Source organism: Kitasatospora sp. NPDC085879 (assembly GCF_040686255.1).
Taxonomy (GTDB): domain Bacteria; phylum Actinomycetota; class Actinomycetes; order Streptomycetales; family Streptomycetaceae; genus Kitasatospora.
Map to the genome: position 1 here is coordinate 113793 of NZ_JBFBJZ010000009.1, position 55004 is coordinate 168796.

A 55004-nucleotide genomic window follows, 5' to 3' on the forward strand; every position below is an offset into this window, starting at 1 on the left:
GCTGAGCAGTTCGCCGGCGGCGTCCTCGCGGGCCAGGGCGGCCCAGGTGTCGCGGTCGGCGACGGCGTCGACGAGCAGCAGGGTCTCCTCCTGGCCGCCGTGCGCCATGGCGCTGACCACCCAGTCCCAGGCGAGGCCGCGCCGGTAGGCGTTGTCGGGGGTGGAGCCCGCGGTGACCAGGGCGATCCGCCGTCCTCTGGGGTCGGCCGTCAACTGGCCGAGCAGGCAGACCACCAGCCACCGGGCGGGTCTCGCGGCGGCGGCGCGCAGCGCGGTGAGCATGGTGTTGGCGTCGGCGTCCGGCGGCAGCAGGTCGACCCGGCAGCCGCGGGCTCCGGCGTCGAAGGTCCGGCCGGGCAGGGTCGCGGCGAGGGCGCGGGCGCCGTCGCCGGCCTGCGCCGAGCCCGACCAGCTGCGGTCCGGCCCCCCGTCCGCGCCGATCACCACCAGTTCGATGCCGCCGCCCACCCCGCACCAGCCCCCTTCCGCCTCCGTGCCTCGGCGACAAGTTACCGCCGGAGGACCCTTCGGGCAGGGACCATCGGCCCTACCGGCCGCCGGGCTGCGGTCCGAGCATCGTGCCATGGAGTACGAGGACCCTGTGGAGGAGCTGAGCGAGGCCGAGTGCCGCCGTCTGCTCGGCACCGTGCCCGTCGGGCGGGTGGTGTACACCGAGCACGCGCTGCCGGCGGTGCTGCCGGTGGCGTTCGAGGTGGCGCAGGACGGCCGGCTGGTGCTGGCGCTGCGCGCCGACAGCTCGACCGCGCGGGCCCTGGACGGCACGGTCGCCGCCTTCCAGGCCGATGTGCTCGACCCGGAGACGAGGTCCGGCTGGAGCGTGCTGGTGCACGGGCACGCCGAGGTGGTCCGGGACCATCTCGCCCAGGACGGCCTGTTCGAGGCCGGGCTGCGGCCGTGGGTGGGCGGTCCGCGGCCGGTGTACGTGGCGCTGACCCCGGAGCTGGTGGGCGGGCGGCGGCTGCGTGCGGTGGGGGTGGCGGCCCCGGCGGTGAGCGCGGCCCCGGCACGCCGGCCCCCCGCTGACACGTGACCGGTCGGTAGGCATACTCTCCGACTGTCCCCGCAGGACGCACCCGTGGGGACCGGAGCCCCGACCCCACCTGGAGCGCATCTTGACGACCTTCGCCTCGCTGGCCGACCTGAAAGCCGCGGTCGGCACCGAGCTCGGCACCAGTGAGTGGCACACCATCGGGCAGGAGCAGGTGAACCTGTTCGCCGAGGCCACCGGCGACCACCAGTGGATCCACGTCGACCCGGAGCGCGCGCAGGCGAGCCCGTTCGGTGGGACGATCGCGCACGGCTACCTCACGCTGTCGCTGATCCCGGTGCTGGCGAAGGAGTGCTACGGCGTCGAGGGCATCGCGATGGCGCTCAACTACGGGTCGGAGAAGGTCCGCTTCCCGTCGCCGGTGCCGGTCGGCACGGCCGTGCGGGCCACCGCCGAGCTGGTGTCGGCCGACGAGGTCCCCGGCGGCGTGCAGGCCCTCGTGCGGTTCACCATCACCAGCGAGGGCAGCGCCAAGCCGCACTGCGTCGCCGAGACGATCACGCGCTTCTACGCGGCCTGATCCTCCGCACCCGGACGGGCCCGCTCTGCGGCGGGCCCGTCCGCGCGTGTCCGGGCCCGGCCGGACGGTCCGCCGAACGGCTCGCCCGATCATGTTTCGGCCGGGCCCGTGCGGGCCAGGAGGGGTAGTGTCCGGTTGACGGTCGTCGTACGGCAGCGGAGCCACAGCGCCACCCACCGTACGCGTCCGGCCTGCCGGCGTGTCGCGACCGCGGACGCCGGACGGCCACCGCCGTACGGATGTCCCGACGTGGAGGTGCCGTGCCCAGCTCCGTCCCCTGGATCTCCCGCGCAGCCGCCCTCGCCGCACAGTTCGGCACCGCACTCACCGACAGCGGCGGCATCGGGCGGCTGCCGCGCCGCACCTGGCACCGGATCCGCACGGACGCCTTCGGTGCCGATCCCACGGGCGAGCGGCTGGAGCGCGTCCGGCGCTCGCCGCAGTTCCGCGACGGGGCCTTCCGCAACCCCGTCCCCACCCGGCGGCTCGCCGACGGGTACTCGCCGTTCGCGGTCAGCCGGGCCCAGCTCACCGGTGACCGGACCCGCCGGGCGCCGGCCGCCCCGGTGCCGCTGCACCGGCTGCGCCCGATCGACCTGGCCGCGCCGCCCGCCTCCGGGCTGCGGCTCACCTGGCTCTGCCACGCCACGGTGCTCGCCGAACTGGACGGCCGCCGGGTGCTCTTCGACCCGGTCTGGGGCGAGCGCTGCTCGCCGTTCTCCTGGACGGGCCCCAAGCGGCTCCACCCGATGCCGATCGGCCTGGCCGAACTCGGCCCGGTGGACCTGGTGGTGGTCTCGCACGACCACTACGACCATCTCGACATGTCGACGATCCGGGCGCTGGACGCGAGCGGCGCGGTGTTCGCCGTCCCGCTCGGGGTGGGCGCGCACCTCGAGCACTGGGGCGTGCCCACGGAGCGGATCGTGGAGCTGGACTGGTGGGAGAAGGCCGAGGTCGCCGGGCTGACGCTGACCGCCACGCCGGCCCGGCACTACTGCAGCCGCGGGCCGCGCACCCATCCGTACGCGCTGTGGGCGTCCTGGGTGGTGGCGGGCCCCGAGCACCGGGTGTTCCACAGCGGGGACACCGGCTACTTCCCCGGTTTCGCCGAGATCGGCGGCCGGTTCGGGCCGTTCGACGCGACGATGGTGCAGATCGGCGCGTACAGCGACTTCTGGCCCGAGGTGCACATGACGCCCGAGGAGGGCGTGCGGGCGCACCTGGACCTGGACGGCGGGGTGATGCTGCCGATCCACTGGTGCACCTTCGACCTCGCGCCGCATCCCTGGGAGGAGCCGGCCGAGCGGACGGTGACGGCGGCGCAGGCGCTGGGCGTGCGGTTCGCGGTGCCCCGGCCGGGCGCACCGTTCGAACCGTCCGATCCGCCTGCGCCGACCCTGTGGTGGCGCGCCGTCGCCCGGGTGCCCGGGGACGGCGGACCGGCCGTCCCGACCGAGCCGGCCGCGCACGCCTCGGCGGCCCGGCCGCGGCCCGCGGCGACCGGGCCGGCGGCCACCGGTCCTGCGGCTACCGCGGACGACGACGGGATCACCGTCTGACGGCCGGGCAGCGGGCACGGGCTCAGCCCCGTGCCCGGACGGCCTTCCAGGCGACGTTCTGCACCGGCAGGGTGGCGACGCCGACCAAGGCCCCGGCTCTCGCCGAGGTGAGCGTGAGCAGTCCGGCGACACCGGCCAGCAGGGTCACCACGAAGGACGTGGCGTCCGGCTTCCGGATGAACGAGGTGTTCGGCTTGCTCGCCTCCCCTTGGTGAACAGCCCTCACTGGTCCATCAGCAGGCAGAAGCCGACCGTGAGCACCATCGCGACGGCGAAGCCGACGAGCAGCGCGTCGAGCGACCGCACGGCCGGCCGGCCCCGGCGCTCGACGAGGGCCACACACAGGCCGGCCAGCGGCCCGAACTCCGGCCCGACCCCCCGCGGGCGACGTGACGCTGTGCGACGTCGCCCGCACCCACCATAGGGCCTGCGGTCAGACCGGGTCGGGGCGGCCCGCGGCGTGGGCGCGCATGGCTGCCTCGACCAGGGCGACCGCGGCGCGCGGGTCGGCGACCTCGACCACCAGCCGGCTGTAGCGCTCGTCGGCGAGCTCCACGACCACCGCCCCGGCGGGGTTGTGGACGTCCCAGAAGACCCACTCGCCCTGGGAGCGGAAGGTGCCCGCGGTGATCACGCCGGGCAGGTGGGTGCCGCCCATCCGGATGCCCTTGGACTCGTGGACGATGCCGGGGTCGGCCGTGGCGCCGCGGACGTTGGCCAGCGGGATCTCCAGCCGGCTCCTCAGGGCCCAGAGCTTGTCGAGGCCCTCGACCTCGACGATCAGGGTGTCGTCCACGACGGACAGCTGTGCCATCTGATGGCTCCTCGGGTGGGGGTGCGGAGGTGGGGTGTTCCGGATGGTCGGGCAGGTGCTCACGGGCCGAGGCGGTCGGCGAGCGCCAGGACGGCGGCCGCGCCCGGGCGGTCCGCGTCGGCGCGGCCGCGCAGCCGCACCCCGAGCACGGTGGCGGCCAGCGCCTCGGCGAGCGCCGGCGCGGCGTCCGGGCCGAGCACCTCGGTGAAGGCGGCGTCCAGGGCGACGAGGCCCTCCTCGACCAGGGCGGCGGTCTCCGGGTCGAGCGGGGCGCGCTCGGCGGCGGCGAGCAGCAGCAGCCCGGCGGCCGGTCCGCCGTCGTACGCGGCGGCGGCCTGCGCGAGGGCGGCGGGCAGCGCCGCGGCCTCGGCGACGGCCCGGGCGAGCGGCAGCACGTCCCGGTCGAGGTGGCGGCGGAGCGCGGCCAGGTAGAGGCCCCGCTTGCTGCCGAACACCTTGTACAGGCTGCCCCGGTGCACGCCGAGCGCGCCCACCAGGTCGTCCACCGACGTGCCCTCGAAGCCGTGCACGGCGAACAGCCGGGCAGCGGCCTCGACGGCCTCGTCCTCGTCGAAGGCGCGTGGTCGTCCCATGGGCGGAACCGTAGCGAGTTGAAGAACGATCAGTCAAGAACGATCGTTCAACAACACCGCCGGCAGCACACAAGGGGCGTCCGGCCACCTCGGCGATCGCGCCGCGCGGTGCATCAGCCCGCCAGCACCTCCCGCAGGGCGGCGGCCTCGCGCACGGCGCGGGAGGCGCCGCCGCGGGTGGCGAGGGTGGTGATCTCCGGGATCGGACCGCGGGCGTTGCTGCGGCGGGCGCAGTCCGCGGCGACCGCGAGCAGGTCGCCCGCGCCGCGCGGCGGGTCGCCGGCGAGCAGCTGCGGTAGGGCTGCGGCCAGGACCGACCAGACGGTGCCGTGGGCGCCGGTGTCGGCCGCGGCGCGCAGTGACTCCGCGAGGCGGTTGGGCTTGACCGAGCCGAGGGCGAGCAGTTCGGCGCTCTCCCGGCCGAGCAGTGCGCCGTCGAGGTCGCCGCGGGCGGCCAGGACGAGCAGGGCGTCCACCGCGGCGGTGCGGTCCTCGGGGTGCCGGGCTCCGAGGCCGTAGGCGACCGCGAGGTGCATCGCGGGCCCGGCGGGGCCGCCGGCCTCGGCGAGGGCGGGGAGGAGCTGCGGGCCGCCGCGCTGGTCGGCGTCCGCGGCGGCGGCGAACCGCTCCATCAGGCGGGCAGCGGTCTCCTCCCGGTGGTGCGGCAGGATCGCCGCCCACCGCTCGGAGGCCGGCGGGGTCCACCAGCTGTCGTGCCGTGCGAGGTGACGGTCAGTGGAGTCGAGCAGGCGGTCGGCGTCGACGGGCAGCCCGGCGGTGCCGGCGGCCGGCTGGTGGACCAGGCGGCGTGTGGTGGAGAGCCGGCGGCCGTTCGGTCCGCGCTCGGCGGACGGCGCGCGGACGGTGGACGGCGGGCGCGGCAGGCCGCCGTCGCGCAACCAGGCGGCGAGCCGCTTGCCGGCCGGGGTGCCGATCGCCGCGGCCGCCGCGATCACCGCGGGGTCGGCCGTCGGCGTCACCCGCAGCAGGGCCTGTCCGAGGTCCGCCGGACCGGGCTCGGCGCCGAGCCGCGCGTACCCGGCGAGCCGGGCGACCAGCGCGGCGGGGTCGATCGCGCCGGTGGCATCGGTCGGGGTGGCCAGCAGGTACGGCAGCGGGCGGGCGACCAGCCGGAGCACCGCCTCCTCCAGCCGGGAGGCGATCTGGGAGTCGAACGCGGTGGACCACGAGGTGCGGAACACGCCTCGCCGGTGCGCGACGTCGGCCGCCTGTTGGGCCTGGCGCAGGGTCATCCGGCCGACGGCGGCCTGGGCGACCAGCCCGAGCTCCTGCGGGTGGTGGGCCCGCAGCACCGGGTCCAGGGCCTCGGCGAGGGCGGTGCGGTCGGCCGCGGCGTGCCGGACGAGGCCGTCCAGGACGCGCTCCCAGGGCACCAGGCCGGTGTCGCCGGCTAGCGCGGCGGCCAGCTCCTCGGCGAGTTCGGCCGGGGTGCCGATCGGCTCGGGCACCGGGCGGGGCCGCGGCACCGGAGGCAGCAGTTCCCGGTACTCCTCGGCCCGCACCTCGGCGCCGAGCAGCTCGGCGGCGCGGCGGTGGTGGGCCGGGTCGAGCTGCTCGGCGGCGGCCCGCAGCTCCGGGAGGACGGCAGGGCCCGCGGCGGCCAGGTGCCTGCCGACCACCTTGAGCGCCTGCTCCTGGAGGCCGCGGTCGGGGTGGCCGAACGCTCCGGCGGCGGCCAGTACCGCCGGACCTGCGCGGTCGGGGGCGGTGCGGGCGGCCCGGTCCAGCCAGCCGAGCTGGGCGCGGACGAGCTTCTTCTCGGTACGGAAGAGCACGGTGGGGCTCGCCTCGTCGAGCACCTCGGGGTCGAGCCGTCCGGCGGTGTCCAGCGCGGCGAGCGCCTGCTGGGCCAGGCCGGCGGTGGTGGACGGGCCGGCGAGCAGGGCGAGCAGGGTGCGCACCCGGGCCGCGTACTCGTCCTCGGTGGGCGCGAGCGCCTGCAGGACCGTCAGGAAGATCCGGTGGTCGTTGGGCCGGCCGCCGCCGCGCAGCAGCCGGGCGAGGCAGCGGTCGAGCACGTCGGCCCGGTCGAGGACGCCCTCGGCGGCGAGCCGGGCCAGCACGGCGGGCCAGCGCTGGGAGTCGTCGTGGGCGGCCCAGGGGCCCTCCAGTTCGCCGGCGATGTCGGGCACGTCGAAGACCCGCGGGGCGAGCACCGGGGTGAACGGGTCGGAGGCCAGCCGGGCGAACAGGTCGCGGCCGGGCGGCAGGGTGCCGAAGGCGGCGTGCCGCGGCTCCGGTCGGGAGCGCTCGCGCACCCACTGGGTGGTGAAGGAGTCGCTCGTCGGCACCGGGCAGCCGGTGGAGCGCACCAGGTACTCCAGCAGCGGGAAGTGCTCGGACCAGCCCCAGCCGGGGGCGCGCCGCTCCGCGAGCCGGGCGGTGACGACCTGCCGCCACGCGAGCGGCTGGCGGTCGATCACCTCGACGAGCAGCGGGTTGCGCCATCCGGCGCGGTCCTCGAAGGCCCGGCTGCCGATCCATTCGGCGGCCGCGGTGGGCGAGGTGAGGCAGCCGGCGCCGGCGACCAGCAGGGCCGTCCACCGGTCGGGGGAGCCGGACCAGCTGTCCCGCATCTCCTTGCGATGCTCGCGCAGTGCGGGCACCTCGGCCCGGCGCTGCTCCGGGGTCAGCCCGGCGAGGGCGGCGGCGACACCGGCGGTGTCGCCCTTGCGGACGAGGTCGGCGAGGCTCATCGCGCGGCCTCCGGCTGCCCGGCACGGACCAGGCCGACCGCGAGGACGTGCTTGCACGGCCCGCGCCCGCCTCGGTACTTCGCCCACCAGAGGCAGGTGCAGCCGAGCTGTCCGTCGGCGCCGGTGCGGACCCGCTGCACGTGGTCGTCGACGGTGACCTCGGCGAGGCCGTCGGCGAGCCGGACGGCACCCGCGGCGGCCAGCGCCCGGGCCGCGCGGAGCCGGGGGTTGTGGGCCTCGGCGCGCCCGGCCGCGTACGGCAGCACGCGGTGGAAGTAGGCGGCGTCGGCCGGGTCATAGCCGATCTGGCCGGCGGTGCCGAGCCGGGTGAGCGCGGCGCGGACCCGGTCGGCGCTCAGCCCGGACTGGGCGGCGAGCTCGGCCGGGTCGATCCGCGGTTCCCAGGCGAGCAGGGTGGCGATCAGCTCGGCGTCCTCGGCGGAGCCCTCGGCGGCGAGCGCGGTGAGCACACCGCCCTCGCCGGAGAAGCCGCGCGAGGCGTCCGGGGAGAGCGTGAGGGTGAGCCGCATGCCGGGCAGCACGACCTCCCAGGCGGAGGCGGTGGGCGCGGTGGCGGCGGCCGGGCCGTACACCCGCAGGGCGAGGGCGTGGCGCAGCACCCGCTGCAGGGCGGCCAGCCGTTCGGGGCCGGGCAGGCAGACCGCGCCGGGCACCGGGCGGCTGGTGGGGCGCAGGGTGCGGCCGGCGGGCACGACCCAGCCGGTGGTGGAGGTGCGGCCGCCGGTGCGGGGCAGGGCGCGGAGGAAGCGGACGGCCTCGGCGGCGGGGAGTTCGGCGCGCAGGTCGAAGCCGGCGGCGATCACCTGGGTCTCGGCGAAGCCGCGCAGCCAGCGCTCGGGCAGCGGCACCTTCTTCTCGACCATCGGGCCGTCGAGGGTGGTGACCTCCAGGGCTTCCGGGCCGACCGCCAGGTGCAGCGGTTCGCCGGTGCCGATCCGGCCGAGCCCCTCGCGGAGCGGGTTGTTGACGTCGACGTTGGTGGTGCCGTGGCCGAGCTCGCCGCCGTCCAGGCCCTCGGCGAGGACGTCGAGGCGGGCGTGCACGCCGCAGCAGCCGGAGAAGGACTCGAAGCGCAGCCGGTCGCCGCCGGCGGTGACCACCGGGTCGAGGGAGGCGCGCAGCTGCGGCTGGTAGTAGCGGGCGGCGGCGACGTCGGCCACCGCGAGGAGGGCGGCCGCGGCGGCCGCGGGCGAGGTGAGGAAGCCGCTGAAGAACTGCGGGTTGGCCACCGCCCCGAGCGGGCCGGCGCCGCCGGAGGTCTGCAGGGCGAGGTCGCGCCCGGCGGTGCTCTCGTGCACCGCGGAGGGGCGCAGGTAGGCGTACGTCTGCACGGCTTGCGTCATGTCGAGGACGCTAGGGGCGGGGACTGACAGGGCGTCGCTTCTGGAACAGGTTCTACTCTCCCGGCGCACCACGGGTAACCCAGGTCACACCGTGGCGCTGGGGCGATCTGCCAGTATGGAGCGGTGAACGACGCCATGGAGCAGGGAGAGCCGGCCGACGACCAGGTGGCCCCGTTCGTCGAACTGCTGCGGATCGAGGAACTGGACGAGAACCTGTTCCGTGGTCGCTGCCATGCCGGCGCGCCGATGCGCGCCTTCGGCGGCCAGGTGGCCGCGCAGGCGCTGATCTCGGCCGGGCGGACGATCGGTGCGGAGCGTGCGGTGCACTCGCTGCACGGCTACTTCCTGCGCCCGGGCGACCCGACCCGGCCGATCGTCTACCAGGTGGACCGGATCCGGGACGGCTCCTCGTACGCGACCCGCCGGGTGACGGCGGTCCAGCGCGGCGAGGCGATCTTCACCATGTCGGCCTCGTTCAAGCGCCCGGAGGCCTCGTCCGAGCGGCAGCGCACGATGCCGCCGGTGCCGGGGCCGGAGGAGCTGCCGGACCCGTTCGTGGACTGGGAGCGCGCGAACCCGGAGGACTTCGCCAAGTCGACCGGGTTCCGCGCGCTGGAGATGCGCTTCCTGCCCGCCGACGCGCCCGGGATGCCGGCGGAACTGCCCGGGGTCCCGCAGCAGTTCGTCTGGCTGCGAACGGGTACCCCGCTGCCGGACGACGACCCGCTGCTGCAGGTCTGCGCGCTCACCTACCTCTCCGACCTGACGCTCGCCTCCACCACGGCGCTGCACCTGGAGCCGCACCGTTTCGGGCGCAAGGAGCCGCGGCGGACGATGCTGGCATCGCTGGACCACGCGATGTGGTTCCACCGGCCGTTCCGGGCCGACGAGTGGCTGCTGTTCGCCCAGCGCAGCCCGTCGGCCTCGGACGGGCGGGGTCTGGCGCTCGGCGAGTTCTACAACCGGGACGGCCTGCTGGTGGCCTCGGCGGTGCAGGAGACGCTGCTGCGGGAGGCACGCGCGACCCGTCCGTGACCGATCGCGTCATACCCGTGCGGCACCCCGGGCCCTATCATGGCGAGGGTGACCAAGGTTGACCTGTCACCCCGTCCGGTGGAGGCGATGTCGCCCCGTCAGCTCGAACGGCGCGGAAACCTGATCGCGGCCGCCCTCTCACTGGTGACCGAGATCGGCGTCGAGCGGCTGCAGATGCGCCAGGTGTCCGAGCGCTCCGGGGTCGCCCTCGGGACGACCTACCGCTACTTCTCGTCCAAGGACCACCTGCTCGCGGCCGCGATCGCCGAGTGGCACCGCTCGCTGCTGACCGACCTGGTGGGCGAGGTGCGCGGCCGGCGCGCCGGGCTCACCGCCAGCGACCGGATGGTGCGGTTCGTCCGGCACGGCATGCGCGCCTACCAGCGACAGCCCGAGCTCGCCCGGCTGCGGGTGTCGGTCGCGGCGTCCACCGACCCGTTCGCCAGCGAGGCGCTGCAGGCGATGGCCCGGGCGGACGGCGTGGCGCTGCGCGCGGTGATGACCGAGGTACCGCCCAGCCAGGGCGACGTGGTGCGGCACATCGTCGGCCACGCCTGGCAGGGCGAGCTGACGGCCTGGGTGACCGGCCGCACCACCCTGGACGACGCCCGGCGCCGGCTGGAGGACGTGGTGCGCCTGGTGCTGACACCGTACGAGGCGGCCGATCCGGCGGCCTGACGGCCGGTCCGGAACGGCCAGTCTTAAATCGGCCGTAAGCGTTCCTGACGTTCCTTGACCGCGGCCCGGCAGGCCCCGACGCTGGACGGACTCCGCCCCCGGAACCTCGCAGACCCCCGGAACCCCTCGTCCTGCCCCCGACCACGAGAAGGCCTGTCATGAACACGCCCTCACGCCGCCTGCTGCTCGGTGCCGCACTCGGCGGCGCCGCCTCCGCCGGACTCCAGATGGTCGCCCGCGGCGACACCCCGGCCGCCGCCCCGGTCGTCTCCAGCTGGCAGCTGCGCTGGTCGCCCTCGGCCTCCTTCGACGGCCTGCGCGCCTTCGAGACCGTCGAGGACGACCGGGCCGGCTCGCACCCCTCCGCCCGGCCGCACATCACCACCGACGGCGACGCCTACCGCTGGACCATGCACACCGTCGACCGGGACACCGCCACCGACCGGCAGCGCCACGAGGTCACCGGCATGCGCAGCCCCGCCGGCGGCCCCTTCCTGGAGTGGCGGCCCGGCGAGACCTGGCGCACCACCTACGCCGTCCACATCCCGTCCTCGCTCCGCGCGACCACCACGTTCACCCACATCATGCAGATGAAGCAGCCCGGCAACGGCACCTCCCCGATCGTCGTGCAGTCGCTGCGGCGGGTCGGCGGCAAGGAGACGATCGAACTCGCCCTCCCGCAGTCCGACACCCTGGTCGGCCGCACCGACCTGGCCCCGCTGCACGACCGCTGGGTCGACGTCGACTTCCGGATCCGGATCGGCGACGGGTCGAAGGGCATGGTGCGCTGGATCCTGCGCAGCGGCGGCACCACCCTGGTCGACGCCACCAAGGACGGCGTGGACACCTTCCTCGCCGACCGGGTCCGGCCCAAGTGGGGCATCTACCGCTCGCTCGGCGACACCTCCGGCTCGCTGCAGGACTGCCACCTGCTGATCCGTTCGATGCGCGGCTACCAGCTGGTCTCCGGGGCGTCCGGGATCTACCGGGCCGAGGAGGCCCTGCTCCGGCAGGGGCGGGTCGAGACCGACACGGCCGGGACGCGCTTCGCGGCCTTCGACGGCGGCCCCGGGGCCGGCGCCGAGTGGACGGTCGACGCGGGCACGCCGGCGAGCGCCACCCTCGCCGTGCGGTACGCCAACGGCGACCCCGTCGACCGGCCGATGGACATCGCGGTCAACGGCAGCCGGGTGGTCGCCGGGCGGGCCTTCCGCCCCACCGGCGGCTGGGACGACTGGGCGACGGTCGCGATGCCGATCACGCTGCGCACGGGCGCCAACACCGTCCGGGTCACCGCCGTCGGCGCGGCCGGGGCACCCCGCCTGGACCGGATCGCGATCGCCTGAGCCGGTGCCAGTACCGGTGCCGGGCCTGGCGTCCGGTGTCTCACACCACCGTCACCGGGTGCACCACGACCGCGTCGAAGAGGTAGCCCTCGCGGTTGAACGGCGCCTCGGCCGGCTGGGTGCGGCCGAGCAGGTCGGTGGCGCGGGCACGCAGCCCGTACCGGCCGGGCTCGGCGGGCCGCCAGTCCACCGCCCACCGCCGCCATCCGTACCGGCTCGGCGGGTCCAGCAGCTCGGCCGGGTACCAGTCGCGGCCGCCGTCGGTGCTCACCTCGACCGCGCGGACGGCGGCCGCCCCTGACCAGGAGCGGCCGCGCAGCCGGTGGGTGCGGCCGGCGGCCAGCACCGCGCCCGGGGCCAGTTCGAAGGCGCTCTTGACGGTCTGCCGGGTGAGCGCCGGGCCGCCGCCGGCCGGCTGCCCCGGGCCGAACAGCCGGTAGTACGCGGTGGTCCACGGCGACTCCAGCGGCCGGTCGGCGACCTCGACCGACCCCAGCCACTTGATCGAGGCCACCCCCACCCAGCCGGGCACCACCAGCCGGGCCGGGCCCCCGTGGTCGGGCGGCAGCGGCTGCCCGTTCATCTCGTACGCGACCAGCACGTCGTCCAGCGCCTTGCCGATCGGCAGCGGGCGGCGCACCCGGCCGAGGTTCCGGCCGGCCGCCCGGTACTCGGGGTCGAGGCCGCCGGGCAGCACGTCCACCGCCGCCGGGCCGAGGCCGGCCCGCTCCAGCAGTTCGCCGAGCGGCACCCCGCGCCAGGCCGCCATGCCGACACCGCCCAGCCCCCAGGCGGTGCCGGGCGCGGGCGTGCCCTGCTGCTCGGACCAGTACCGGCGCCCGTTCCCGGCGCACTCCAGGACGGCGTCCAGGGTCACCGCGGGCAGGGCGCGCAGCTCGGCGAGGGAGAAGACCGCCCCCGGGCCGCGCAGCCCGCTGCCGTGCACCCGCAGCCGCCAGGTCTCCTGGTCGATCCGTGGGGTGCGGGTGTGGTTGCGGACGAAGAACCGCTCGTTCGGGGTGTGCAGGCCGGTGCCGGCGAGCGTGTCCCAGCGCATCTCGGCGTTGCCGCCGTGGCGCAGGAACCACTGCGGGGGCAGCGGCTTGGCGATGCCACCGCCTCCTGCCGAGGGCGTCCCGGGAGGCACGGCTCCACGGTAGTACGGCCGACCGGGTGACGACAGCCGCCCGCCGCACCTGGCCTGACCTGCGGTGACGGAGTCGATGCCGATCTTCCGCCGGGACTTCATCCGCGCGTAGCCGTCCTTTCACACCGGCCTGGCACGATCCGGGGCATGGTCGAACCATCCGCCCCGATCACACCGATCGCCCCGATCACACCGATCGCCCCGCCGCATCCGCGTTTCCCGCTCCCCCGCCGGCACCGCCGCTGGCTGGCCTGCGCCGCCGTCGCCGCCGCCGTCGCGCTCGGCGGCCTCGGGGTGGGCGTCACCGCGGAGACCTTCGGGGACCACCGGCGCGACGCGGCGGTCCAGGCGGCCCGCTGAGCCGATCGAGTGGTGCCGGTCCGGCCCGCGGCCGATACTGCCGTCATCGACACAGGCACCTGAGCGAGGGGGTGGTCACATGGCCACCGGCACTGTCAGGACGTACTACCCGGGCCACGGCTACGGCTACATCAAGCCCGACGACGGCGGGCCGGAACTGACCGTCTACTACGACTCCATCGTGGACGCGCCCGGGCACGTGCTGGCCGACGGGCAGCGCGTGGAGTACGACGCCACCGTCCAGGAGTTCCGGGAGGTCGCCGAGCGGGTCCGCGCCGTGGAGTGAGCCGCACAAGGTTCTGCGGTCCGGGTTTCAGGCGCCGCGGGAGTGGCGGCCGGTGCCCGGGGCCGGGTGGAGTTCGGCCTGCGGGGCGTAGCGGGCGGCGGGGGCGCGGAGCACCCAGTTGCGGCCGGCCTCGGCGATCAGCTGCATGCGGTGCAGCAGGTCCAGGACGTCCCGGCGGAGTGCGGTGCGGTCCGCGAGGTAGTCGCACTCGGGCTTCTCGGGCAGCCCGTAGTCGTCGGTGATGTCGCCGAGGGCGCCGTCTATCAGGGCGTCGGGGACGAGGACGGCGGGCGGGGCGGCCTCCTCCGGCAGCGGTCGGAGCTCCTCCACCAGGCGCTCGGCGAGCAGCAGGGCGGTGTGGGCGAGCGGCCCGGCACTGGCGGAGGCGAGGTCGGAGAGTTCGTCGGCGGGGTCGACCAGGGCTATGCCCTCGGCCCGGATCTCCGCCTCCAGCCCGAGGAAGTCGGCGAAGAGCTCGGCCTCGGCGGGCAGCCGGCCGAGCAGCCAGGCGCGTTCGGGGGCGGCGAGCTCGTCGGTGAGGACGACCGGGTTCTCGGCGAGCAGCCGGCGGACCGCCACGGCCGTGCCGTCGGCGGGGCCGGTCGGCACCGGGGCGGGCGCGGTGAGCAGCGTGCGGGCGAGGTCGCGGTCGAGTGCGATTCCGCCGTCCGGCTCGGTGGTGACGACCTGCCAGTCCGTCAGCAGGGCGGGCAGCTCGGGCCGTTCGAGGTCGGGCACGCGCCCGTCGGCGATCGCGCCGAGGGCGAGCACGAGGGCGGCGTACCCCTCGGGCCGGAAGCCGGGCTGGGTGCGGCCGGCGAGCGGGGCCTTGTGCAGGCGGGCGTGGCCGGGGCCCACGGTGAGGGGGTAGCCGAGGAGTTCACCGAATCGCCTTGTCAGCCAGTCGGCGTGACGGTGGATCAGCGGGAAGCCGGCACCGTGCGGCCCGGCGGGGGTGACCAGCGGGTGGGCGAGCAGCAGCCGGGCGGCGGTGCGGCGCTCACCGGCCGCCGCGCTCTGCCCCGGGCCCCGGGTGCGGTCGGGGCGGCGGTGCCGGCCGGGGGCGGCGGGCGCCGGCACCCGGCCGGGCGGGGTCTCGGGGCGGGCCCGGCGCAGACCGCGGGAGCGGGCGGCCGCGGCGGCGGCCCGGTGCACGGTCGGCCCGTGCCACCAGCTGACGGCGGCGGCGGGGCCGTGCGAGTCGGCGGGGCGGCCGCCGAGGTGCCGGGCTGGGTACAGCCCGAACAGGGCGGTGAACAGTCGGTGCGCGGCCGCCTCGTCGGCGTCGGCGAAGCGCCGCGCGAGGAGCTCGGCCTGCGGGTACGCGCCGGTGCGCGCGTGGGCCGTGAGCTGCCCCGCCCCGCCCAAGCGCCCGTCCGCCGCGCCCCCGGCCGCCCCGCGGGCGCCGGTCGCGTACTCGTGCTGCTCCATGTCGCGTCCCAGCCTAGACGGTGCCCGGGGCCGGACGGCACGCCTCCGCCGGTCGGTCCGGGACCGCCGCTACGGGCGGGTAACCTCACCTCTTCCGTGTGCGCCCGGTGTCCCCTAAGGTCCTGGCATGCCGAACCTGCCCGACGTCGTGCGGTGGTCCATACCCGCCTTCGTGCTGCTCACCGTCCTGGAGGCGGTCTCCTACCGGTTCCACCCGGACGAGGACGAACAGGGGTACTCCCCGAAGGACACCGCGGCGAGCCTCTCCATGGGCCTCGGCAGCCTGCTGTTCGACGCCGGCTGGAAGATCCCGATCGTGGCGGCCTACTCGGCGCTGTACGAGCTGACCCCGCTGCGGGTGCCGGTGCTGTGGTGGACGGTGCCGCTGATGCTGCTGGCGCAGGACTTCTTCTACTACTGGTCGCACCGCGGCCACCACGTCGTGCGGCTCCTGTGGGCCTGCCACGTGGTGCACCACTCCAGCCGCCGGTTCAACCTGTCGACGGCGCTGCGCCAGCCCTGGACGGGCGCCACCTCCTGGGTGTTCTACCTGCCGATGATCGCGCTCGGCGTGCACCCGGCGGCGCTGGCGTTCTGCTCCTCGGTCAGCCTGGTGTACCAGTTCTGGATCCACACCGAGCGGATCGACCGGCTGCCGCGCCCGGTCGAGTTCCTGTTCAACACGCCCTCCCACCACCGGGTGCACCACGCCTCGCAGGGCGGCTACCTGGACCGCAACTTCGGTGGCATCCTGATCGTCTTCGACCGGCTGTTCGGCTCGTTCACGCCGGAGACGGAGCGGCCGGTCTACGGCCTGACGAAGAACCTGGAGAGCTACAACCCGCTGCGGGTGGCGACCCACGAGTACGCGGCGATCGCCCGCGACGTGGCCGCGGCCGGCAGTTGGGGCGACCGCCTCCGCCACCTCACCAAGGGGCCGGGCTGGCAGCCCGCCCGCACCGAGAGCCCGGAGGGCACCCTCGTATGACCGTCTCCGCACGACTGCGCGCCGCGCGCGGCCTCGTCACCGCCTTCGCCGCGACCTCGGCGGCCCACCTGGGGGCGATCGCGACCGGCTCGACCGTGCTGCAGAACGCCACCAAGCCGGCCCTGATGCCGCTGCTGGCCGCGCACAGCCTGGCCTCCGCGGAGCGTGCGCCGAAGCTGCTGGCGCCGGCCCTGCTGGCGAGCACCGCGGGCGACGTGCTGCTGCAGCTCGGCGGGGACACCGCCTTCCTGGCCGGAATGGGCTCCTTCGCGGCGGCTCACGTGGCCTACGTGACGATGTTCGCCCGGCAGGGCGCCTTCTCGGACGGGCGGCGCACCCTGCTCGTGGCGGCGGGCTACGCGGCGGCCTGGGCGGCGGTGATCACCCAGCTGTGGCCGGACCTCGGCTCGCTGCAGATCCCGGTGGCGGTGTACAGCCTGCTGCTGGCGTCCACCGCGGTCTCCTCGGCCGGTCTCGGGCTCGCGACCGGGATCGGCGGCGGCCTGTTCCTGCTCTCGGACAGCCTGATCGCCGTCCGGCTGGCCGGCTGGAGGCTGCTGCCCGGCCACAACGTGCTGGTCATGGCCACCTACATCGCGGCGCAGTACCTGCTGGCGCGGGGTGCGCTGCGGGCCGAGGAGGCCCGGACGGCGCCGCAGGTGGCGGACGAGGCCGCCGGGACGCGACTCGGCGCCCCGGCCTGAGCGGGCGGGGCGCCGAGCGGACGAGCGGGCATCAGGACTGCGGGGCGCGGCGCCGCAGCAGCCAGAAGCCGCCGAGTCCGGCGGCGACCAGCGCCCCGCCGGTGGCCAGCTCCCGGGGGCCGGTGCCGGTGACCGAGCCGCCGACGCCGGTGGCCACGCTGCCGTGCGGCTCGGGCGCGGTGGTTCCGTGGCCGGAGCCGGCCGGGGTCAGCGGGGCCAGCACGCCGACGGTGCCGCTGAACGGGTCGCCGTTGGGGCACTTGCCGTCGATGCCCCAGGAGGCGGGCTTCTCGGTCACCTGCTCGGAGAGGGTGAGCTCGGTCGCCGAGAGCAGCGCGATGCTGCCGGTGTAGGTGCCGTTCGGGCCCGAGGTCAGGGTGACGGAGCCGCCGGTGAACGCCTTCGAGGTGGCGGTGATGGTCTTCGTCGTGCTGGCGGGGCAGACCACGTTGACGGTGACCTTCTCACCCGGGGCGGCCTGGGCCGGGGTGACCTTGGCCGGTTCCGGCCCCTTCGCCGGTGCAGCGGGTGCGGCGGGCGCCGCGTGCGCGGTCGGCGCGGCGAGGACGAGCAGGGCGGTCGTGCCGAGCGCGGCGGCGGCGGTACGCGGGATGCGCATGCCTGACCTCCAGGTTCTCGGATGCGGCCGGGGGCGGGGTCGCCCCGTGGTCGGTCGGCTGCACCCGGTCACGCCCGACGCTAGGCAGCACCGCCGCACCCGGCCACCGCACGCGACCGTTCGGGTCCGGACGGTCACCGCGGGTGCACGGCCGCGCTCAGACCTCCAGGTCGACGACGACCGGCGCGTGGTCCGAGGTGCCCTTGCCCTTGCGCGCCTCGCGGTCCACGTAGCTGTCGGTGACCGCGTCGGCGAAGGCCTTGTTGCCGAGCGTCAGGTCGATCCGCATGCCGCGGTTCTTCGGGAAGGCGAGCTGGCGGTAGTCCCAGTAGGTGTAGGGGTGGTCGTACTTGAGCGGGCGGGGCATCACGTCCTGCAGGCCGGCCTCGTGGAGGGCGGCGAGGGCGGCCCGCTCGGGCTCGGTGACGTGGGTGAGGCCGACGAAGGCCGCGGGGTCGAAGACGTCCTCGTCGGTCGGGGCGATGTTGAAGTCGCCGAGCACCGCGAACGGGCGGGGGCCGGCCGCGTCCTCCAGGACGGTCTGCCGCAGTGTCTCCAGCCAGGCCAGCTTGTAGCGGTAGTGCGCGTGGTCGACCTCGCGGCCGTTCGGCACGTACACCGACCAGACCCGGACGGGGCCGCAGGTGGCGCCGACGGCGCGCGGCTCGACCTCGGGCAGCAGCGCGTCGTCGGCCTGGTAGCCGGGCTGCTCGGGCAGGCCGCGGACGACGTCCTCCAGGCCGAGCCTGGACAGCACCGCGACACCGTTCCACCGGCCGCTGCCGTGCGCGGCGGTCTCGTAGCCGAGCGCCCGGACCTCCTCGTACGGGAAGGCGTCGGCCGCGCACTTGAGCTCCTGCAGGCAGAGCACGTCGGGGGCGGCGCTCTCCAGCCACTCCAGGAGCTTGGGCAGCCGCGCGGTGACGGAGTTGATGTTCCAGGTGGCGATGCGGACGGTCACGGCGGGCGGCCTCCCCGGTGGTACGGCCGTTCGGGCGGGTGCGCGCGAACGGGGCGGGCGCCCGGCAGACGCCCACCCCGAACATACCGCCAGGCACCGACAACTCCGGGCGGTCAGCGGCCGGGCCGCACCACCGCCGCCGAGCCGCCGCCGCGGCGGACCGGTTCGGCGGCCGCCCGCCAGCGGCCGTCCGGCAGCCGTTCCACGCCGGTGGCGGCGCCGATCTCCGCGGAGGGCGCGAGCACCTGACCGAGCGCCTCCAGGCCGGCCCGCTCGGGCAGCGCCAGGAAGCCGGCCTCCGCGGCGGTGGTCGCGGCGTTGCGCTGGCTGGCCCGCGGTGCGGCGATCGCCTGCTCCAGGGTCAGCCCGCGGTCGAGCCGGCCGAGCAGCACCTGCAGCACGGTGGTGATGATGGTCGCCCCGCCGGGCGAGCCCGCGGCGAACAGCGGCCGGCCGTCGCGCAGCACGATCGTCGGCGACATCGAGGAGCGCGGCCGCTTGCCGGGCCCGGGCAGGTTGGGGTCGGGCACGCCCGGGGTCACCGGGGTGAACGAGAAGTCGGTCAGCTCGTTGTTGAGCAGGAAGCCGCGGCCGGGCACGGTGATGCCGCTGCCGCCGGTCTGCTCGATGGTCAGGGTGTAGGAGACGACGTTGCCCCAGCGGTCGGCGACCGTCAGGTGGGTGGTGCTCGGGCCCTCGTACGCCTCGGTGACGGCCGGGCCCGCCGAGCCGCAGGCGGCGGGGTGGTACGGGTCGCCGGGGGCGAGCGGGCTGGTCAGCGCGCGGCCCGGGTCGAGCAGGCAGGCGCGGGCGGCGGCGAAGGCGGGCGAGAGCAGCCGGTCGGTGGGGACGGGCTGCGCGGCCGGGTCGCCGACCCAGCGGTTGCGGTCGGCGAAGGCGATCCGGGAGGCCTCCAGGAAGCGGTGGTAGTACTGGGTGGCGTCCAGGTGGGCAAGGTCGGAGTGGGCGAGGATGCCGAGCGCCTCGCCGACGGTGGTGCCGCCGCTGGAGGACGGCGCGATGGAGTACACCTCGGTGCCCCGGTAGGCCACCTCGGTGGGCTTCTGCTCCAGCGCCCGGTAGGCGGCGAGGTCGGTGCGGTCGACCTTGCCGGGGCGGGCGGTGCGGCCGGAGGCCGGGTCGACCGGCGGGTGCTGCAGGGTGTTCACGATGTCGGCGCCGATCGGGCCGCGGTAGAGGGCCCCGGTGCCGTCCCGGCCGAGCTGGCGGTAGGTGGCGGCGAGGTCGGGGTTGCGCAGCGTCGAGCCGACCGCCGGCAGTGCGCCGCCGGGCAGGAAGAGCGCGCGGGTGGCCGGGAAGTCACGGAACCGGGCCTCGTTGGCGGCGGTCTGGTCGCGGAAGGTCTGGTCGACGGTGAAGCCGCGGTCGGCGATCCGCTCGGCCGGGCGCAGTACCTCGGCGAGCGGGCGGGTGCCCCAGAGCCGCAGTGCCTTCTCCCAGGTGGCGGCGGTGCCGGGGACGCCCACGGAGAGGCCGCTGGTGACGGCGTCGGCGAAGGGCAGCGGTTTGCCGTCGGCATCCAGGAAGAGCGAGGTGGCGGCGGTGCGGGAGGCGGTCTCCCGGCCGTCGAGGGTGGAGACCCGGCCGGTGCGGGCGTTGTAGACGACGAAGTAGCCCCCGCCGCCGATGCCGGCCGAGTAGGGCTCGGTCACGCCGAGGGCGGCGGCGGTGGCGACGGCCGCGTCGACGGCGTTTCCGCCGCGGCGCAGCACCTCGATGCCGGCGGCGGTGGCGTCGGCGTCGACGCTGGCGACCGCGCCGCCCCGGCCGACCGCCTCCGGAGTCTTCGGTAAGGCCCCCGCGGGTGCGGCGCCGGCGGGTGCGACGGCACCCAGGACCAGGCAGCCGGTGAGGGCGATCGGCGGGGCGATTCGGGCCAGAGCTCTCATTGCGGGGCCTCCTGAGGCGTCGTCAGCTCTCCGTTCTGCCACAGGTGCGGTGGACAGGACAACAGCGCCTCAGGCCACTACTTGCCAGTAGTTTCGTTATCGCTCCGATACCGTCCGACCCGTTACTGACATCGCGTCCAACAAGCTACCGTCCGGTGAACCAGCTCGGTCCTGCACCCCCACCCCCACCCCGCAGACCGGTCCCTTGGAGTGCCCCCATGCCTGCACGCGCACGCCGCGGTGCCGCCGCCCTCACGCTGGCCACCGCCCTGCTGACCACCGCACCGATCGCCCTCGCCCCGCTCGCCCCCGCCGCCCTCGCCGCACAGAGCGCCTCGCCGGTGCTCCGCTTCACCGACATCCCCGGCGAGGGCGGCGTCGTCCTCAAGGGCAACGTGTACGAGCCCGGCGACGGCGCCGACCACCACCCGCTGCTTGTCCTGCCGTCCAGCTGGAGCCTCAACGACCTCGAGTACCTGGCCCAGGCCCGCGCCTTCGCCGCCCAGGGGTACGTCGTCGTCTCCTACACCCCGCGCGGCTTCTGGGGTTCGGGCGGCGAGATCGAGGTGGCCGGCCCGCCCGACGTCGCCGACGTCTCCCGGGTCGTCGACTGGGCACTCGCCCACACCACCGCCGACCCGCAGCGGATCGGCATGGCCGGCATCTCCTACGGTGCCGGGATCAGCCTGCTCGGCGCCGCCTTCGACCCGCGGATCACCACCGTCGCCGCGCTCAGCGGCTGGGCCGACCTCGCGGACTCGCTGTTCAGCGACGAGACCCAGCACCTGCAGTCCGCCGGACTGCTCGCCGTGGCCGGATACCTGACCGGCCGTCCGGGCGACGAACTGAAGACCACCCTCACCCGCTACTTCGGCAGCGACTGGGAGAACGAACCGGCCATCCGCGCCTGGGCCGCACAGCGCTCCGCCGCCACCTACGTGGACCGGCTCAACTCCAACGGCACCGCCGTGATGCTCGCCAACGCCTGGGGCGACTCGATCTTCCCACCCGACCAGCTCACCGACTTCTACGAGCGGCTCACCGGCCCGAAGCGGCTCGAACTGCGGCCAGGCGACCACGCCACCGCCGAGGCCACCGGGCTGGCCGGCCTGCCCAACGACGTCTGGACGGACACCCGGGCCTGGCTGGACCACCACCTCAAGGGCCTCGACAACGGCGTCGACCGGCTGCCGCCCGTGCACATCAGACCCCAGCTCCAGGACGGCTACGAGGACTACCCCGACTGGCGGTCCGTCACCGGCTCGACCCGGACGCTGAACCTCGGCGGCCGGGACTGGCTCGGCACCGGCTCGCTCTCCGGCGGCGCACCGCGGACGGGCTGGACCACCCCGATCTCCACCGCGCTGGACTCCGGCGCCGACGGCGGGGTGATCTTCCTCTCCAACCTGGCCGAGCAGTTCCTCAAGCTGCCGCCGACCGTCTCGGTGCCGCTGCTGCCGCGACCCGTCGCGGCGGTCTGGCAGTCCGAGCCGTACGGCTCCGCGCAGCGGGTCCGCGGCTCCGTCCGGCTGCACCTCGGGGTGACCCCGTCGGCGGAGCGCGGCAGCCTGGTCGCCTACCTGTACGACGTGGACGCCCTCGGCGTCGGCCGGCTGGTCGCCCACGCCCCGTACACCTTCCTCGGCCGCGCCCACGGGCAGCGGTTCACCGCCGACATCCGGATGCAGGCCACCGCCTACGACGTCCCGGCCGGCCACCGGCTGGCCCTGGTGGTGGACGGCGTCGACCCGCTGTACATCACCCACAACCCGGCCTTCGCCACGCTCACCTTCGGCTCGGCCGCGGACGACCCGTCCTGGGTCTCCGTGCCGCTGAAGTAGGAGGGCGAACCCAGCAGGTGCCTAGGAGAACCTCTTCCGGCGCTTGACGGTGCGGAAGCGGCGGGCGACCTGGCGGGCCAGGTCGGCGGCGCCGACCAGGCCCGCCTCGTTGCCGAGGGCGGCGTGCACGATGCCGGCCTCGGGGCGGAAGCCGCGGCCGGTCAGGGTGCGCCTGAAGGCGTCCTGGGCCGGGCCGAGCAGCAGTTCGCCGGCCTCGGAGACGCCGCCGCCGACGACGAAGCGGCCCGGGTCGAGGGCGGCGGCCAGGTTGGCGATGCCGACGCCCAGCCAGTGGCCGACCTCGTAGAGCAGTTCGACGGCGACGGGGTCGCCCTCCTGGGCGGCCTCGGTGACCAGCGGCCCGGTGATGCCCTCCGCGGTGCCGCCGGCCCGGGCCAGCAGCGGCTGGACGACGGGCGACTCCTCGGCGACCAGCCCGCGGGCCTCGCGGACCAGCGCGTTGCCGGAGGAGTACTGCTCCCAGCAGCCGCGGTTGCCGCACGGGCAGCGGTGTCCGCCGGGCACCACCTGCATGTGGCCGAACTCGCCCGCCAGGCCGTACTTGCCGCGGTCGACGAAGCCGTCCCGGACGACCGCGCCGCCGATGCCGGTGCCCAGGGTGATCATCACCATGTGGTCCTCGCCGCGGCCGGCGCCGAACCGCCACTCGGCCCAGGCGGCGGCGTTGGCGTCGTTCTCCACCACCACCGGGAAGCGCAGCCGCTCGCTGAGTGCCTCCCGCAGCGGCTCGTTGCGCCAGTTCAGGTGCGGCGCGAAGAGGACCTTGGACCGTTCGGCGTCCACCCAGCCGGCCGCGCCGACGCCGACCGCGTGCACGTCGTGCTTGTCGGCGAGCTGCAGCACCAGGTCGACGATGACGTCCTCGACCACCTGGGGGCTCTTGCTCTTGTGCGGGGTCTCGGTGCGGACGCGGTCCACCACCCGGCCCTCGCCGTCGACCACGCCGGCCACGACCTTGGTGCCGCCGATGTCCACGCCGATGGTGGGCAGCCGCAGCACGCCGGCCGGCAGGGCCCGCCGGCGGCGGTCGGCGCTGCGCGGGCCGAGGCCGAACAGGGTGGGCAGGACGGCCGGCCGCTGGGTGCTCTGCGGGCTGGTCACGGGGGCGGTGGCTCCTTCGGGTCGGACGGCCGGTGCGGTGGCCGGCTCCCCGCCATCCTCCCGCGTCCGGGCGGGCGCGCGGGGCCCGGTCCCGGCTCGGCCGCGACTGGCGGGAAATCCTCATCCGAATGACCGCAGCTGCTGCCCCGTTCGAGGGATTCGGTCAGGGGGCTGGCAAACTGGGCTGAGCCGCGCGGGGGATTCACATGCAAACGTGATGTTCCTCTCAGGTTCCGCTCAGTTCGAGGCGGAACCGAACCGCGGTTTCCTTCTGTCTGATCACATCGGAACGAGCACGGGCGAGCGGGGGCCCGCGCGGCCTGCGACCCGGATACGAGAACCTCAATGCAACTGACCGGAACACCCTTCCTGATCGTCACGATCGTGCTCGTGCCGCTCTCCATCGCGGCGGCGCTGCTGCTGTGGGGCAGGGTGCGGGGGCCGAAGCCGGTCCAGGTGCTGTCCAGACTGGTCATGCTGCTGATGTGCCAGGTGACGGCCGTCACCATGGTGTTCGTCATGGTCAACAACGCCAACCTGATCTACGGCAACTGGGACGACCTGCTGGGCACCGGCGACCACGTGCGGGCAGTGCCCCAGGTGCCGGCCGACGGCCCGGGGAACGACGCCAAGTCGGGGCCCAAGGTGCTCCAGCAGTTCAAGGGCGTGGACGACCCGATGGTGCCCAAGGACGTGCAGCGCACCGACCTCAAGGGGCAGCTCTCCGGCGTCGACGGCGAGGTGCTGGTCTGGCTGCCGCCGCAGTACAACGAGCCGGCCTACAAGGACAAGACCTTCCCGGTGGTGGAGCTGATCCCCGGCTTCCCCGGCTCCTCCAGCACCTGGTACGGCACCCTCAAGGTCTCCGAGCAGCTCAAGCCGCTGATGAAGGAGGGCAAGGTCGCGCCGTTCATCCTGGTCTCGCCGCGCACCCTGCTGCTCGGCCGCAGCACCGACACCGGCTGCGCCGACGTGGCCGGCAGGGTGAACGCCGACACCTGGCTCTCCCGGGACGTGCCGAAGATGGTCCTCGACAACTTCCGCGCCGACTCCTCGCCCGACCGCTGGGCGGTGGCCGGCTACTCGGCCGGCGGGCACTGCGCCGCCAAGCTCGCCCTGGAGCACCCGGACCGCTACCGGGCCGGCATCAGCCTCTCCGGCTACAACGACCCGGCCGCCGAGCCGGACTCGCTGACCGCCAAGAACCCGCAGCTGCGCGAGGCCTCGAACCCGCTGAACATCCTCCGCAAGGCCGCCCAGCCGCCGAAGACCTCACTGTTCGTCAGCGGCAACAAGGGCGACGGATACGAGAGCGGCCTGGCCCTCCAGCAGGCCGCCAAGGCGCCGACCGCCGTCACCGTGGTGGAGACCACCGGCCCGCACGCGGTCGACGTGTGGAAGCCGCTGCTGCCGAAGGCCTTCACCTGGCTCACCGGGATCATCCCCGCCAAGCACTGAGCCCCGTACCACGGACGGGCCGTCCGCTCCCCCTCGGGAGCGGACGGCCCGTCGGCGTTCCGGGCGGCGGCTTCGCGGGCCGACGGCCCGTCAGGCGAGTTCCAGCGCCAGGTAGAAGTCCACCCGGTCCTCCAGCCGGGACAGGTCACGGCCGGTCAGCTCCTCGATCCGGCCGATCCGGTAGCGCAGCGTGTTGACGTGCACGTGCAGCTGGGCGGCGCAGCGCGTCCAGGAGCCGTCGGAGCGCAGGAAGGCCTCCAGGGTGCGCACCAGGTCGGCCTGGTGCTCCAGGTCGTAGGCGATGACCTTGTCGAGGAGGCGGCTGCGGAAGGCGCGGCGGACCTCGTCCGGCACGGCGGCGAGCAGCAGCACGTGCGAGGCGAGCTCCTCCGGGCCGGCCACGCAGACCCGGCCGACCCGGGCGGCGGCGATCCGGCGGGCGTGCCGGGCCTCCTCCAGGGCGCCGCGCAGGCCGTCGGCCTCGCTGGCGGGCGCGGAGACGCCGACGGTGATCCGGCCCTCGGAGCCGAGCCCGGCCTCCAGCGGGGCGAGCAGGTCGCGCAGCGCGTCCGCGGGCACGGCGGTGCCGGGGGCGGGCAGCACCACGACGGCTCCGCTGCCGGCGCCGGCGACCAGGGCCCGGTCGGTGGTGTCGGTGAGCGCCTCCTCCAGGACGGCGCGCACCGTGCCCTCGGGCAGGCCGGTGCCCTCGGCGGAGAGGATCAGCCAGGCGTCGACGGACTCGGCGTGGCCGCCCTCGTACGTGGTGGCCATCGTGGTGGAGGCCTGCAGGGCGCGGGAGATCTCCAGCGGGTCGGCGTCCCGCTGGAGCAGGGCGAGCACCTCGTCGGCGATCCGGCGGCGCAGCCGGCGGCCCTCGTCGCGGCGGGTTCGCTCGGCGGCGACCAGTCGGGCGAGGTTCTCGGCGAGCTGCTGGCGCTTGGCGGTCCACTCGGTGACGTCGCCGGCGACCACGAGCAGCCAGTCGGCGAGCGGGGCCTCGGCGCCGGGGTCGACGGCGGCGGGCAGCAGCGAGTAGTTGCCGACGGCGAGCCGGGCCCGGTGCGGGGGGCGGCGGCGCTGGCGCTGGGCGGCGAGGTGGGCGCGGACCAGCTGGTCGCGGTCCTCGGCGGAGAGCCGGTCGGCGGGTCCTGCGACCACCCGGCCGGTGGGGGTGAGCACCCAGCAGTCGAGGTCGAGGTCGCCGCCGAGCAGGTCGAGGACGGCGTCGAGACCGCCGGCGCCGGCGGCGGAGACCAGCAGCCGGTGCCGGTCGACGAGGGCGGCGAGGTCGGCGGCCCGGTCGGCGGAGACCTGCCGGCCGATGAACTCGGTGACGGTGCCGAACGCGATGTCGTCGGGCACCGCGAGCAGCGGCATCCGGTGCCGGCGGCAGGCCTCCACCAGGTCCTCGGGGACGGGCCCGACCTCGGCCTCGCCGGCGGCGAGCGCGACGGCCCCGCCGGCCGCGAGGGTGCGGACGAAGCGCTCGGAGTCGTCCGGCCCGGTGCGCCAGAGCATGCCGGTGAGTACCAGCTCGCCGCCGTGCAGGTAGCGGCCCGGGTCCTGGAGGTCGGTGGTCATCACACCGCTGACCTGCCGGTCGAGCTCTTCCTCGGCGGCGAGCAGCCGCAGCCGCGGGGCGCCGGGGGCGAGCAGGTCGCGGACACGCATCCGCAACTCCTTCGTGCTGGAGGGTGGGGGTCGGGTGGGTGTGGGGGCCTCACAGTCTGCACCAGGTCGGCGGCCCTCGGCGGAACGTCCCGGACGGCCCGCCGGTCACGGGCCCGTAGCCTCGCCGTCACGGCCGGATTACGGTCGTAGATGGCGGTAGGGAAACCGCTGGGCTGGGCACTTGTCAGCCTTAGAGGAACGTACAGGATGCCGGGCGGGACCGGCGCGCGGGCTTCATGCCATCGGTGACTGCCAGTGGGCCCCGTCACAGCGGTTCACTGGCCACACGCCACCGGAACACCCCGGTGACCGGAGCTCAACGCCGAGGCAACGAAGCGGTAGCAAGGTCCGAACACCGAGTTCGGGGCACTGTGCCCACTGTCCGGTTGGCGACGACTTGAGGAGACACCCGCATGGAGTTCCTTCGGCCCGCTACGTGGGACGAGGCGCTCGCGGCGAAGGCTGAGTACCCGACCGCGCTGCCCATCTCCGGGGGCACGGACGTCATGGTCGAGATGAACTTCGACGTGCACCGGCCATCCGCGATTCTCGACCTGAACCGCATCGGCGACCTCACGACCTGGTCGATCGACGGCGACACCGTGAGGCTGGGCGCCGCGGTCCCCTACAGCCGGATCATCGACGAGCTGTCCGGCCCGCTGCCGGGCCTGGCGCTGGCGGCGCACACCGTCGGCTCGCCGCAGATCCGCAACCGGGGGTCCGTGGGCGGCAACCTGGGTGCCGCCTCGCCCGCCGGCGACTCGCACCCGGCGCTGCTGGCCGCCGGCCGGGACGTCCTCGTGGAGGCGTCCTCGGTGCGCGGCACCCGGTTGATCCGGATCGACGACTTCTATGTGGGCGTCAAGCGCAACAGCCTGGAGCCGGACGAGCTGATCCGCGCCGTGCACATCCCGGTGGCGGACGGCCCGCAGCAGTTCTCCAAGATCGGCACCCGCAACGCCATGGTGATCGCGGTCTGCGCGTTCGGTTTCGCGCTGCACCCGCGGACCGGCACGGTCGGCACCGGCATCGGCTCGGCCGCCCCCACCCCGCGCCGCGCGGTGGAGGCCGAGGAGTACCTGCAGGGCGTGCTCGCCGAGCGCGGCCTGTGGGAGTCCGGCGGCCTGCTGGGCGCCGAGGTGGTACAGCGGTTCGGCGAGCTGGTCCGCGCCGCCGCCTCCCCGATCGACGACGTCCGCGGCACCGCCGAGTACCGGCGGCACGCGCTGGCCGTGATGGCCCGCCGGACGCTGACCTGGACCTGGAACGACTACAGCAAGCAGATCAGGAGCGCGGCATGAGGGTCACGTTCACCGCCAACGGCAAGCCCGTCGAGGCCGACGACGTCTGGGAGGGCGAGAGCCTCCTGTACGTGCTGCGCGAGCGGGTCGGCCTGCCCGGCTCCAAGAACGCCTGCGAGCAGGGCGAGTGCGGCTCCTGCACCGTCTACCTGGACGGCCTGCCGGTCTGTTCCTGTCTGGTCGCGGCCGGCCAGGTGCAGGACCGCGAGGTCCGCACCGTCGAGGGACTCTCCGAGGAGAACGGCGAGCTGGGCCTCGTCCAGCAGGCCTTCGTGGACGCGGGCGCCGTGCAGTGCGGCTTCTGCACCCCCGGCCTGCTGGTGCAGACCGACGCGCTGCTCGCCCAGGACCCGCAGCCCAGCGACACCGACATCCGCGAGGCGCTGTCCGGCAACCTGTGCCGCTGCACGGGCTACGAGAAGATCATGGACGCGGTGCGGCTCGCCTCCGCCCGCACGTGCGCGAAGGCGGTCTCCGAATGAGCGGCACCCGCACCATCCAGGGCCAGAAGAACCTGCAGAACATCCACCAGGCGAGCAAGGACGGCATCGGCGGCTCCCCGCTGCGCCCGGACGGCAACCTGAAGGTCAAGGGCGAGTTCGCGTACTCGTCGGACATGTGGCACGAGGACATGCTCTGGGGCATGGCGCTGCGCTCGCCGCACCCGCGGGCCAACATCCTCTCGGTGGACATCTCCGAGGCGCTCAAGGTGCCCGGCGTGTACGCCGTGCTGACCCACCAGGACATCCCCGGCTCCAAGTACTACGGCCTGGAGATCCAGGACCAGCCGGCGCTGGCCATCGACAAGGTCCGCTACCACGGCGAGGCGATCGCCCTGGTCGCCGCCGACCACCCGGAGACGGCCCGCCGCGCGGTGAAGAAGATCAAGGTCGAGTACGAGGTGCTCACCCCGATCACCACCGAGGAGCAGTGCCTCGACCCGGAGACGTACGGCTACGTGCACGAGCCGCACGAGTACAAGTCGCACGGCTCGGGCAACATCTGCCACAGCCAGAAGCTGGTCTCCGGCGGCGGTGTGACCGACGAGATCCGGGCGCTGGCCGATGTGATCGTCAAGGGCACGTACGAGGTCGGCATGCAGGACCAGGCCTTCCTCGGCCCGGAGTCCGGCCTGGCCGTCCCGGCCGAGGACGGCGGCGTCGACCTGTACATCGCCACCCAGTGGCTGCACGTGGACCGCCAGCAGATGGCGCCGGTGCTGGCCCTGCCGGAGGAGAAGGTCCGGCTCACCCTGGCCGGCGTCGGCGGCGCCTTCGGCGGCCGCGAGGACCTGTCGATGCAGATCCACGCCTGCCTGCTGGCGCTGCACACCGGCAAGCCCGTCAAGATCGTCTACGCCCGGGACGAGTCCTTCTTCGGCCACGTGCACCGGCACCCGGCGAAGATGACCTACGAGCACGGCGCCACCCGGGACGGCAAGCTGGTCTTCGCCGACTGCCGGATCGTGCTGGACGGCGGCGCGTACGCCTCGGCCTCCCCCGCGGTGGTCGGCAACGCGGCCTCGCTCGGCCACGGCCCGTACGTCATCCCGAACGTGCGGATGGAGGCGATCGCCCTCTACTCAAACAACCCGAGCTGCGGTGCGATGCGCGGCTTCGGCGCGGTGCAGGCCTGCTTCGGCTACGAGACCCAGATGGACCGGCTCGCCGCCGAGCTGGGCATGGACCCGGTGGAGCTCCGCCAGCTGAACGCCGTCACCCAGGGCGACTTCATGCCGACCGGCCAGGAGATCGACGCGCCGGCGCCGGTCGCCGAGCTGCTGCAGCGGGTCAAGGACATGCCGCTGCCGCCGCCGCTGGACCTGGAGCACCTGGACATCCGCACCCTGCCCGGCGCGCTGTCCAACACCTCGCACGGCGAGGGCATCGTCCGCGGCATCGGCTACTCGGTCGGCATCAAGAACGTCGGCTTCTCCGAGGGCTTCGACGACTACTCCACCGCCCGGGTACGGCTGGAGGTGATCGGCGGCGAGCCGGTCGCCATGGTGCACACCGCGATGGCCGAGGTCGGCCAGGGCGGCGTCACCGTGCACGCCCAGATCGCCCGCACCGAGCTCGGCGTCGAGCAGGTCACCATCCACCCGGCGAACACCGAGGTCGGCTCGGCCGGTTCCACCTCCGCCTCCCGGCAGACGTACATGACCGGCGGTGCGGTGAAGCTGGCCGCCGAGGCGGTCAAGCAGGCGCTGATCGACAAGGGCCGGCGCCGCTACGGCTGGGAGCACAAGGACATCACCCTGGTCGGCGGCAAGGTCGTCTCCGAGACCGGCGGCGTGCTGGTCTCCATGGTCGACCTGCTCGGCGACGAGGCGATCGACCTGACCCGCGAGCACCACCACCGGCCGACCGTGCCCTTCGACAAGGAGACCGGCCAGGGCTTCGGCCACGTCCAGTACACCTTCTGCGCCAACCGCGCGGTGGTCGACGTGGACGTGGAGCTCGGCCTGGTCAAGGTGGTCGAGCTGACCGCGGCCCAGGACGTCGGCAGGGCGCTCAACCCGCTCTCGGTCGTCGGCCAGATCCAGGGCGGCTGCACCCAGGCCCTCGGCCTCGCCGTCATGGAGGAGATCGTCGTCAAGGACGGCAAGGTCCGCAACGCCTCCTTCACCGACTACCTGATCCCCACCATCCTGGACACCCCGCCGATCCCGGTGGACATGCTGGAGCTCCCCGACCCGCACGCCCCGTACGGACTGCGCGGCGTCGGCGAGGCCCCCACCGTGTCGGCCACCCCCTCGATCGTCGCGGCGATCCGCAACGCCACCGGCCTCGCCCTCAACCGGGTGCCGGTCCGGCCGGAGCACCTCACCGGGACGCTCTAGCCACACCGCGCAGGACCTCCCCGGGGCGGCGCCACGTCTTCCCCGCCGCCCCGGGGGCGCACCACAACTCCACACACCGGATGTGCTCCACCCGCTGTCCCACCCACGCCGGGGACCGGCAGCGGGCGCACCACCCCATCCGGTACGCGGACCCGCCGCGTGCCGACCGTGAGTCGAACAGTCCCCCTCAGTGCCTAACTCCCACAACCTGGCATTCAGGTCGGCTCGCCCACCCCAATCCCCTTTGAACCTTGGGAGTGGACATGACCCGGATCCCCACAGAGCCCGGTACCACTGAAGACAGACCTGCCACCGGCGACGCCCTCACGCCGCCGGTCGTCACCCCGAAGAACCCGCTGGACGCGTACTTCAAGATCTCGGCCCGGGGTTCCACCCTGGCCACCGAGCTCCGGGGCGGCGTCACCACCTTCATGGCGATGGCCTACATCGTCCTGCTCAACCCGATCATCCTGAGCGGGGCCGACGTCAACGGCGTCAGGCTCGACCACGCACAGCTGACCACCGCGACCGCCCTGGCCGCCGCGGTCACCACGATCCTCATGGGCGTGGTCGGCAACGTGCCACTGGCCCTCGCCGCCGGACTCAGCGTCTCCGGTGCCATCTCCGCACTCGTCGTGCCGCACACCACCTGGCCGCAGGCCTTCGGCCTGTGCGTGATCTACGGCCTGCTGATCGTCCTGCTGGTGGTCTCCGGACTCCGCGAGAAGATCATGAACGGCATTCCGCTGCCGCTCAAGCACGCCATCACCATCGGCATCGGCCTGTTCGTCGCCATCATCGGCCTCTACAAGGCCGGCTTCGTGCACACCGGCGGCCCCACCCCGCTGTCGCTCGGCCCGTTCGGCGAGCTCGCCGGCTGGCCCGTGCTGATCTTCTCGCTCACCCTGCTGACGATCTTCGTGCTGATGGCCCGCAACGTCCGCGGCGCCATCCTGATCGGCATCGCCGGCGGCACCGTCGTCGCCATGATCGTCAACGCGGTCGCCGACCTGCCCGCCAAGACCTGGGCCAGCTCGGCCCCGGTGTGGCCCGGCAGCCCCGTCTCCGCCCCCGACTTCGGGCTCTTCGGCAACGTCGACCTGTTCGGCGCCTTCTCCGGCAAGGGCATGGGCGCGATCAGCGCCTCCGTGGCCGTCTTCACCCTGGTGCTGGCCGGCTTCTTCGACGCGATGGCCACCATCATCGGCGTCGGCACCGAGGCCGGCCTGGCCGACAAGAAGGGCCGGATGCCCGGCCTGTCCAAGGCGCTGTTCATCGACGGCGCCGGCGGCGCGGTCGGCGGTCTCGCCGGCGCCTCCGGCCAGACCGTCTTCGTGGAGTCCGCCACCGGCGTCGGCGACGGCGCCCGCACCGGCCTCGCCTCCGCCGTGACCGGCCTCTTCTTCGCCGCGATGCTGTTCTTCTCGCCGATCGCCGGCATCGTCCCGGTCGAGGTCGCCGCCGCCGCCCTCGTCGTCATCGGCTCGATGATGATGAGCCAGGCCCGGCACATCGACTGGTCCGACCGCGAGGTCGCCATCCCGGCCTTCCTCACCTGCGTGCTGATGCCGTTCACCTACAGCATCACGGCCGGTGTCGCCGCCGGTGTCATCTCCTACACGGCCATCAAGGCCGGCACCGGCAAGTGGCGCGAGCCCGGCCCGCTGATGTGGATCCTCACCGCGGTCTTCGTCGTCTACTTCGCCCTCACGCCCGTCAAGGCGTGGCTCGGCGTGCACTGAGCCCCCGGCCGCCGTACGGAAGCCCCGCTTCCGTACGGCGGCCCCACACCCCGGTTACCCTCGTCGTAAGGAGCTCCCCATGCAGGACATCGCCGCGCAGCTGAACGCCTGGCACGCGTCCGGGCGCTCCTTCGCCGTGGCCACCGTCGTCGGCGTCTCCGGCAGTGCCCCGCGCGACCCGGGCGCCGCCCTCGCCGTGGACGAGTCCGGCGAGGCGATCGGCTCGGTCTCCGGCGGCTGCGTGGAGGGCGTGGTGTACGAGCTGTGCCAGCAGGCCATCGCCACCGGTGTCCCCGTGCTGGAGCGCTTCGGATTCAGCGACGAGGACGCCTTCGCCGTCGGTCTGACCTGCGGCGGTGTCCTGGACGTCTTCGTCCAGCCGGTGGTGCCCGGCGCGGACCCGGCGATCGACGCCGGCATCGCCTACACCGCCTCCGGCACCCCCGTCGCGCTCGCCCGGATCATCGCCGGCCCGGACGCACTGGTCGGTGCGGCCGTCGCCGTCACCGCCGACAACCACCACGGCTCGCTCTCCGCCGCCCCGGCCGCCATGCCCGCGCCCACCACCATGTCGCTGGAGCGCTCGGTGGTCGCCGAGGCCCGCGCCATGCTCGACGCCGGCCGCACCGGCACCGTCGTCCTCGCCCTCGACGGCCGCCCCTGCGACCCCACCGACCAGGGCACCGTCACCGTCTTCGTCGAATCCAACGTCCCCGCCCCCCGCATGATCGTCTTCGGCGCGATCGACTTCGCCGCCGCCGTCGTCCGGATCGGCCGCTTCCTCGGCTACCACGTCACCGTCTGCGACGCCCGCCCCGTCTTCGCCACAGCCCGCCGCTTCCCCGACGCCCACGAGGTCGTCGTCGACTGGCCGCACCGCTACCTCGACTCCCAGCTCGACCGCATCGACGGCCGCACTGTCCTCTGCGTCCTCACCCACGACGCCAAGTTCGACATCCCGCTGCTGGAGCGCGCCCTGCGCCTGCCCGTCGGCTACGTCGGCGCCATGGGATCCCGCCGCACCCACCGCGACCGCAACGCCCGCCTGCGCGAGGTCGGCCTCACCGACGCCGAGATCGCCCGCCTCCGCTCCCCCATCGGCCTCGACCTCGGCGCCCGCACCCCCGAAGAGACCGCGGTCTCCGTCGCCGCGGAAATCGTCGCCCACCGCCGCGGCGGCAGCTGTCTCCCGCTCTCCACCGGCGACGGCCCCATCCACCACGACCTCGCGGCCGTCGCGCCGAAGCGCAAGCCCCGGCCGCACGCCGCCTGACCCCCGGTGTTCCAGGTGCGGAGCCACCGCACCGGCGGGACGCTGGAACGAGTACCGGCCCCTTCGAAGGGATCACCGCCATGCGCATGCTGCTGCAGGCGTCGATCGACACCGAGATCTCCAACCGGATGATCACCGACGGGAAGATGCCCGAGGTGCTGGAGCAGTTGCTCGGCCTGCTGAAGCCCGAGGCCTCGTACTTCTACGCGCTGCACGGCCGCCGCGGGTTCACCATGGTCGTGGACCTCCCCGACGAGGCCTCCCTGATCACCATGATCGAACCGCTCTGGGTCCAGCTCGGCGCCGACATCGAGGTCGTCCCCTGCGTCAACGCCGACGAACTCCGCACCGGCCTCGGCCGCCTGGCCGCCCAGTCCTGAACCGACCGGCCCCGGCCCTCAGTCGACCTCACCGGCCGGCACCACCCACCGTGTCGGCTGTCCGGTGACCCGCGCGATCATGTCGTAGCCCCCGTCGTAGTGCAGCACGGTCAGGCCGTGCCGTTCGGCGGTCGCGGCGATCACCAGGTCGGCCGTCGACACCGCCCGCCAGTTGCCCGTGCCGACCAACAGCACCTGGACGTCCAGCGCACGGTCCCAGATCTCGTCCGTCGTCGGCAGCACGTCGAAGCCGCGCATCTCGTCCCGGATGCGCTCGGCCTCGGCCTTGGACCGGGCGCTGCGCAGGACCTCCAGCTCGACCGCCGCGCAGACGGCCAGCAGACCGGCGTTGTGGAGCGGCGCCACCGCCCTGCGGACGGCCTGCTCGGGGAACCGGGCGAGTGCCGAGGTGTCGATCAGGAAGCGTTCCGTCATACCGCCCGGTGCCCCGTGTCGCCCTCCACCGGGCCGGTGAGGTCCGGCAGGCCGCCTTCGGCCAGCCAGTTCAGGAAGGACTCCCGCTTCCGCCGCTTGATCGCATCGGCGAGCGCGGCGTTCACCGTGGCCACCTTCGTGGTGGTGCCGAAGATCTCCGCGGCCTCGGCCAGCAGACCGTCGTCGACGTCTATCACCGTGCGCGTCATGGCAGCCTCCGGGGGCCGTGATATCGAATTCCACGCTATCCGATATCACGGCCCGGGGGCGTCAGCCGATGTCGAGGCGGGCGAGGCGGCGGAGGAGGGCGGGGCTGAGGCGGCCGAGGAGGCGGGCGGCCTTGGACTCGAGGGTGACGGGGACGACGGGCTTGCCGGTGCGGACGGCGCGGAGGATCTCGGCGGCGACCTTCTCGGGCGGGAAGCCGCGGCGGGCATAGGCCTTGGTGGCCTTGGCCTGCTTGGCGGCCTGCTGGTCGGGGTCTGTACCGGAGAAGGTGGTGGTGTTGGTGATGTTGGTCGCCACGATGCCGGGGCAGATCGCCGAGACGCCGATCCGGTGCGGGGCGAGTTCGGCCCGCAGGCAGTCGGAGAGCATCAGCACCCCGGCCTTGCTGGTGGCGTACGCGGCCAGCGACTTCGCCGGCAGGTAGGCCGCCGCGGAGGCCAGGTTGACGATGTGTCCGCCCTCGCCGCGGGCGACCATCAGGTTGCCGAAGGCCCGGCAGCCGTGGATGACGCCCCAGAGGTTGACGTCCAGGACGCGCTGCCACTCCTTCTCGGTGGTCTGCAGGAAGGTGCCGGCGTGACCGATGCCGGCGTTGTTGACCACCACGTCGGGCACCCCGTGGGCGGCCGCGACCTGCTGGGCGAAGGCGTCGACGGCGGCGCCGTCGGAGACGTCCACCCGGTAGGCGTGGGCGCGCGGGCCGACCAGTGCGCAGAGTTCGGCGGTGCGTTCGGCGGCGGCGAGGTCGAGGTCGCAGACCACGACCCGGTCGCCCTGCTCGGCGAAGGCCACCGCGGTGGCGCGGCCGATGCCGCTGCCGCCGCCGGTGACCACGGCGAGCCGGCCGCCGTCCGGCGGCCCCTGGACGTGTCCGGCGGCGACCCGGGTGACGTGCTCGCGGACGAGGTGGGCCACGGTGGCGCCCTTCTCCAGCAGGGCCGACCAGTGGCCGGCGTCGAGGGTGCGGCGGGTGAGGTGGGGCACCCAGCGCTCCAGGCCCTCGGAGAGGAAGGTGGAGACGTAGCGGTCCCGCTCCAGGGTGATCAGCTGGACCGGGACCTCGGTCGGCCGCTCCCGCGGACTGCGCAGCGTGGGCCGGAAGTTGGCCCGGTACAGCTCGATGCCGCGGACGGCGTCGCGGCCGAGGGTGGGCTGCGGGTGGCCGGGCCGCGGGGTGACGGCCTCCATCCGGTGCAGCACCGTCGGCCACGCGCGGGCCAGGAAGAGCCGCCAGACGGCCGGTGCCAGCCAGGGCAGTTGGAAGGCGGTGATGTACCAGGAGTGCACGCCCTGGACGAGGAGCTGGCGCAGGTGCCGCGGGGTGGGACGGCGCATCCGGTGCCGGATCCAGTGGCCGATGTGGTCCAGCGAGGGGCCGGAGACGGTGGTGTAGGAGGCGATCCGCCGGTGTGCGCCGGGCTCGGTGACGGCCTCCCAGGACTGGATGGAGCCCCAGTCGTGGGCGACCACGTGCACCGGCTCGTCGGGGCTGACGGCGTCGGCGACGGCGAACAGGTCGGCGCCGAGCTGCGCCAGCCGGTAGCCGTCCCGGGCGGCGGGCACGCCGGAACCGCCGGAGCCGCGGACGTCGTAGCGCACCACGTGGTGGTCGGTGGCGAGGTCGGCGGCGACGTCGTCCCAGACGGCGTGGGTGTCCGGGTAACCGTGCACCAGCAGGACGGTCGGACGGGCCGGGTCGCCCTGCTCGTACACGGCCAGCGGCAGGCCGCCGGAGTGGACGGTGCGGCGGCGGATGGTCATGCGGCCTCCTCCTGGAGCGTCCAGCGCCGCACGTGCGGCAGGTCGTCGTCGAGCCAGAACGCGTCGTCCTCCGTGACGACGAGCAGCTCCTCGAACTTGATGCCCACGTCCCGGAAGCCGATGTGCGGCTCGACCGCCCACAGGCCCGGGGTGGGGGCGTGCCGGGAGGACCGGCCGTCCGCCCAGAGCGGGGAGCGGCCGTGCAGCCGCTCGCCGATCAGCTCCCGGCCGAGCGTCTGGAGTGTACGCACGCCGAAGCCGAAGAGGGTGACGCCGGCCGGGCCGCGGGCGGTGGTCCTGGTCACCCGGTGGCCGATCACCCGGCCGGGGTAGACCCGGTGCCGGTTGTCGTAGCCGTGCACGGCGAGCTGGGCGTCGACGGCCGCGTACACCTGGTTCAGCGGCTTGCGGGCCTTGACCTCGGCGAGGATCAGCTCCCGGTAGACCTTCAGGTCGGCGGCGAGGCGGTCCCAGATCGGGTTCTCGCCGACCTTGCCGCCGTAGCCGATGTCGGCGGTGTAGCCGTCGACCACGGGCGCGCAGTCCAGCACGTACGGCATGCCCTCCTCCAGGCGGCGGCTGCCGGCGAAGAACTGCAGCGGGGTGTGGAAGTGCCGGAACGCGGTGCGGTCGCCGAACCAGGCGAACGGCACGTGGAAGTAGTCCTGCACCCCGGCCCGTTCCAGGCACCGGCGCAGCTCCGCCGTGGCCTGGCGCTCGGTGACGCCGGGTTCGATCCAGGCGGCGACCTGTTCGGCGCAGTGGTAGGCGAGCTGCTGGGTCTCTCGGAAGCGCGCGAGGTCGTGCTCGTCGTAGGGGAAGGTCACGGGACGGCTCCTCAGAGGTCCAGGACGAGGGTCTCGCCCTCGGCGGCGCGGGAGACACAGGGCAGCAGCGCGCCGCCGGCCCGCTCGTCGGGGGTGAGCCGGCGGTCGCGGTGCTCGGGCGTGCCGTCGAGCACCCGCACCCGGCAGGTGCCGCAGAAGCCCTGCTTGCAGGAGTACGGGAGGTCCGGGCGCAGCTCGCGGACGACGTCGAGTGCGGACCGGTCGGCGGGGACGGCGAGTTCGGGCCCGTCGGCGCCGAGCCGGACGGTGAACGGGTGCCCGCCGGTGACGGGGGCGGCGCCGAACCGCTCGAAGTGCAGGGCGCGGGCGGGCGAGGCGTCCAGGGCCCGCTGGACAGCGGCGAGCATCGGGGCCGGGCCGCAGCAGTAGACGGCGGCGCCGCGCGGGGCCCGGGCGAGCAGCTCGGCGGCGTCCGGCGGACCGTCGCGGTCGTCGGTGCGGATCTCCACCCGGGCCGGGTCGAGGGCGCGCAGCTCGTCGGCGAAGGGCAGTGCGGCGGCGGTGCGGCCGGTGTGCACAAGCCGCCAGTCCAGGCCGAGCGCGTGGGCCTGACGGGCCATCGGCAGCAGCGGGGTGATGCCGATGCCGCCGGCCAGCAGCAGCACGGCGGGCTCGGCGCAGAACGCGAAGCCGTTGCGCGGGCGGGCGGCGGTCAGCAGGTCGCCGACCGCCACCCCGTCGTGGAGTTCGACGGACCCGCCGCCGCCGTCGGCGATCCGGCGTACCGCGATCCGGTAGCGGTGCCGGTCGGCCGGGTCCCCGCAGAGCGAGTAGTGGCGCTGCCGGCCGGAGGGCAGGGTGAGGTGCAGCCTGGCGCCGGGCTGCCAGGCGGGCAGTCGGCCGCCGGACGGCTCGGCGAGGTGGAGGGCGGCAACGCCGTCGGCGACGGAACGGTGGCCGGTGACGACCAGGCGCAGCGGCGGGACGGGCGCGGGGGCGGGCCTGCGGGGGCTGCGGCGCAACCCGGGGCTGCCCAGAGCCGGGCTGTAGTGGTCGCCGAAGGCGGTGAGCCAGCGCATGAACCGGTCGTCCCGGGGACGGCCGTAGAGGTCGGGAGGCGGAGTGGCGAGGTCCATCGGTGGCGGCTCCGTGGCGGTCGGGATCTGTACATGGGGGCATCGGCATTCCCGGGGGCGCTGGGGGGTGGCCCTTCCTAGCGGGTGGCGGCCGCGCGGGCGGCCGGGGATGTCGCCAGGTAGCCGAGGGCCTGGCTGGAGGAGCCCTCCTGGGTGGGGTGGTAGCCGGGCCTGAAGTACCGCGCGGCGGAGCGGGCCATCGCCCTCGGGTCGGGCAGCAGGCCGCGGCGGGCCTGGATCTGCGCGTCCCGCCAGGTCGGCCGGATCCGGCCGCGGAGTTCCGGGTCGGCGGCGAGCAGGAAGCGCACCCCGCGGACCCACAGGTGAACGAGCAGCGGGCCGGAGACGAGCATGCCGCGCATCCGGCGCAGGTAGCCCGGGTCGAGGTGGACGAGCAGGTCGTAGGCGACGCTGCGGTGCTCGACCTCCTCGGCGCCGTGCCAGCGCAGCAGGTCGAGCATGGTGGGGTCGGCCTGGGCGCGGTCCAGGCCGGGCGAGTTGAGTGCCCAGTTGCCGAGGAAGGCGGTGAAGTGCTCGATCGCCGCGACGAACGCGACTCGCTCGATGATGTTCTCCCGGCGCCGACGGCCGCTCAGGCCGGGCTTGTCGCCGAGGACGCGGTGGAAGAGCCAGCCGATCTGACGGATGTACGGCCTCGGGTCGAGGCCCTGGCGGAGCAGGTGGTCGAGCACCTCCTGGTGGGCCTCGGCGTGGATCGCCTCCTGGCCGATGAAGCCGAGGACCTCCTCGCGGAGCTGCTCGTCGGTGATCATCGGCAGTGCCTCGGAGAAGACCCGGACGAACCAGCGTTCGCCCTCCGGGAGGAGCAGGTGCAGCACGTTGATCGTGTGGGTGGCGAACGGCTCGTCGGGGATCCAGTGCAGCGGCAGGCTCGACCAGTCGAACTGCACGTCGCGGGGCTCCAGGACGAGGCTGTCGTGGATGCGCGGGGGCGGGGTGGTGCTGGGCATGGGGCAGCCTCCTGGCCTGCGGTGGCGGCTTCGGCTCTGGCAACGTACTCGCGGGTAGCAGGCCCGGCAAGGGGCTTATCGACATTGAGTCTAATAAGTTTCCGCGCCGCGCACGGCCTGGATGCGAGGTGGCCGCCGCTCAGTCCGGCGCCGGTGCGGGTCGGCGGACCGCCGTGCGGATCGTCGTCACGAAGTCCTCGACGGCGAGCCGGGCCATCAGGACCGCGAGCGCACAGGCGAAGAGGCCGAAGGCGCTCGCGGCGACGACGGTGAACCAGGCGTGGTCGTCGAGCGAGCCGTCGTCGGGGTCCATCCAGAGCCGGATCCGGTGGCCGTCCGGGTGGTCCCCGGCGATGCGCCGCTCGGACAGCTGCCGGCCGTCGAAGCTCCAGGTGTGCAGGCAGCCGTAGAGGTTGTCGAACGGCCCGCCGGTCTCCCGGTACACCTGGCACTCGGTCAGGGTCACGGTGACCGCCTGCGGTGTGCGGTACCAGTCCCTGGTCCGCTCCACCGCGCGGCCGGCCAGCTCGCTGCCGATGCAGAGCACGGCCAGGAAGAACAGCACCGCGAGGCAGCCGACGAACACGTCGGCCCCGGCCACAAGACCGCCGAGGAGCGCCAGCGCCAGGCCCGCGAGCAGCAGGGACGCCGACGGCGCGGTCGGGCGCAGCTGCCAGTCGACGCCGAAGGAGTAGGCGAGCACCGCGGCGGGCGGGGTGGCCGTCGCCAGGCCCGCCGCGACGCACAGCCTGCCGAACAGCGAGGCCCTGCCGGCCACGGCACCCCCTCCGACGACGCCGGTCACGCCGGCATCCTGCCCGGGCGCGGGCGGGGCCACTCGCCCTAGACCGCCATCGCCAGCATCAGCGGGGCCGCCCGCAGTGAGAGGAGTTCGGCGGCGGCGCGCAGGCGGTGGGTCTCGGCGGCGGGCAGCGAGGTGGCCAGGCAGCCGACGGTGGCGCCGGCGATGACGGGGACGGCGGCGCACACCGTGCCCAGCGCGTACTCCTGGAGGTCGAGCACGGGGACGGTGGCGGGCTGCCGCTCCAGCCGGTGCAGGAGCTGCTCGGGGTCGGTGATGGTGCGGGAGGTGAGCCGGGCGACGGGGTGGCGGGCCAGGTGGTCGCGTCGGCCGTCGTGGTCGAGCTGGCTGAGCAGGCACTTGCCCATGGCGCTGGCGTGCGCGGTCGCCCGGAAGTCCACCCACTCCTGGACGGCGGGTGTCCGGTCGGTCGCGGAGACCGCCTCCACGCTGAGTTCGCCGTCGTGGTAGCGGGTGAAGTAGACGGCGGCGCCGAGTTCTTCGCGCAGGTCGGCGAGCCGGCGGTGCAACCGGGCCCGAACGAGCTGTTCGCGGTTCTGCTGGCCGAGCACGGTGAGGGCGCCGCCGAGCAGCCAGACGCCGTCGTCGAAGAGCAGATAGCCCTCGCACTCCAGCGCTTCGGCCAACTCCCGTACGGCGGCGGCCTGCAGGCCGAGTTCGCGGGCGAGCCGGGCGGTGTCGACGCCGTGCGGGTGCCGGTCGACGGCCTCCAGCAGGCGCAGCGCGCGGTGCAGCGGCCCGTACGGGTTCGGGTTGTGGGCGGGGCCGGTCCGGCGACCCCGGCTCGGTGCCGGCATGGGTGTCCCCTTCCGCTCGGGCGAGCACGCGGCGCGGCCGCGCCCCTCCAGCGTAGCCGTGGCGGCACCGGGTTGGGCGGTCGTACGCCCGGATACGGCACGGTCGGTGAGTGTCCGTCAGGCGCGGGGCCGGGCGGCGGGACGGCGAGGGGCCCCTCCCCCACTGCCCAGGGGGGAGAGGCCCGGTCGGGGTGCCGGTCAGGCGTCGTCGCCGGCGCGGAGCTTCTTCACCGCGGCCTCCAGGCGGCTGCCGTACTCCTCGTCGGCCGCGTGGAAGTGGGCGAGGTTCCTCTCCACGATGTCCTCGCGGCTGACCTGGGCGAGGAAGCCGGCCAGGTTGGCGATCAGGCGGGCCTTCTCGCCGTCCGACATCAGCCGGTAGAGCTCGCCGGCCTGGAAGAAGTCGTCGTCCTTGGTGTGCGCCGGGGTGGTGTAGGTGCCGGTGTGGCCCTCGACCCGGACGGGGGCGGCCAGGGCGCTGTCGGTCTGCGCCGGGCCGTCGAAGGAGTTCGGCTCGTAGTTCTTGGCGCGGCCGGACGTGTTGAGGGCGCTGTACCCGTCCCGGCCGTAGTTGTTCGCCTCGGTGGCGCGCGGGGCGTTCACCGGCAGCTGGGTGTGGTTGACGCCGAGGCGGTAGCGCTGGGCGTCGGCGTAGGCGAACAGGCGGCCCTGGAGCATCTTGTCCGGGGAGGGGCCGATGCCGGGGACGAAGTTGTTCGGCGAGAACGCGGCCTGCTCGACCTCGGCGAAGACGTTCTCCGGGTTCTTGTTGAGCACCAGGCGGCCGACCTTGACCAGCGGGTAGTCGGCGTGCGGCCAGACCTTGGTGAGGTCGAAGGGGTTGAAGCGGTAGGTGGCGGCCTCGGCGACGGGCATCAGCTGGACGTAGAGCGTCCAGGACGGGAACACGCCGCGCTCGATGGCCTGGTGGAGGTCGCGCTGGTGGCTGTCCGCGTCGCCGCCGACCACCTCGGCGGCCTGCGCGCCGTCCAGCGAGCGGATGCCCTGGTTGGTCTTGAAGTGGTACTTCACCCAGTATGCGTCGCCCTGCTCGTTGACCCACTGGTAGGTGTGCGAGCCGTAGCCGTTCATGTGCCGGTAGGAGGCCGGGATGCCGCGGTCGCCGAACAGCCAGGTGATCTGGTGGGTGGCCTCGGGGGCGTGCGCCCAGAAGTCCCAGACGTTGTCGGCCTCGGTGATGCCGGTGTGCGGGTCGCGCTTCTGCGAGTGGATGAAGTCGGGGAACTTGATCGGGTCCTTGATGAAGAACACCGGGGTGTTGTTGCCGACCAGGTCGTAGTTGCCCTGCTCGGTGTAGAACTTCAGCGCGAAGCCGCGCGGGTCGCGCACCGCGTCGGAGGCGCCCAGGTTGCCGGCCACCGTGGAGAAGCGCAGGAAGACCTCGGTGCGCCGGCCGACCGCGGCGAGGAAGTCCGCCTTGGTGTACTGCGACACCTCGTCGGTGACCTCGAAGTAGCCGTAGGCGCCGGAGCCGCGGGCGTGCACCACGCGCTCCGGGATGCGCTCGCGGTTGAAGCGGGCGAGCTTCTCCAGCAGCTGCTGGTCCTGGATCAGCAGCGGGCCGTACTCGCCGGCCGAGGCGGAGTTCTGGTTGTCGGCGACGGGCGCGCCGGACTCGGTGGTCAGGATCTTCGGCATGAGGGTCCTTCAGTAGCAGCGGTGCGGTGCGGGTGAGGTCTGGGGTCAGACGCCGAGGAGGCGCCAGACGGCGGCACGGCGGCGCGAGGTGTGCTCGCCGTCGGGGCCGTCGGAGGGCCTGAGGGCGGCCACCGCGGCGGCGGCCGCGTCGGCGTCCCGGAGCGGCCGGGCGGCGGTCAGCCCGGCGGCCTCCTCGGTGGTCAGGCCGGCCGCGGTGAGCGCGGCCCCTGCCTCGGCGGCGGGCAGCGCGTCGAACCAGCGCAGCGCGAGGGCGGCGCGGCCGGCCTCGGTGAGGCGGCCGGTGAGCCGGAGCCGGGCGAGGCCGCCGTCCGGGTAGACGTTGATCGTCACGTGGGTGACGGGGCGTCCGGTGTCGAGCCGGAATCGGTGCCGGGTGTCGGGCTGCAGCCGGGTGCGGGCCAGCAGCGGGAACCAGCCCGCGGTGTCGGTGGCGGGGTCGCCGCCGGCGGAGGCGTCGTAGCCCGCCAGGTCGGCCCAGCCGGGGGCGTTGGCGACGAAGTGGGTGGTGTCCACCTCGGCGGCCAGGACCTCGCCGCCCCCGGCCAGGGCGATCCGGACCCAGTCGTTGGCCTTGTCGCGCCGACGCCGGGTCTCCCAGCCCTCGCCCATGACGGTGGCGCGGCCGGGAGCGTTCAGGTTGTGCGGGGAGGAGAAGTAGCGGTCCGAGGCGGCCTCGGCGACGCCGCCGGTCTCCTGCGCGGCGAGGTCGAAGGTGAGGCCGTCGAGCTCGCGCGGGTCGGGCAGCACCTCGCCGTGGACGCGCAGCCGGGCGACGCCGCCGTCCGGCCAGATGTTCAGGCGGACGTGCGTCCAGCGGGTGGCGTTGTCGACGGCGAACTCGTGGGCGGTGTCGCCCTGCAGCGGCGTGCGGGGCACCAGGTCGGTCCACTCGGCGGCCTCGACCTCGGCGGGCGAGGGGTGGCCGGGTACGGACGCGGCCTGGACGGAGGCGCTCTCCGGGTAGTTGCCGGTGAAGTGCGCGGTGTCCACGACCACGCCGCGGACCAGGCCGGCCGCGCCGAGCCGGACGATCGCCCAGTCGTGGTCCTCGTCGGTGGGGTGCGGCTGGTCGGCGGAGGCGCCGCGGCGGCGGCGGGACTCCCAGCCGTCCATGATCTGGCCCTTGTGGCCGAAGGTGTGCGGGCGGAACTCGGCGGGCCTGGCGACCAGCAGGTTCTCGGCGTCGGCGAAGGTGTCCTCGTTGGTGGCGACCACGCCCGCGCCCAGCCGGCGGGAGGCCAGGTCGACCAGCTCGGTGAAGGGCGCGGCCGCGGTCTTCTCGGTGCTCAACTCGACTCTCCTCAAGGACGGGTGATCTGACGGCCGAACGGCGCGCCGGCGGTGTCGACCACCCGGCCGCGGAGCCAGGTGGTGCGCACCGCGCCGGTGAGCGTGCGGCCGGCGTACGGGGTGACGGGGTTGCGGTGGTGCAGTTCCTCGGCGTGCACCGCGAAGTCGGCGTCCGGGTCGAAGGCGACCAGGTCGGCGTCGTGGCCGGGGGCGATGGCCCCCTTGGTGCCGATGAGGCCGACCAGTGCGGCCGGGCCGGCGGCCATCCAGCGGACGACGTCGGCGAGGGTGTGGCCGCGGCGCCGGGCCTCGGTCCAGATCGCGGGCAGGCCTAGCTGCAGGGAGGCGATGCCGCCCCAGGCCGCGGCGAAGTCGCCGCTGCCGCCGTACCGCTGAAGGAGTTTCAGGTCCGGGGTCGACGGCGAGTGGTCGGAGACCACGGCGGCGAACTCGCCGGCCGCGAGCGCCGCCCACAGGGCGTCCCGGTTGGACTCGGAGCGGATCGGCGGGCAGCACTTGAAGGCGGTGTCGCCGTCCGGCACCTCCTCCGCGGTGAGGGTGAGGTAGTGCGGGCAGGTCTCGGCGGTCACCTGCACGCCGTCCTCCCGGGCCCGGCGCAGCAGCGGCAGCACGGCGGCCGATGAGACGTGCAGGATGTGCACCCGGGTGCCGGTGCGGCGGGCGGTGTCGAGCAGCCGGGCCACCGCGGCGGCCTCGGCGTCGTCCGGCCGGGAGGCCAGGAAGTCGCGGTAGTGCACGCCGGGATGCTGCGGGGCGGCGTCCAGGACGGCCGGGTCCTCGGCGTGGATGATGGCGAGCGCGCCGAGCCGGGCCTGCTCGGCGAGCGCCGACTCCAGCTCCTCCGGGGTGCCCAGGTGCGGGAACTCGTCCACGCCGGACGGGGCGAGGAAGCTCTTGAAGCCGAAGACGCCGGCCTCGTGCAGCGCCGCCAGATCGCCGGTGTTGCCGGGCACCGCGCCGCCCCAGAAGCCGAGGTCGACCCAGGCCTGGCCCTCGGCGGTCTTCCGCTTGGCCTCCAGCCCGGCGAGCGTGGTGGTCGGCGGGACGGAGTTCAGCGGCATGTCGACGATCGTGGTGACGCCGCCGGCCGCGGCCGCCCGGGTGGCGGTGGCGAAGCCCTCCCACTCGGTGCGGCCGGGCTCGTTGACGTGCACGTGGGTGTCGACCAGGCCGGGCAACAGGGCGGTGTCGCCGAGGTCGGTGAGCAGGCGGTCCCCCGCGAGCAGCGAGCCGTGCGCGGCGATCTGGGCGATCCGCCCGTCCTGGACGAGGACGTCGGCCGGGCGCTCGCCGTCCGGCAGGACGACCCGGCGGGAGCGGATCACCGCCGGGGCGGCCGGCCTGTCGCTGAGGGGCATCGGGACCTCCGAAACGAGGGTACGAGTGGGGAGTGCCGAAGGCGCGCACGGGAGTTGGGGCGGCGGTTCGGGCCCGGACGGCTGCGAGTGCTCGGAGCCTAGGCCCGCCTTCAACAAAACGTCAATGTAGGAACCTATGAGGGAACAGGGTCTTAACGCCCCAGCAATTGGGCGGCCAGCCGCTCCCCCGCGGTCTCGGCCAGCTCGCCGGCCCTGGTCATGCTCTCGCCCGGCCGTTCGGCCAGATCGGTGAGGGCCACGGCCGCGGCGAAGCCCGCCGCCCGCCACTCGGGTTCGGACAGTTCCAGCCGTCCGGCCACGGCAGCCACCCGAACCCCCGCCCGGGTGGCTGCCGCGGCGACGCCGGCGGGGGCCTTGCCGTGGAGCGTCTGCGCGTCCAGGCATCCCTCACCGGTGACGACGAGGCGCGCCCCACGCACAGCCTCGTCGAAGCCCAGGAGATCGAGGAGGAGCTCGATCCCGGGCCGCATGGTGGCGCCGAGCAGGGCCAGGGCGGCGAAGCCGACCCCTCCTGCCGCCCCGGCGCCGGGGGCGTCGCGGACGTCCCGCCCGGTGACGGTGCGGACGGCGTCCGCCCACCGGGTCAGTCCTTCCTCCAGGACCACCAGGTCGTCGCCGTCCGCGCCCTTCTGCGGGCCGTACACGGCGGTGGCGCCGCGCGGCCCGAGCAGCGGGTTGTCGACGTCGCAGGCGACCACCACGTCCACCCCGGCGAGCAGGTCCGCGAGCGGGCCGAGGTCGATCCGGGCGAGGCGGCGCAGGGCCGCGCCGCCGGGCGGCAGTTCGGTGTCGTCCGCGTCGTACAGGCCGACGCCGAGCGCCTGGACCATGCCGGCGCCGCCGTCGGTGCAGGCGCTGCCGCCGAGGCCGAGCACGATCCGCGAGACGCCGAGCGAGACCGCCCGGGAGATCAGCTGGCCCACCCCGTAGGAGCCGGCCGCGAGCGGCGCGGTCCGCCCGCCGGGGAGCCGGGCCAGGCCGGAGGCCTGCGCAAGCTCGACCACGGCGGTGTCGCCGCGGACGGCGATCGCCGCGTCCACCGGCAGGCCGGTCGGCCCGGCCACCTTGACGGCGACCCGCTCGAAGCCGGCCGCCAGCGCGGCGGCCAGGGTGCCCTCGCCGCCGTCGGCGACGGGGAGCTCGCGCACCTCGGTGCCGGGGGCGGCGCGGCGGACGCCGGCGGCGATCCGCGCGGCGACCTCGGCGCCCTCCAGGGAGCCCTTGAACTTGTCGGGCGCGACGACCACATGACCCTGAGCGGGGGTGGCGGGCATGGTGGTGGCCTTTCTTCGGAAACGTCTACGTACTGGCACTACCCAGGAGCGCGGGGCACTGCGCGGTGTTGCTCGCGCGAGTGCCGGTGGTGGGCCCCCTTCTCGCCGTCCTCTCGTCCCGCTTCCGACGTTCGAGAGGCTCCCCTCGGCAGAGAAGGGGGCCGGGGCGGCGCGCGTGGGCACGACCGAAGTGCCTCCGGGAGGGTTGCGCGCCGCCGGTCTGGGACGACCGGCAGTGGGCGGGCAGGGCCGCGGCCCGCTGCCGGTCGGGTACAGCCTCCTGGCGGCGCGGGCACGACCGGACAGGTACACGCCGCCAGGAGGAGTCGGGGGTGCGCCCGGTCAGACCGTCCGGCCGGAGAGGCGCTCGACGCCGCGCAGCAGGGCGGAGTGGTCGAGCGAGCCGTCACCGTTGGCGCGGGCGGAGGCGACCAGCTGGGCGACCACGGCACCGACCGGCAGGGCGGCGCCGACCGCGCGGGCGGCGTCGGTGACGATGCCCATGTCCTTGTGGTGCAGGTCGATCCGGAAGCCGGGGGCGAACTCGCGGTTCAGCATGTTCGCCTTCTTGCGGTTGAGCACGGTGGAGCCGGCCAGGCCGCCGCCGAGCACGTCCAGCGCGGCCTGCAGGTCGACGCCCGCGTTCTCCAGGAAGACCACGGCCTCGGCGAGCACCTGGATGTTGACGGCCACGATGAGCTGGTTGGCGGCCTTGACGGTCTGGCCGGCGCCGGCCGGGCCGACGTGGACGACCGTGGTGCCGAGGGCGTCGAACAGCGGCTTGGCCTCGGCGAAGTCCTCCGCCGCGCCGCCGACCATGATCGACAGAACGGCCTCGATCGCGCCGGCCTCGCCGCCGGAGACCGGGGCGTCCAGGGCGCGGACGCCCTTCTCCCTGGCCGCGGCCTCGACCTTGATCGAGGTCTGCGGGGTGATCGAGGACATGTCGATCAGGAGGGTGCCGGGCTGGGCGTTCTCCAGCACGCCGCCCTCGCCGAGGACGGCCTGCTCGACGTGCGGGTCGGCCGGGACCATGGTGATGACGACCTCGGCGTCCTTCACCGCGTCGGCGATGCTGGTGGCACCGTGGCCGCCCGCGGCGACCAGGGCGTCGATCTGCGGCTGGGTCAGGTTGTACCCGGTGACGTGGTGGCCGGCCTTGACCAGGTTGGCGGCCATCGGGCTGCCCATGATGCCGAGGCCGATGAAGGCGATCTTGCGGCTCATCGCGTCGTGTTCCTTACGTTGGGGAGTGCGGGGAGGGGGTGGCTCACTTGGCGCGCAGGTCGCGCGGGAGCCACGCGAAGCTGTCGGCGCTGACGCCGGTGGAGGGCTTGTACTCCAGGCCGATCCGGCCGCGGTAGCCGGCGGCGGTCAGGCGGGCGAAGAGGTCCTCGAAGTCGAGCTCGCCGGTGCCGGGCTCGTTGCGGGCCGGCACGTCGGCGATCTGCACGTGGCCGATCCGGTCGGCGTACTTCTCGATCACGGCGGCGAGGTCCTCGCCGTTCTTCGCGAGGTGGTAGAGGTCGCAGAGGAACCTGGCGTTGTCGAGGCCGGTGGCCGCGTTGACCTTGTCCACCACCTCGATCGCCGCCTCGGCGGTGAGCAGGGCGTAGTCCGGGGACTCGACCCGGTTGAGGGTCTCGATCAGCAGGATCGCGCCGACGGAGTGCGCGGCCCGGGCGGCGATCACCAGGTTCTCCAGCGCCAGGGCGTCCTGCTCGGCGGGGTCGACGCCCGTCGCCCGGTTGCCGTAGAGGGCGTTCAGCGCCTTGGTGCCGAGGGACTCGGCGAGGGCGGCGGCCACCGGCACGTTGGCCCGGAAGCGCTCGCTCTCGGCGGGCGCCGAGGCGGTGCCGCGGGCGCCCTTGACGAGGTCGTCGAGGAAGTTGAGGCCGGTGAGCCGCACGCCCGCGTCGGTGAAGGCCTTGCGGAGTGCGTCCAGCTCGGCCTGGGACGGGTCGTGGTTCTCGCCGAAGGGCCACCAGAGCTCGGCGGCGGTGAAGCCGGCCGCGGCTGCGGCGGCCGGGCGCTCCAGCAGCGGGAGCTCGTTGAACAGGATCGACAGGTTGACCGTGTAGCTGTGCGCGGCGGCGGCAGTCACGTGCTCACCTTCCCTCTCTTCCGTTCCCGACTTCCACGATCCGGAAGGGGGATTCTGTCTGGTGGAAGCTTCTCCGAGGACCTTCCGGCCGTCAAGGCCGCCGCAACAATTTGTTGAAGTGGCCGAACGCCGCCGGTCACACCGCCCGCGGCCTGTCCGATCACCCAGCCGCCCCGCGCACCCGTGCGCCCGTCCGGCCCTTGCGCGGGCCGTCTAGAGTGAGCGCGTGCGATTGATGGTGGAGTTCACGACAGAACCGTTCGAGCTGGACAGCTTCCCGGACCACGCCAAGGCTGCCCGCCGGGTCGTGGACGAAGCCGGCCTCGAGGTCTCGGTCGGGCCCTTCGGCACCAGCGCCGAGGGCGAGGCCGAGCAGACCCTGACCGCGGTCACGCGCCTGCTGCGCGAGACCCTGGAGGCCGGGGCCACCCGGATCTCCGTCCAGATCAGCGTGCTCGGCGACGAGCCGTCCCCGGAAGGAGTGGGTACGCCGTGAGCAATGCCCTGGAACACCCGCTCACCGCGGCGATAAAGCCGCTGCTGGACGCGGTGGGCGCCACCGCGGTCGAGCCGGCCGAGGCCCGACCGGACGACGTCGTCCTCGAGTGGGACGGCCGGGCGGCGCTGGCCGTCCGGCTGCCGCACCTCAGCAGCGCGCTCGACCGGCTGCTGGCCGAGATGGCCCGCCAGTTCGACGGGCGCCCGCTGACCGAGCTGGACCGGGCCGAGAAGCAGCAGGTGGTGGCCCTGTTGGAGGAGCGCGGGGCGTTCACCGTCCGGCACGGGGTGGAGACGGTGGCCTCGGCGCTCGGCGTCAGCCGCTTCACCGTCTACAACTACCTGAACCGGCAGGAAGGCTCCCGCAAGGGCTGACGCCGCCCGAGCCGAGTCTTCCCCCGCGGCCGGGCCCGGGCCCATTGGCGGATCCCACACGACATCCCCCGGCAACACGGCCCGCCGCGAAACGTAACCACCAACCGTTCAACAAAGTGTTGACGGTCTGCGGTGGTGGATCTAGCTTGTGCGAGTGGCACCACTCTTCAGGAGGTCCACCCGTGACCAACGAATCCACCGCCGCGGACACCAGGGCGCTTGAGACCCTGGCGGCAGCCCCGGCCGCCGAGCTGCGGGAGACACTGCTGGAGGTCTGCTCCAGCCCCCGCTGGGCCGAGGCGGTCGCGGCCGCCCGGCCGTGGCCGGACCGCACCGCGCTGCTCGACGCCAACGCCGCCGCGATGGCCGCCCTCACCGCCGGGGACCTCGCCGACGCGATGGCCGGCCACGCCCGGATCGGCACGCCGAAGGCCGGCGACGCCACCTCCGAACGCGAGCAGGCCGGCATCCGGGGAGCCGACACCGCGCTCCTCGACGACCTGCACGAGGCCAACGCCGCCTACGAGGCGAAGTTCGGCCACGTGTTCCTGATCTGCGCGACCGGCCGGACGGCCGCCACCATGCTCGCCTCGCTGCGCGAGCGCTTCCCCAACGACGCCGCCACCGAGCGCGAGATCGTCCGCGGTGAGCTGCGCAAGATCAACGACATCCGCATCAACCGGCTGCTCGACGGGTCCTAGACTCCGGCGGCCGGTCAATTCCTGCCATCAGTAAGGTCTTTCAACCCATGACTGGCATCTCCACGCACGTGCTCGACACCAGCCTCGGCCGCCCGGCCGAAGGCGTCCCGGTCGAGCTGGCACTGCACACCGAGGGTGGCTGGAAGGTGCTCGGCACCTCCGCCACGGACTCCGACGGCCGGGCCAAGGACCTGCCGGCCGTGGAGGCGGGCTCGGTCGTCCGGCTGCTCTTCGACACCACCGCGTACTACGCGGCCCGGAACGAGGCGGCGCCGTTCTTCCCCGAGGTATCGATCGTCTTCACGGTCGCGCCCGCGCAGCACCACTACCACGTGCCGCTGCTGCTCAACCCGTTCGGCTACTCGGTCTACCGCGGAAGCTAGTAGACCGACCTGGAAGCTTAGGAGCCATGCCATGGCCCATGTGCTCGGTCAGAACCAGTACGGCAAGGCGGAGAACCGCATCGTGCGGGTCTACCGCGACTCCACCCGGCACGAGATCAAGGACCTGAACGTCTCGGTCTCCCTGCAGGGCGAGTTCGAGGACGTCCACCTCACCGGCTCCAACGCCAACTGCCTGCCCACCGACACGACGAAGAACACCGTCTACGCCTTCGCCAAGGAGTACGGCATCGAGTCGGCGGAGGCCTTCGGCATCACGCTGGCCCGCCACTTCGTCGAGAACACCGAGCGCGGCGTGGTGCACAGCGCCCGCATCCGGATCGAGGAGTACACCTGGGACCGGATCCGGACCCCGGACAGCTCGGCCCGCTTCATCGGCTCCGAGGAGGTCGGCCACTCCTTCGTCCGCAACGGCCAGGAGGTACGCACCTCCGAGATCGTCTTCGACGGCGAGTCCGTGCAGGTGATCTCCGGCCTCAAGGACCTGATCGTGATGAACACGACCAACTCGGAGTTCTGGGGCTACATCAAGGACAGGTACACCACCCTCCAGGAGGCCTACGACCGCATCCTGGCCACCCAGGTGACGGCCCGCTGGAAGTACGGCTACACCGGCCGCGACGACGAGCCCCAGCCGAACTGGAACCGCTCGTACAACCACGTGAAGCGCCACATGCTGGAGGCGTTCGCCGAGACGTACTCGTACTCGCTGCAGCAGACCCTGCACGCGATGGGCACCCGGGTGCTCAACAACCGCTCCGAGGTGGACGAGGTCCGCCTGGAGCTCCCCAACAAGCACCACTTCCTCGTCGACCTGGAGCCCTTCGGCCTCAAGAACGAGAACGAGGTGTACTACGCCGCCGACCGGATGTACGGCCTGATCGAGGGCACTGTGCACCGCGAGGGCGTCGTCCCGGTCATACCCGTCGCCTGACCGGGCCGCCACCCGCCCGCCACGGGCCGGACGGCGGTCGCCGCGGGGCCCCTGTGCCTCCCCGCGGCGGCCCGCACCCCGCCGGCCGGCCCGCCCCACCCTCAGCCCTCGCCCCTAGGAGTTCACGCCATGGCAGTCCAGCCCCCACCCGCCGACCGGCGGATCGTGATCGAGAACGTCGCCGTCGCGACGGTGGACGCAAACGACACCGAGTACGCCCGCGGCCACGTGGTGATCCTCGGCAACCGGATCGAGTCGGTCGGCGAGGGCCCCGCCCCGCAGTGGCTGGACAACGTGGTGCGTCGCATCAACGGCGAGGGCCACCTGGTCACCCCGGGCCTGGTCAACACCCACCACCACTTCTACCAGTGGATCACCCGCGGCCTCGCCCAGGACAGCATCCTCTTCGACTGGCTGGTCGCCCTCTACCCGACCTGGGCCCGGATCGACGAGAAGCTGGTGCACGCCGCCACCCAGGGCTCGGCCGCCGCACTGCTCAAGTCCGGCTGCACCACCGCCTCCGACCACCACTACGTCTTCCCGCAGGGCGGCGGCGACGTGCTCGGCGCCTCCATCGAGGGCGTCCAGGAGCTCGGCCTGCGCTTCACCGCGCTGCGCGGCTCGATGGACCGCAGCAAGAAGGACGGCGGCCTGCCGCCGGACCACGCGGTGGAGCGGACCGAGGACATCCTGATCGCCTCCGAGGAGGCCGTCGACCGCTGGCACGACGCCTCGTTCGGCTCCATGCTGCACGTGGCGCTCGCGCCCTGCTCGCCCTTCTCGGTCTCCACCGAACTCCTCAAGGAGTCGGCCGAGTTGGCCCGCCGTAAGGGCGTGCGCCTGCACACGCACGGCTCCGAGACGGCCGAGGAGGAGCAGTTCTGCAAGGAGCTGTTCGGCATGGGCCCGACCGACTACTTCGAGTCCACCGGCTGGCTCGGCGAGGACGTGTGGATGGCGCACTGCGTCCACATGAACGACTCCGACATCGCCAAGTTCGCCGAGACCGGCACCGGTGTCGCGCACTGCCCGTCCTCCAACGCCCGTCTGGCGGCCGGCATCGCCCGCGTCCCGGACATGCTGAAGGCCGGCGTGCCGGTGGGCCTCGGCGTGGACGGCACCGCCTCCAACGAGTCCGGCGAGCTCGGCACCGAGCTGCGCAACGCCCTGCTGATCAACCGCCTGCACGGCCGCCCGGACGCGCTGACCGCCCGTCAGGCGCTTCGTCTGGGCACCATGGGCGGCGCCCGGGTGCTCGGCCGGCAGAACGAGATCGGCTCCGTCGAGGCGGGCAAGCTGGCCGACCTGGCGCTCTGGAAGGTCGACGGCATCATGCACTCCTCGATCGCCGACCCGGTGGCCGCGCTCACCATGGGCGCCCTACCGCCGCTGGCGGTGCTTTTCGTCAACGGCAACGCGGTGGTCGAGAAGGGCGTGCTGACCACGGTCGACGAGGACCGGATCGCGCTGGCCTGCGCCCGCGCCGCCAAGGAGCTCGCCTCCCGCGTCTGACCCTCCCCCGGACTCCGGGCCGTACCAGGGACGGTACGCCACCCGGACTCCGTGGCACCGGCCCCCACGGGCCGACGGCCGTACGGAGCACAGCCCCCGGACCCACGGCGAGGGTCCGGGGGCTGCGGCACGCCCGAATGTGATGGACCTGACATCGGCGACCCGGCGTCCTTGTCCTCCGGAAAGACACTGCTAAGGTGCTCGGACGCCCACGCCATGTGGGCTCCGTCCCGGGACCGCCGAGTCCCGTCCGCCCGGTGACGGCAACGCGAGATGCGACACGGACGGGAGCGGGGGAACCAGGTAAGTCGCCCTGGCCCCGCTTTGCATGCTCGCGGGACGGCCAGGGCTTGGGGTGAAGCCGCCCTCCCGGCGGCCGGGCCACCTGACGGCCCGAATCCGACAGCTCACCTCGCAGGCGTCGTCGAGGAACAACTCCATGCCTGTTTCCGCCATTGCCCTCAAGGTGGGCGCGGTCGCCGGGCTCGGCCTGCTGGCCGTCCCCTTCCTGGGTAGCGCCGAGGCCGCCAGCGTGCCCGAGGTGACCCAGGACCGGCTCACGCCGGTCGCCATGGCCGCGGACACCGCGGCAGCCGCCTCCCTCTCCGTCCACTCCTCCGCCTGCTTCACCGCCCGGAAGATCGGCGTCGCCGTCCGCGACGCCGCCGGGAACCGGCTGGACTTCCCCGGTTCCGCCCGCAACCTGCGGATATGCCCCGACGGGGTCACCGTCACGACCGGCACCCGTACCCTGCCGTCCGGCACCTACACCGCCTTCGGCACCTGGCAGGACGCCGACCGGCGCTGGCACGACCTCCCGGCGCAGACGCTGAACGTCCGCAGCACCGGCACCCCGGCACCGGCCCCGAGCCCGACCACGGCCCCGGTCGCGCCGAGCGCCTCCCCCACGGCGACACCCTCCACCACGGCCTCCGCGACCCCGTCCGCGCCGGCGCCGAGCCTCTCCGCCTCCCCGTCGGCGAGCTCCTCCCCCACCTCGACGGCCGGTGCGCCGACCTGGTCGGACGACTTCGACGGCGTGAACGTGCCGCTCGGCAGCTGGACGGGCTGCTCGAACGGCTCGACCATCGCCACCAGTCACTGCTCCGGGCTGCCGGCCGCGGTGGACAGCAAGTGGTGGGCCTACCCGGACGGCTGGAAGGACACCAGCAAGAACGGCACCTACTCGCCGTCGAAGACGATGTCCATCGCCAACGGCCAGATGAACCTCCACCTCAACCGGGACGCCTCCGGCACCTGGGTCTCCGCACCGGTGCCCAAGCTCCCGGCCGCCGCCGGGGCGAGCGGCGTCCAGTACGGGCGCTTCGAGGTGACCTGGAAGGCGACCTCGGCCGCCGGCTACAAGATGGCGTGGCTGCTCTGGCCGGACGACGGCATCTGGCCGCAGCACGGCGAGATCGACTTCCCCGAGGGCGATCTGAACGGCTCGATCGGCGCCTTCATGCACCGCGCCGACGCCACCTCCGGCAGCGACCAGGACGCGTACTCCACCGGCGTCGCGACGGCCGGCGCCTGGCACACCTCGGCGGTCGACTGGCAGAAGGACAGCCTGACCTTCTACCTGGACGGCAAGGTGATCGGGCGCTCCACCGCGCGCATCCCCGCCAACACGATGCACTGGGTGCTGCAGTCCGAGACGGCCCTCAACGGCACCGTGCCCGCCACGGGCTCCTCGGCGGACATCGCCATCGACTCGGTCAAGTTCTGGAAGGCGAGCTGACCTTCCGCGTCCGCCCGACCGGCGCCCTCCCCGGGGCGCCGGTCAGGCGGTGCGGCCGAGCGTGGCGAGGTAGCCGCGCCAGCCGCCGTGGGCGGTGATCTCCCGGTGCACACCGCGCTCCCGCTCGCCCCGGCGCAGCACCATGGACAGGCACGGCGTGCCGTCCTCCAGGCCGATCACACCGAGCTCCAACTCCGGCGGCTCGCCCGGCAGGACGGCGTCCCGCAGGTGCTCCAGCGGCAGGTCGTAGAGCTCGCCCTCGATCACCCCGCTGCCGCCCGGGTCGGGCAGCAGGCCGGGGCAGACGTCCCGGACGGAGAAGAAGCGGTAGCCGGGCGCGGTACGCACCGGCCCGAGCAGGTAGGACGCGACCAGCGGGTGGAAGGGGCCTCCGGTCATCGCCTGACCGTTGAAGAAG

The 55004-nt window shown here is 74.1% G+C and carries 52 protein-coding genes, 2 pseudogenes and 1 riboswitch (2 of these 55 cut by a window edge); of the genes and pseudogenes, 26 read left to right on the plus strand and 28 right to left on the minus strand.

The window, feature by feature from the left end:
• Positions 1-468, minus strand: partial view of a hypothetical protein gene (locus AB0P35_RS09810; protein ID WP_363508810.1) — the 5' portion only. It extends 375 nt beyond the left edge of the window; the window shows 468 of its 843 coding nt (coding positions 1-468); the start codon lies at positions 466-468; the stop codon falls past the left edge of the window.
• A gap of 115 nt (positions 469-583) precedes the next feature.
• Here AB0P35_RS09810 and AB0P35_RS09815 point away from each other — a divergent pair, with 115 nt between their 5' ends.
• The 3 genes from AB0P35_RS09815 (at position 584) to AB0P35_RS09825 (ending at position 3151) form a co-directional block, all read left to right on the plus strand.
• Entirely contained in the window at positions 584-1051 is a 468-nt protein-coding gene (locus AB0P35_RS09815; protein ID WP_363508813.1) for a pyridoxamine 5'-phosphate oxidase family protein, read from the plus strand.
• A gap of 79 nt (positions 1052-1130) precedes the next feature.
• Positions 1131-1589: a MaoC family dehydratase gene (locus tag AB0P35_RS09820; RefSeq protein WP_306454425.1), complete on the plus strand. Its 459-nt coding sequence runs from the start codon at positions 1131-1133 to the stop codon at positions 1587-1589.
• Between the two features lie 341 nt (positions 1590-1930).
• Positions 1931-3151 (plus strand): MBL fold metallo-hydrolase, encoded by a 1221-nt coding sequence (locus AB0P35_RS09825; protein ID WP_363508975.1) that lies wholly within the window; start codon positions 1931-1933, stop codon positions 3149-3151.
• A 73-nt stretch (positions 3152-3224) separates the two neighbouring features.
• Here AB0P35_RS09825 and AB0P35_RS09830 read toward each other — a convergent pair.
• From AB0P35_RS09830 to AB0P35_RS09850, 5 genes and pseudogenes are all read right to left on the minus strand, one after another.
• Positions 3225-3526 (minus strand): annotated as a pseudogene (locus AB0P35_RS09830) (DUF389 domain-containing protein); the annotation flags it as partial.
• 58 nt (positions 3527-3584) lie between these two features.
• Entirely contained in the window at positions 3585-3965 is a 381-nt protein-coding gene (locus tag AB0P35_RS09835; RefSeq protein ID WP_363508816.1) for a hypothetical protein, read from the minus strand.
• A gap of 59 nt (positions 3966-4024) precedes the next feature.
• Complete coding sequence (locus AB0P35_RS09840; protein ID WP_363508819.1) at positions 4025-4558, minus strand: helix-turn-helix domain-containing protein; 534 nt, start codon at positions 4556-4558, stop codon at positions 4025-4027.
• A gap of 113 nt (positions 4559-4671) precedes the next feature.
• Entirely contained in the window at positions 4672-7275 is a 2604-nt protein-coding gene (locus AB0P35_RS09845) for a DUF6493 family protein (protein ID WP_363508822.1), read from the minus strand.
• Positions 7272-8639, minus strand: a complete 1368-nt coding sequence (locus tag AB0P35_RS09850; RefSeq protein ID WP_363508825.1) for an SWIM zinc finger family protein — start codon at positions 8637-8639, stop codon at positions 7272-7274. Before AB0P35_RS09850 ends, AB0P35_RS09845 begins: the two co-directional genes overlap by 4 nt.
• A 135-nt stretch (positions 8640-8774) precedes the next feature.
• Between AB0P35_RS09850 and AB0P35_RS09855 the strand changes: the two genes are divergently transcribed.
• From AB0P35_RS09855 to AB0P35_RS09870, 4 genes and pseudogenes are all read left to right on the plus strand, one after another.
• The gene (locus AB0P35_RS09855) at positions 8775-9674 is read left to right on the plus strand and encodes an acyl-CoA thioesterase II (RefSeq protein WP_095875307.1); all 900 of its coding nucleotides are present in this window, start codon (positions 8775-8777) and stop codon (positions 9672-9674) included.
• A 48-nt stretch (positions 9675-9722) separates the two neighbouring features.
• The gene (locus tag AB0P35_RS09860; protein ID WP_218835709.1) at positions 9723-10352 is read left to right on the plus strand and encodes a TetR family transcriptional regulator; all 630 of its coding nucleotides are present in this window, start codon (positions 9723-9725) and stop codon (positions 10350-10352) included.
• Positions 10353-10510: 158 nt separating this feature from the next.
• Positions 10511-11317: pseudogene (locus tag AB0P35_RS09865) on the plus strand (Tat pathway signal sequence domain protein); the annotation flags it as partial.
• Positions 11297-11698 carry a carbohydrate-binding protein gene (locus AB0P35_RS09870; protein WP_363508978.1) on the plus strand — a complete coding sequence of 134 codons (402 nt, stop codon included), beginning with the start codon at positions 11297-11299 and terminating at the stop codon, positions 11696-11698. The pseudogene AB0P35_RS09865 and the gene AB0P35_RS09870, both read left to right, overlap by 21 nt.
• A gap of 40 nt (positions 11699-11738) precedes the next feature.
• Here AB0P35_RS09870 and AB0P35_RS09875 read toward each other — a convergent pair whose 3' ends face one another.
• Complete coding sequence (locus AB0P35_RS09875; RefSeq protein ID WP_363508828.1) at positions 11739-12845, minus strand: sulfite oxidase; 1107 nt, start codon at positions 12843-12845, stop codon at positions 11739-11741.
• 147 nt (positions 12846-12992) lie between these two features.
• Here AB0P35_RS09875 and AB0P35_RS09880 point away from each other — a divergent pair, with 147 nt between their 5' ends.
• Positions 12993-13205: a hypothetical protein gene (locus tag AB0P35_RS09880; RefSeq protein ID WP_363508831.1), complete on the plus strand. Its 213-nt coding sequence runs from the start codon at positions 12993-12995 to the stop codon at positions 13203-13205.
• Between the two features lie 79 nt (positions 13206-13284).
• Entirely contained in the window at positions 13285-13491 is a 207-nt protein-coding gene (locus AB0P35_RS09885) for a cold shock domain-containing protein (RefSeq protein ID WP_095872185.1), read from the plus strand.
• Positions 13492-13518: 27 nt separating this feature from the next.
• On the opposite strand, the gene AB0P35_RS09890 is transcribed toward AB0P35_RS09885, so the two are convergent.
• Complete coding sequence (locus AB0P35_RS09890; RefSeq protein ID WP_363508834.1) at positions 13519-14922, minus strand: DUF2398 family protein; 1404 nt, start codon at positions 14920-14922, stop codon at positions 13519-13521.
• Between the two features lie 127 nt (positions 14923-15049).
• On the opposite strand from AB0P35_RS09890, the gene AB0P35_RS09895 reads away from it, so the two are divergent.
• Positions 15050-15910 (plus strand): sterol desaturase family protein, encoded by an 861-nt coding sequence (locus AB0P35_RS09895; protein WP_363508837.1) that lies wholly within the window; start codon positions 15050-15052, stop codon positions 15908-15910.
• Entirely contained in the window at positions 15907-16614 is a 708-nt protein-coding gene (locus AB0P35_RS09900; RefSeq protein ID WP_363508840.1) for a lysoplasmalogenase, read from the plus strand. The genes AB0P35_RS09895 and AB0P35_RS09900 overlap by 4 nt, the downstream gene beginning before the upstream one ends.
• Positions 16615-16645: 31 nt before the next feature.
• Here AB0P35_RS09900 and AB0P35_RS09905 read toward each other — a convergent pair whose 3' ends face one another.
• The 3 genes from AB0P35_RS09905 to ggt all read right to left on the minus strand — a co-directional run bounded on the left by AB0P35_RS09905 (position 16646) and on the right by ggt (position 20104).
• On the minus strand, positions 16646-17233 hold the full coding sequence (locus AB0P35_RS09905; protein ID WP_363508843.1) for a hypothetical protein: 588 nt from the start codon (positions 17231-17233) through the stop codon (positions 16646-16648).
• Positions 17234-17390: 157 nt separating this feature from the next.
• Positions 17391-18194 carry an exodeoxyribonuclease III gene (locus tag AB0P35_RS09910; protein WP_363508846.1) on the minus strand — a complete coding sequence of 268 codons (804 nt, stop codon included), beginning with the start codon at positions 18192-18194 and terminating at the stop codon, positions 17391-17393.
• Positions 18195-18307: 113 nt separating this feature from the next.
• Complete coding sequence (gene ggt / locus AB0P35_RS09915; protein WP_363508849.1) at positions 18308-20104, minus strand: gamma-glutamyltransferase; 1797 nt, start codon at positions 20102-20104, stop codon at positions 18308-18310.
• A gap of 218 nt (positions 20105-20322) precedes the next feature.
• Here ggt and AB0P35_RS09920 point away from each other — a divergent pair, with 218 nt between their 5' ends.
• Positions 20323-21945, plus strand: a complete 1623-nt coding sequence (locus AB0P35_RS09920; RefSeq protein WP_363508852.1) for a CocE/NonD family hydrolase — start codon at positions 20323-20325, stop codon at positions 21943-21945.
• Between the two features lie 21 nt (positions 21946-21966).
• Here the strand turns inward: AB0P35_RS09920 and AB0P35_RS09925 are convergent, their stop codons facing one another.
• On the minus strand, positions 21967-23067 hold the full coding sequence (locus tag AB0P35_RS09925) for an ROK family glucokinase (protein WP_363508855.1): 1101 nt from the start codon (positions 23065-23067) through the stop codon (positions 21967-21969).
• 345 nt (positions 23068-23412) lie between these two features.
• On the opposite strand from AB0P35_RS09925, the gene AB0P35_RS09930 reads away from it, so the two are divergent.
• Positions 23413-24525, plus strand: a complete 1113-nt coding sequence (locus tag AB0P35_RS09930) for an alpha/beta fold hydrolase (RefSeq protein WP_095872193.1) — start codon at positions 23413-23415, stop codon at positions 24523-24525.
• A 90-nt stretch (positions 24526-24615) separates the two neighbouring features.
• Here AB0P35_RS09930 and AB0P35_RS09935 read toward each other — a convergent pair whose 3' ends face one another.
• Positions 24616-26199 carry a helix-turn-helix domain-containing protein gene (locus AB0P35_RS09935; protein WP_363508858.1) on the minus strand — a complete coding sequence of 528 codons (1584 nt, stop codon included), beginning with the start codon at positions 26197-26199 and terminating at the stop codon, positions 24616-24618.
• A gap of 413 nt (positions 26200-26612) precedes the next feature.
• Between AB0P35_RS09935 and AB0P35_RS09940 the strand changes: the two genes are divergently transcribed.
• The 6 genes from AB0P35_RS09940 (at position 26613) to AB0P35_RS09965 (ending at position 33737) form a co-directional block, all read left to right on the plus strand.
• Positions 26613-27500, plus strand: a complete 888-nt coding sequence (locus tag AB0P35_RS09940) for an FAD binding domain-containing protein (protein WP_363508861.1) — start codon at positions 26613-26615, stop codon at positions 27498-27500.
• Complete coding sequence (locus AB0P35_RS09945) at positions 27497-27982, plus strand: (2Fe-2S)-binding protein (protein ID WP_095872196.1); 486 nt, start codon at positions 27497-27499, stop codon at positions 27980-27982. The genes AB0P35_RS09940 and AB0P35_RS09945 overlap by 4 nt, the downstream gene beginning before the upstream one ends.
• Entirely contained in the window at positions 27979-30342 is a 2364-nt protein-coding gene (gene pucD, locus AB0P35_RS09950; protein WP_363508864.1) for a xanthine dehydrogenase subunit D, read from the plus strand. The genes AB0P35_RS09945 and pucD overlap by 4 nt, the downstream gene beginning before the upstream one ends.
• A 263-nt stretch (positions 30343-30605) precedes the next feature.
• Positions 30606-32084 carry an NCS2 family permease gene (locus AB0P35_RS09955; protein ID WP_363508867.1) on the plus strand — a complete coding sequence of 493 codons (1479 nt, stop codon included), beginning with the start codon at positions 30606-30608 and terminating at the stop codon, positions 32082-32084.
• 79 nt (positions 32085-32163) lie between these two features.
• Positions 32164-33357 carry an XdhC/CoxI family protein gene (locus tag AB0P35_RS09960; protein WP_363508870.1) on the plus strand — a complete coding sequence of 398 codons (1194 nt, stop codon included), beginning with the start codon at positions 32164-32166 and terminating at the stop codon, positions 33355-33357.
• Positions 33358-33437: 80 nt separating this feature from the next.
• Positions 33438-33737 (plus strand): hypothetical protein, encoded by a 300-nt coding sequence (locus AB0P35_RS09965; protein WP_095872200.1) that lies wholly within the window; start codon positions 33438-33440, stop codon positions 33735-33737.
• Positions 33738-33755: 18 nt separating this feature from the next.
• On the opposite strand, the gene AB0P35_RS09970 is transcribed toward AB0P35_RS09965, so the two are convergent.
• The 14 genes from AB0P35_RS09970 to AB0P35_RS10035 form a co-directional block, all read right to left on the minus strand.
• On the minus strand, positions 33756-34172 hold the full coding sequence (locus AB0P35_RS09970; RefSeq protein ID WP_363508873.1) for a PIN domain nuclease: 417 nt from the start codon (positions 34170-34172) through the stop codon (positions 33756-33758).
• Positions 34169-34381: a type II toxin-antitoxin system VapB family antitoxin gene (locus AB0P35_RS09975; protein ID WP_363508876.1), complete on the minus strand. Its 213-nt coding sequence runs from the start codon at positions 34379-34381 to the stop codon at positions 34169-34171. Before AB0P35_RS09975 ends, AB0P35_RS09970 begins: the two co-directional genes overlap by 4 nt.
• Positions 34382-34442: 61 nt before the next feature.
• A complete protein-coding gene (locus AB0P35_RS09980; RefSeq protein WP_363508879.1) occupies positions 34443-36161 on the minus strand; it encodes an SDR family oxidoreductase in 1719 nt (572 codons plus the stop codon).
• The gene (locus tag AB0P35_RS09985; RefSeq protein ID WP_363508881.1) at positions 36158-36988 is read right to left on the minus strand and encodes a M24 family metallopeptidase; all 831 of its coding nucleotides are present in this window, start codon (positions 36986-36988) and stop codon (positions 36158-36160) included. Before AB0P35_RS09985 ends, AB0P35_RS09980 begins: the two co-directional genes overlap by 4 nt.
• Before the next feature lie 11 nt (positions 36989-36999).
• Positions 37000-38085: a PDR/VanB family oxidoreductase gene (locus AB0P35_RS09990; RefSeq protein ID WP_363508884.1), complete on the minus strand. Its 1086-nt coding sequence runs from the start codon at positions 38083-38085 to the stop codon at positions 37000-37002.
• Positions 38086-38162: 77 nt separating this feature from the next.
• On the minus strand, positions 38163-39056 hold the full coding sequence (locus tag AB0P35_RS09995) for a metal-dependent hydrolase (RefSeq protein WP_363508887.1): 894 nt from the start codon (positions 39054-39056) through the stop codon (positions 38163-38165).
• Between the two features lie 139 nt (positions 39057-39195).
• Positions 39196-39861: a hypothetical protein gene (locus AB0P35_RS10000; protein ID WP_363508890.1), complete on the minus strand. Its 666-nt coding sequence runs from the start codon at positions 39859-39861 to the stop codon at positions 39196-39198.
• Positions 39862-39899: 38 nt separating this feature from the next.
• Positions 39900-40676: an IclR family transcriptional regulator C-terminal domain-containing protein gene (locus tag AB0P35_RS10005; protein WP_363508893.1), complete on the minus strand. Its 777-nt coding sequence runs from the start codon at positions 40674-40676 to the stop codon at positions 39900-39902.
• 198 nt (positions 40677-40874) lie between these two features.
• The gene (locus AB0P35_RS10010) at positions 40875-42335 is read right to left on the minus strand and encodes a catalase (RefSeq protein ID WP_363508895.1); all 1461 of its coding nucleotides are present in this window, start codon (positions 42333-42335) and stop codon (positions 40875-40877) included.
• Between the two features lie 45 nt (positions 42336-42380).
• Positions 42381-43646, minus strand: coding sequence for an allantoicase (gene alc / locus AB0P35_RS10015; RefSeq protein ID WP_095872210.1), 1266 nt, complete (start codon positions 43644-43646; stop codon positions 42381-42383).
• Positions 43647-43657: 11 nt separating this feature from the next.
• The gene (gene allB, locus AB0P35_RS10020; RefSeq protein WP_363508898.1) at positions 43658-45025 is read right to left on the minus strand and encodes an allantoinase AllB; all 1368 of its coding nucleotides are present in this window, start codon (positions 45023-45025) and stop codon (positions 43658-43660) included.
• A 152-nt stretch (positions 45026-45177) separates the two neighbouring features.
• Entirely contained in the window at positions 45178-46320 is a 1143-nt protein-coding gene (locus AB0P35_RS10025; RefSeq protein WP_095872212.1) for a glycerate kinase, read from the minus strand.
• Positions 46321-46662: 342 nt separating this feature from the next.
• A complete protein-coding gene (locus AB0P35_RS10030; protein WP_095872213.1) occupies positions 46663-47547 on the minus strand; it encodes a 2-hydroxy-3-oxopropionate reductase in 885 nt (294 codons plus the stop codon).
• A 43-nt stretch (positions 47548-47590) separates the two neighbouring features.
• The gene (locus AB0P35_RS10035; RefSeq protein WP_363508902.1) at positions 47591-48424 is read right to left on the minus strand and encodes a TIM barrel protein; all 834 of its coding nucleotides are present in this window, start codon (positions 48422-48424) and stop codon (positions 47591-47593) included.
• A 226-nt stretch (positions 48425-48650) separates the two neighbouring features.
• On the opposite strand from AB0P35_RS10035, the gene AB0P35_RS10040 reads away from it, so the two are divergent.
• The 7 genes from AB0P35_RS10040 to AB0P35_RS10070 all read left to right on the plus strand — a co-directional run bounded on the left by AB0P35_RS10040 (position 48651) and on the right by AB0P35_RS10070 (position 54586).
• Positions 48651-48920 carry a thiamine-binding protein gene (locus AB0P35_RS10040; protein ID WP_095872215.1) on the plus strand — a complete coding sequence of 90 codons (270 nt, stop codon included), beginning with the start codon at positions 48651-48653 and terminating at the stop codon, positions 48918-48920.
• Positions 48917-49297 carry a helix-turn-helix domain-containing protein gene (locus AB0P35_RS10045; protein ID WP_095872216.1) on the plus strand — a complete coding sequence of 127 codons (381 nt, stop codon included), beginning with the start codon at positions 48917-48919 and terminating at the stop codon, positions 49295-49297. The genes AB0P35_RS10040 and AB0P35_RS10045 overlap by 4 nt, the downstream gene beginning before the upstream one ends.
• Positions 49298-49479: 182 nt before the next feature.
• Positions 49480-49998 carry a 2-oxo-4-hydroxy-4-carboxy-5-ureidoimidazoline decarboxylase gene (gene uraD, locus AB0P35_RS10050; RefSeq protein WP_363508907.1) on the plus strand — a complete coding sequence of 173 codons (519 nt, stop codon included), beginning with the start codon at positions 49480-49482 and terminating at the stop codon, positions 49996-49998.
• A gap of 47 nt (positions 49999-50045) precedes the next feature.
• Positions 50046-50381: a hydroxyisourate hydrolase gene (gene uraH / locus AB0P35_RS10055; RefSeq protein ID WP_095872218.1), complete on the plus strand. Its 336-nt coding sequence runs from the start codon at positions 50046-50048 to the stop codon at positions 50379-50381.
• 31 nt (positions 50382-50412) lie between these two features.
• Entirely contained in the window at positions 50413-51333 is a 921-nt protein-coding gene (gene pucL, locus AB0P35_RS10060; protein WP_095872219.1) for a factor-independent urate hydroxylase, read from the plus strand.
• 129 nt (positions 51334-51462) lie between these two features.
• On the plus strand, positions 51463-52845 hold the full coding sequence (locus tag AB0P35_RS10065) for an 8-oxoguanine deaminase (RefSeq protein WP_363508912.1): 1383 nt from the start codon (positions 51463-51465) through the stop codon (positions 52843-52845).
• 257 nt (positions 52846-53102) lie between these two features.
• A riboswitch (cyclic di-AMP (ydaO/yuaA leader) is annotated at positions 53103-53281 on the plus strand.
• Positions 53282-53284: 3 nt separating this feature from the next.
• Positions 53285-54586, plus strand: coding sequence for a glycoside hydrolase family 16 protein (locus AB0P35_RS10070; RefSeq protein WP_363508915.1), 1302 nt, complete (start codon positions 53285-53287; stop codon positions 54584-54586).
• A 42-nt stretch (positions 54587-54628) separates the two neighbouring features.
• Here the strand turns inward: AB0P35_RS10070 and AB0P35_RS10075 are convergent, their stop codons facing one another.
• Positions 54629-55004, minus strand: the 3' portion of a protein-coding gene (locus AB0P35_RS10075) for a gamma-glutamylcyclotransferase (RefSeq protein WP_363508918.1). The gene runs 11 nt beyond the window's last position; only the last 376 of its 387 coding nucleotides appear in the window; its start codon lies beyond the right edge, outside the window; the stop codon is at positions 54629-54631.

Excerpts from the sequence above, each read along its gene's own strand:
- AB0P35_RS09815 (WP_363508813.1), top strand. The coding sequence starts at position 584 with ATGGAGTACGAGGACCCTGTGGAGGAGCTGAGCGAGGCCGAGTGCCGC.
- AB0P35_RS10005 (WP_363508893.1), bottom strand. The coding sequence starts at position 40,676 with ATGCCGGCACCGAGCCGGGGTCGCCGGACCGGCCCCGCCCACAACCCG.
- AB0P35_RS09890 (WP_363508834.1), bottom strand. The coding sequence starts at position 14,922 with ATGGAGCAGCACGAGTACGCGACCGGCGCCCGCGGGGCGGCCGGGGGC.
- AB0P35_RS09880 (WP_363508831.1), top strand. The coding sequence starts at position 12,993 with ATGGTCGAACCATCCGCCCCGATCACACCGATCGCCCCGATCACACCG.
- AB0P35_RS09935 (WP_363508858.1), bottom strand. The coding sequence starts at position 26,199 with ATGCGTGTCCGCGACCTGCTCGCCCCCGGCGCCCCGCGGCTGCGGCTG.
- AB0P35_RS09930 (WP_095872193.1), top strand. The coding sequence starts at position 23,413 with ATGCAACTGACCGGAACACCCTTCCTGATCGTCACGATCGTGCTCGTG.
- AB0P35_RS09995 (WP_363508887.1), bottom strand. The coding sequence starts at position 39,056 with ATGCCCAGCACCACCCCGCCCCCGCGCATCCACGACAGCCTCGTCCTG.
- AB0P35_RS10065 (WP_363508912.1), top strand. The coding sequence starts at position 51,463 with ATGGCAGTCCAGCCCCCACCCGCCGACCGGCGGATCGTGATCGAGAAC.
- AB0P35_RS09955 (WP_363508867.1), top strand. The coding sequence starts at position 30,606 with ATGACCCGGATCCCCACAGAGCCCGGTACCACTGAAGACAGACCTGCC.
- AB0P35_RS09970 (WP_363508873.1), bottom strand. The coding sequence starts at position 34,172 with ATGACGGAACGCTTCCTGATCGACACCTCGGCACTCGCCCGGTTCCCC.
- AB0P35_RS09965 (WP_095872200.1), top strand. The coding sequence starts at position 33,438 with ATGCGCATGCTGCTGCAGGCGTCGATCGACACCGAGATCTCCAACCGG.
- AB0P35_RS10070 (WP_363508915.1), top strand. The coding sequence starts at position 53,285 with ATGCCTGTTTCCGCCATTGCCCTCAAGGTGGGCGCGGTCGCCGGGCTC.
- AB0P35_RS09940 (WP_363508861.1), top strand. The coding sequence starts at position 26,613 with ATGGAGTTCCTTCGGCCCGCTACGTGGGACGAGGCGCTCGCGGCGAAG.
- AB0P35_RS09905 (WP_363508843.1), bottom strand. The coding sequence starts at position 17,233 with ATGCGCATCCCGCGTACCGCCGCCGCCGCGCTCGGCACGACCGCCCTG.
- AB0P35_RS09975 (WP_363508876.1), bottom strand. The coding sequence starts at position 34,381 with ATGACGCGCACGGTGATAGACGTCGACGACGGTCTGCTGGCCGAGGCC.
- AB0P35_RS10010 (WP_363508895.1), bottom strand. The coding sequence starts at position 42,335 with ATGCCGAAGATCCTGACCACCGAGTCCGGCGCGCCCGTCGCCGACAAC.
- pucL (WP_095872219.1), top strand. The coding sequence starts at position 50,413 with ATGGCCCATGTGCTCGGTCAGAACCAGTACGGCAAGGCGGAGAACCGC.
- AB0P35_RS09945 (WP_095872196.1), top strand. The coding sequence starts at position 27,497 with ATGAGGGTCACGTTCACCGCCAACGGCAAGCCCGTCGAGGCCGACGAC.
- AB0P35_RS09845 (WP_363508822.1), bottom strand. The coding sequence starts at position 7,275 with ATGAGCCTCGCCGACCTCGTCCGCAAGGGCGACACCGCCGGTGTCGCC.
- ggt (WP_363508849.1), bottom strand. The coding sequence starts at position 20,104 with ATGAGAGCTCTGGCCCGAATCGCCCCGCCGATCGCCCTCACCGGCTGC.
- AB0P35_RS09920 (WP_363508852.1), top strand. The coding sequence starts at position 20,323 with ATGCCTGCACGCGCACGCCGCGGTGCCGCCGCCCTCACGCTGGCCACC.
- AB0P35_RS09840 (WP_363508819.1), bottom strand. The coding sequence starts at position 4,558 with ATGGGACGACCACGCGCCTTCGACGAGGACGAGGCCGTCGAGGCCGCT.
- pucD (WP_363508864.1), top strand. The coding sequence starts at position 27,979 with ATGAGCGGCACCCGCACCATCCAGGGCCAGAAGAACCTGCAGAACATC.
- AB0P35_RS09835 (WP_363508816.1), bottom strand. The coding sequence starts at position 3,965 with ATGGCACAGCTGTCCGTCGTGGACGACACCCTGATCGTCGAGGTCGAG.
- uraH (WP_095872218.1), top strand. The coding sequence starts at position 50,046 with ATGACTGGCATCTCCACGCACGTGCTCGACACCAGCCTCGGCCGCCCG.
- AB0P35_RS10025 (WP_095872212.1), bottom strand. The coding sequence starts at position 46,320 with ATGCCCGCCACCCCCGCTCAGGGTCATGTGGTCGTCGCGCCCGACAAG.
- AB0P35_RS10030 (WP_095872213.1), bottom strand. The coding sequence starts at position 47,547 with ATGAGCCGCAAGATCGCCTTCATCGGCCTCGGCATCATGGGCAGCCCG.
- AB0P35_RS09895 (WP_363508837.1), top strand. The coding sequence starts at position 15,050 with ATGCCGAACCTGCCCGACGTCGTGCGGTGGTCCATACCCGCCTTCGTG.
- AB0P35_RS09900 (WP_363508840.1), top strand. The coding sequence starts at position 15,907 with ATGACCGTCTCCGCACGACTGCGCGCCGCGCGCGGCCTCGTCACCGCC.
- AB0P35_RS09885 (WP_095872185.1), top strand. The coding sequence starts at position 13,285 with ATGGCCACCGGCACTGTCAGGACGTACTACCCGGGCCACGGCTACGGC.
- AB0P35_RS09960 (WP_363508870.1), top strand. The coding sequence starts at position 32,164 with ATGCAGGACATCGCCGCGCAGCTGAACGCCTGGCACGCGTCCGGGCGC.
- AB0P35_RS09850 (WP_363508825.1), bottom strand. The coding sequence starts at position 8,639 with ATGACGCAAGCCGTGCAGACGTACGCCTACCTGCGCCCCTCCGCGGTG.
- allB (WP_363508898.1), bottom strand. The coding sequence starts at position 45,025 with ATGCCCCTCAGCGACAGGCCGGCCGCCCCGGCGGTGATCCGCTCCCGC.
- AB0P35_RS09990 (WP_363508884.1), bottom strand. The coding sequence starts at position 38,085 with ATGGACCTCGCCACTCCGCCTCCCGACCTCTACGGCCGTCCCCGGGAC.
- AB0P35_RS09980 (WP_363508879.1), bottom strand. The coding sequence starts at position 36,161 with ATGACCATCCGCCGCCGCACCGTCCACTCCGGCGGCCTGCCGCTGGCC.
- AB0P35_RS09870 (WP_363508978.1), top strand. The coding sequence starts at position 11,297 with ATGCGCGGCTACCAGCTGGTCTCCGGGGCGTCCGGGATCTACCGGGCC.
- AB0P35_RS09855 (WP_095875307.1), top strand. The coding sequence starts at position 8,775 with ATGGAGCAGGGAGAGCCGGCCGACGACCAGGTGGCCCCGTTCGTCGAA.